Source organism: Paenibacillus sp. (genome assembly GCF_035645235.1).
GTDB lineage: Bacteria > Bacillota > Bacilli > Paenibacillales > YIM-B00363 > Paenibacillus_AE.
On record NZ_DASQMZ010000214.1, the window covers coordinates 1 to 57671 of the forward strand.

Annotated in this window: 36 protein-coding genes and 1 pseudogene (1 of these 37 running past the window's edge); 1 reads left to right on the forward strand and 36 read right to left on the reverse strand. The window is 56.5% G+C overall.

The genetic code is table 11. The features are described from left to right. The 4 genes and pseudogenes from VEZ38_RS20235 to nagA form a co-directional block, all read right to left on the reverse strand. A pseudogene (locus tag VEZ38_RS20235) lies at nucleotides 1-877 on the reverse strand (oligoendopeptidase F); the annotation flags it as partial. 32 nt (nucleotides 878-909) lie between these two features. Next, on the reverse strand, nucleotides 910-1638 hold the full coding sequence (locus VEZ38_RS20240) for a metallophosphoesterase family protein (protein WP_324896779.1): 729 nt from the start codon (nucleotides 1636-1638) through the stop codon (nucleotides 910-912). Next, nucleotides 1638-2903: an FAD-dependent oxidoreductase gene (locus VEZ38_RS20245; protein WP_324896781.1), complete on the reverse strand. Its 1266-nt coding sequence runs from the start codon at nucleotides 2901-2903 to the stop codon at nucleotides 1638-1640. The genes VEZ38_RS20240 and VEZ38_RS20245 overlap by 1 nt, the downstream gene beginning before the upstream one ends. Further along, nucleotides 2904-4082: an N-acetylglucosamine-6-phosphate deacetylase gene (gene nagA, locus VEZ38_RS20250; protein ID WP_324896783.1), complete on the reverse strand. Its 1179-nt coding sequence runs from the start codon at nucleotides 4080-4082 to the stop codon at nucleotides 2904-2906. Nucleotides 4083-4289: 207 nt separating this feature from the next. On the opposite strand from nagA, the gene VEZ38_RS20255 reads away from it, so the two are divergent. Beyond that, a complete protein-coding gene (locus VEZ38_RS20255) occupies nucleotides 4290-5501 on the forward strand; it encodes a NosD domain-containing protein (protein WP_324896785.1) in 1212 nt (403 codons plus the stop codon). Between the two features lie 71 nt (nucleotides 5502-5572). Here VEZ38_RS20255 and VEZ38_RS20260 read toward each other — a convergent pair whose 3' ends face one another. The 32 genes from VEZ38_RS20260 to VEZ38_RS20415 form a co-directional block, all read right to left on the reverse strand. Further along, nucleotides 5573-7279 (reverse strand): hypothetical protein, encoded by a 1707-nt coding sequence (locus VEZ38_RS20260; protein ID WP_324896786.1) that lies wholly within the window; start codon nucleotides 7277-7279, stop codon nucleotides 5573-5575. A gap of 69 nt (nucleotides 7280-7348) precedes the next feature. Beyond that, nucleotides 7349-8227 carry a carbohydrate ABC transporter permease gene (locus VEZ38_RS20265; protein WP_324896788.1) on the reverse strand — a complete coding sequence of 293 codons (879 nt, stop codon included), beginning with the start codon at nucleotides 8225-8227 and terminating at the stop codon, nucleotides 7349-7351. Nucleotides 8228-8247: 20 nt separating this feature from the next. Next, entirely contained in the window at nucleotides 8248-9108 is an 861-nt protein-coding gene (locus VEZ38_RS20270; RefSeq protein WP_324896790.1) for an ABC transporter permease, read from the reverse strand. Between the two features lie 273 nt (nucleotides 9109-9381). After that, on the reverse strand, nucleotides 9382-11163 hold the full coding sequence (locus VEZ38_RS20275) for a sensor histidine kinase (RefSeq protein WP_324896792.1): 1782 nt from the start codon (nucleotides 11161-11163) through the stop codon (nucleotides 9382-9384). Continuing rightward, nucleotides 11156-12784: a response regulator gene (locus tag VEZ38_RS20280; protein ID WP_324896794.1), complete on the reverse strand. Its 1629-nt coding sequence runs from the start codon at nucleotides 12782-12784 to the stop codon at nucleotides 11156-11158. Before VEZ38_RS20280 ends, VEZ38_RS20275 begins: the two co-directional genes overlap by 8 nt. A gap of 294 nt (nucleotides 12785-13078) precedes the next feature. Beyond that, nucleotides 13079-13567 carry a hypothetical protein gene (locus tag VEZ38_RS20285; RefSeq protein ID WP_324896796.1) on the reverse strand — a complete coding sequence of 163 codons (489 nt, stop codon included), beginning with the start codon at nucleotides 13565-13567 and terminating at the stop codon, nucleotides 13079-13081. 13 nt (nucleotides 13568-13580) lie between these two features. Continuing rightward, complete coding sequence (locus VEZ38_RS20290) at nucleotides 13581-15365, reverse strand: hypothetical protein (RefSeq protein ID WP_324896798.1); 1785 nt, start codon at nucleotides 15363-15365, stop codon at nucleotides 13581-13583. Then, nucleotides 15362-17974 carry a beta-mannosidase gene (locus tag VEZ38_RS20295; RefSeq protein WP_324896800.1) on the reverse strand — a complete coding sequence of 871 codons (2613 nt, stop codon included), beginning with the start codon at nucleotides 17972-17974 and terminating at the stop codon, nucleotides 15362-15364. The genes VEZ38_RS20290 and VEZ38_RS20295 overlap by 4 nt, the downstream gene beginning before the upstream one ends. 148 nt (nucleotides 17975-18122) lie before the next feature. Continuing rightward, nucleotides 18123-26072: a fibronectin type III domain-containing protein gene (locus VEZ38_RS20300; RefSeq protein ID WP_324896802.1), complete on the reverse strand. Its 7950-nt coding sequence runs from the start codon at nucleotides 26070-26072 to the stop codon at nucleotides 18123-18125. Nucleotides 26073-26346: 274 nt separating this feature from the next. Next, nucleotides 26347-27579, reverse strand: coding sequence for a Gfo/Idh/MocA family oxidoreductase (locus VEZ38_RS20305; RefSeq protein ID WP_324896804.1), 1233 nt, complete (start codon nucleotides 27577-27579; stop codon nucleotides 26347-26349). Next, nucleotides 27576-28607 (reverse strand): Gfo/Idh/MocA family oxidoreductase, encoded by a 1032-nt coding sequence (locus VEZ38_RS20310; RefSeq protein ID WP_324896806.1) that lies wholly within the window; start codon nucleotides 28605-28607, stop codon nucleotides 27576-27578. Before VEZ38_RS20310 ends, VEZ38_RS20305 begins: the two co-directional genes overlap by 4 nt. Nucleotides 28608-28681: 74 nt before the next feature. Further along, nucleotides 28682-29782: a Gfo/Idh/MocA family oxidoreductase gene (locus VEZ38_RS20315; protein WP_324896808.1), complete on the reverse strand. Its 1101-nt coding sequence runs from the start codon at nucleotides 29780-29782 to the stop codon at nucleotides 28682-28684. Between the two features lie 77 nt (nucleotides 29783-29859). Further along, complete coding sequence (locus VEZ38_RS20320) at nucleotides 29860-30714, reverse strand: sugar phosphate isomerase/epimerase (RefSeq protein ID WP_324896810.1); 855 nt, start codon at nucleotides 30712-30714, stop codon at nucleotides 29860-29862. Further along, on the reverse strand, nucleotides 30711-31574 hold the full coding sequence (locus VEZ38_RS20325; protein ID WP_324896812.1) for a sugar phosphate isomerase/epimerase family protein: 864 nt from the start codon (nucleotides 31572-31574) through the stop codon (nucleotides 30711-30713). The genes VEZ38_RS20320 and VEZ38_RS20325 overlap by 4 nt, the downstream gene beginning before the upstream one ends. Nucleotides 31575-31623: 49 nt before the next feature. Then, a complete protein-coding gene (locus VEZ38_RS20330) occupies nucleotides 31624-32556 on the reverse strand; it encodes a DMT family transporter (RefSeq protein ID WP_324896814.1) in 933 nt (310 codons plus the stop codon). A 19-nt stretch (nucleotides 32557-32575) separates the two neighbouring features. Then, entirely contained in the window at nucleotides 32576-33373 is a 798-nt protein-coding gene (locus VEZ38_RS20335) for a M55 family metallopeptidase (RefSeq protein ID WP_324896816.1), read from the reverse strand. Further along, nucleotides 33370-34158 carry a creatininase family protein gene (locus VEZ38_RS20340; protein WP_324896818.1) on the reverse strand — a complete coding sequence of 263 codons (789 nt, stop codon included), beginning with the start codon at nucleotides 34156-34158 and terminating at the stop codon, nucleotides 33370-33372. The genes VEZ38_RS20335 and VEZ38_RS20340 overlap by 4 nt, the downstream gene beginning before the upstream one ends. Nucleotides 34159-34160: 2 nt before the next feature. Beyond that, nucleotides 34161-35354: a M20 family metallopeptidase gene (locus tag VEZ38_RS20345; protein WP_324896820.1), complete on the reverse strand. Its 1194-nt coding sequence runs from the start codon at nucleotides 35352-35354 to the stop codon at nucleotides 34161-34163. Nucleotides 35355-35529: 175 nt separating this feature from the next. After that, the gene (locus VEZ38_RS20350) at nucleotides 35530-36360 is read right to left on the reverse strand and encodes an arylamine N-acetyltransferase family protein (RefSeq protein ID WP_324896822.1); all 831 of its coding nucleotides are present in this window, start codon (nucleotides 36358-36360) and stop codon (nucleotides 35530-35532) included. Nucleotides 36361-36545: 185 nt separating this feature from the next. Beyond that, nucleotides 36546-39041, reverse strand: a complete 2496-nt coding sequence (locus VEZ38_RS20355; protein ID WP_324896824.1) for a GH116 family glycosyl-hydrolase — start codon at nucleotides 39039-39041, stop codon at nucleotides 36546-36548. A 22-nt stretch (nucleotides 39042-39063) separates the two neighbouring features. Further along, nucleotides 39064-39906, reverse strand: a complete 843-nt coding sequence (locus tag VEZ38_RS20360; protein ID WP_324896826.1) for a carbohydrate ABC transporter permease — start codon at nucleotides 39904-39906, stop codon at nucleotides 39064-39066. A gap of 13 nt (nucleotides 39907-39919) precedes the next feature. After that, nucleotides 39920-40813, reverse strand: a complete 894-nt coding sequence (locus VEZ38_RS20365) for a sugar ABC transporter permease (RefSeq protein ID WP_324896828.1) — start codon at nucleotides 40811-40813, stop codon at nucleotides 39920-39922. Nucleotides 40814-40905: 92 nt separating this feature from the next. Further along, nucleotides 40906-42255, reverse strand: a complete 1350-nt coding sequence (locus tag VEZ38_RS20370; RefSeq protein WP_324896830.1) for a sugar ABC transporter substrate-binding protein — start codon at nucleotides 42253-42255, stop codon at nucleotides 40906-40908. A gap of 96 nt (nucleotides 42256-42351) precedes the next feature. Further along, complete coding sequence (locus VEZ38_RS20375) at nucleotides 42352-43953, reverse strand: response regulator transcription factor (protein ID WP_324896832.1); 1602 nt, start codon at nucleotides 43951-43953, stop codon at nucleotides 42352-42354. After that, a complete protein-coding gene (locus VEZ38_RS20380; RefSeq protein ID WP_324896834.1) occupies nucleotides 43946-45757 on the reverse strand; it encodes a sensor histidine kinase in 1812 nt (603 codons plus the stop codon). The genes VEZ38_RS20375 and VEZ38_RS20380 overlap by 8 nt, the downstream gene beginning before the upstream one ends. Nucleotides 45758-45902: 145 nt before the next feature. After that, nucleotides 45903-46742: a sugar phosphate isomerase/epimerase family protein gene (locus VEZ38_RS20385; RefSeq protein WP_324896836.1), complete on the reverse strand. Its 840-nt coding sequence runs from the start codon at nucleotides 46740-46742 to the stop codon at nucleotides 45903-45905. A 175-nt stretch (nucleotides 46743-46917) separates the two neighbouring features. Then, on the reverse strand, nucleotides 46918-50925 hold the full coding sequence (locus VEZ38_RS20390) for a DUF5722 domain-containing protein (protein WP_324896861.1): 4008 nt from the start codon (nucleotides 50923-50925) through the stop codon (nucleotides 46918-46920). A gap of 27 nt (nucleotides 50926-50952) precedes the next feature. Further along, nucleotides 50953-51828: a carbohydrate ABC transporter permease gene (locus tag VEZ38_RS20395; RefSeq protein WP_324896838.1), complete on the reverse strand. Its 876-nt coding sequence runs from the start codon at nucleotides 51826-51828 to the stop codon at nucleotides 50953-50955. A 13-nt stretch (nucleotides 51829-51841) separates the two neighbouring features. After that, nucleotides 51842-53764 (reverse strand): ABC transporter permease subunit, encoded by a 1923-nt coding sequence (locus tag VEZ38_RS20400; protein WP_324896840.1) that lies wholly within the window; start codon nucleotides 53762-53764, stop codon nucleotides 51842-51844. A gap of 86 nt (nucleotides 53765-53850) precedes the next feature. Further along, the gene (locus tag VEZ38_RS20405; protein ID WP_324896842.1) at nucleotides 53851-55524 is read right to left on the reverse strand and encodes an ABC transporter substrate-binding protein; all 1674 of its coding nucleotides are present in this window, start codon (nucleotides 55522-55524) and stop codon (nucleotides 53851-53853) included. A gap of 244 nt (nucleotides 55525-55768) precedes the next feature. Further along, on the reverse strand, nucleotides 55769-56884 hold the full coding sequence (locus VEZ38_RS20410) for a GntR family transcriptional regulator (RefSeq protein ID WP_324896844.1): 1116 nt from the start codon (nucleotides 56882-56884) through the stop codon (nucleotides 55769-55771). Nucleotides 56885-56998: 114 nt separating this feature from the next. Further along, nucleotides 56999-57671 carry the final stretch of an alpha-L-rhamnosidase C-terminal domain-containing protein gene (locus VEZ38_RS20415; RefSeq protein ID WP_324896846.1) on the reverse strand. Its footprint extends 1010 nt past the window's final position, so the window shows 673 of its 1683 coding nt (coding positions 1011-1683); its start codon lies off the right edge, out of view — the gene reads right to left on this strand; it ends in the stop codon at nucleotides 56999-57001.

Here is a 57671-nt window from a genome sequence, read left to right on the forward strand (position 1 = left end):
CGAGGACGCGCTCCTTCAGCTTGGCGAACCGCCGCATCGCCGGAGCGAGCTCGATTCGAATCGTATGAACGACGTTCTCGTAAATCTGCTGCTCGACCTCCTGCGGTTCCAGAAGCATACGTGTGACCGAAGGATACCCCCGCAGCCGGGACAAAACCGTCTGTTTCTTCACTTCCGTCGCGTACGCCGCCGCAATCGTATGGCGGTACGTCGTGAGCGTCTGTGTAAATGAATCATATGCCGCCCTTCGAAGCGCCAGGTCCGGCGACTGCTCATAGTTCTCCTCGAATAAGGCGAACGATACGGGCTTTTCCGCGCCGGCGCCGTCCGTCACCGGGGCGAACGTCATATCCGACAGCTTGCTCCTTTGGTAGACCGTATACGGCGAGTCGAGAACTTCGCCGAGCGCTGCCAACGCCGCCTCGGTATCCGGGGATAACGCGTACGGCTTCGTTCGAAGCAGATTCAGCAAGCTTTTGCGATACACGCCGAGCTCCGGCGCCTCCTCTAGGAAACGTTCCAACAAGCCCTCCGGCATCTCCAACAGCTCCGAGCGAATAAACGCCAACCCGGAATTGACGCGGGAAATCAAATCTCCCACTCGCACGGCATTCGCCTGAAATTCCGAGTCGGTCCCGTCCTGCGCCAGCTGAAGCCTCGCGTACGTGGAAACCCTCACCAGCTTGACGTGAAGCGTTTCCTGGACTTGCAGGCATTCCGCGACCGTATGCGCCCCTTCCGCTAACCTCCCGCGGAAGGCTTCCAACGCGGGCAGCATGTCCTCGATTTCGACCCGTGCCGCTTCCCAAGCCGCTTGATCCGCATACAAGTCCTTCAGGTTCCACGTCAGCTCCTCCGGAGCCGACTCCCTCGTCATTCGCACGTTCGTCCCCCCATTCGAATCCCTTTCTACTCCGATTGTAACGGACTGCCGCCCTCCTTGCCAAAAGTCGTCTTCTGATAGACTTCCGCAAATCGCCGGCTCATGTCCTGACGCGAGAGGCTTCTTGCGTGCTCCAACCAATGAAGCTCGATTCGACCGTCCGTAATCGTAATATAATGGGCCGCAATGGAAGGGTCTTCGGGCCGGTTATAGCCGACGCTGCCCGGATTCATCCATAAGCAGCCACTGTGAAAATAGGCGACGCATTGTTTGTGGGTATGGCCGAAAATCAGTCTTTTTTCTTTGCCGCACACAGGCCTCCCGCCGGTTTGCCGGTTCCAAAAGTCCATAAACGCATGGCGGCTGTCGATGGTGTCATAACCGTGAAATAAATGCTGCATGCTGTATGCGATTCCGTCTGCCTCGAATTCGAGATGTGCAGGCAAGCGCTCCAAGAACGCGATAGACGCCTCGTTAAGCTGTCTCGCATTGACGATCGGCCACGTCAGCTCATGCGGCGGCAGATCCTCAAGATGCTTGCCGCTGCGAAACGCGCGGATGACGATCTCATCGTGATTGCCTCTGACAGCGATCATGTTGTTGGCTTGTATGCAATCGATAACCTCTTGCGGGTGGAAGCCGACGTCGACCAGGTCGCCGGCGCAATACATTACGTCGCTGTCGCGTTCCTTGTGTACGATCGCCTCGAGCGAATACAGGTTGCTGTGGATGTCTGATAGAATCAACAGTTTCATCACACGGACCCCGCCTGTTTGAAAAACTGGACGCCTTGCTCGGCTAGCCGCCGATGAAGCGCCGTTACGGACACCTGCTCAAAGTCGACGTTGTCCTGGATCGAGCACGCTGCGGCAATGCCTGCCGCCTGGCCGAGCGCGTAGCAGGTCGCTTGGATCCGCATGGAGGACATGGCGACATGCGTAGCGGAAATCGACCTTCCCGCCACGAGCAGCCCTTTCGTCCGGACCGGAATCATGCAGCGGTACGGAATGTCGTAACCTTCGATATGCCGCTCGTCTGTCGTTTTGCTTCCGTCCGGACTATGAATGTCGATTTCGTAATTCGTTTGCGCGACGACATCGTCGAATCGCCGCCCGCGCAGCAGGTCATCCTCGGTGAGCGTGTAGAGGCCTTCGATCTGATAGGTTTCCCGGACCCCGGTCTGACCGGGGACATGCGACAGCGCGTAGTTTTCGAACCCGTTCCGCTGAAGATAATGAACGACGGAAAAAACCTGGCGCAAAGCTTCCTTTTCCGCGTAATTGATATCCTCGATCTTGGCGCCGTTGCCTCTGACGCGCGTCATATTAACCAGGAGCGTTCCTTCGTCGTTATGCTCCCAGAACAGATGGCGTCCCTGAGGCAGATCGTCGACGCTCTCGTAATAATAGCAATCCTCCGGCAGGTAAGGGGTCACCGGATTTCCGGTATTTTGCATCATGAACATTAAGGTCATCGGCTGCGTACGTCCGTCGCCCTCGCGTCCCGATCGGACGGGAACGCCGGCGTCTTGCGCCACGCGGGCGTCGCCGGTGCAATCGATGATTCGCCGGCCGAGGAAGGCCTTCAGGCCTTCTCTCGTATTGGCGATAACACCCGCGACCGTCTCCCCTTCCTTGACGGCGGCAACGAAGCTCGCGTGGTAGTAAACCTTGACGCCTTCCCGCTCCAGCTTGCCGTTCAGGTAATGGCGGAGGACGAACGGGGAGTATTGCGGATAGATGGACGCTTGATGCGAATCCGGCAGACAGCTCGGCAGCACCTCGGAGATGAGCTCGCGGTAAAAGCCGGTCACATTGCCGATGCCCATGAATACGCTGACGTTCGCGAGCGTTCCCATGCCGCCCAATTGTCCCGAGTGCTCGAGCAGCAGAACGCTTTGACCGCAGCGGGCGGCGCCGATCGCCGCGGCCGTTCCGGCCGGCCCGCCGCCGACGACGATGACGTCGGCTTCGTCATATACCTCGCAGCTGCGGGCGAATGGGACGGAGCGAATATCCATTTACGAATCCCTCCAGTATACTTCTCTTCCGCCTACGAAGGTCGACCGAAGATTGATTTCTTGGTCCACAATCAGGAAATCTGCGTCTTTGCCTGCCGTTAGGCTTCCTTTCCTGTCGGCTTCGCCGATTTGCCGTGCCGGCACTTCCGTAAAGGACGGCAGAATCTTTTCGATCGGGTAGCCGGTGAAGGCAAGGACGTTTTTGAAGCCCTGCATCATCGTCAGCGAGCTGCCCGCCAAACTCGACCCGTCCTTCAGCCAAATTTGGCGGTCTTTCATGATCGTGCCGCCGTAGTCGCCGTCGGGAAGGCCTGCCTGCCGCACGGCATCCGTAATGATACATACGCCGCGAGCCCCTTTGATATCGAATAGCAGCTTGACGACTGCCGGGTGGACATGAATACCGTCCGGGATGATCTCCGTCGTCAGCTCCCCGCAGATCAGCCCGGCTCCGGCTACGCCCGGCTCCCTATGATGCAAGGGGCTCATGCCGTTGAAATGGTGGGTGGTGTGAGCGGCTCCCCTTCGAATCGCTTCCAGCACTTGCGCATACGTCGCGTCCGAATGGCCGATCGACACGGTGATGCTTAAATCGGTCAGCATGTCGACCGCTTCGAATCCCCCTTCGATTTCGGGGGCGAGCGTGACCAGCCGAATGCGGCTGCCGGACGCCTCGATATAGCGTTGAAGCTCCTCCCTCGACGCCGGCCGGATGTGCCGCTGATCCTGGGCCCCGCCGCGGACGGGATGAAGGAAAGGCCCCTCCAGGTGAACGCCGAGCAGCTCGGCGCCGTCCAGCCCTGTATCGGCTGCTTCGGCGGCGCTGCGAAGCGCTTTCACGTTTGCTTGCTCCGATGCCGAGTCCGTAGTCGCCAGAAACGAGGTCGTGCCGTGCGCGGCATGAAACCGGCTCATACCGGCAAGTCCCTCGTAGGTTCCGTCCATCATTTGAAATCCGCCGCCGCCGTGGACATGGATGTCAATGAAACCTGGCAGCACCAGGCTGCCTTGCAAATCTCGAACCGGAGCGTCGACTGCCGTCAGTTCCGCTCCGCCCACCGCCTCGATTCGGCCATCGCTCCCAACCAGCAGGCATCCGTTATCGATCACGCTTTCGCCTGTATAGATTCGTCCATTCGCCAGCAGCAGCCGTCGATCCCGCCCCTGAACACGAGTCATGTCCGCTTTTCCCTCCTCCCAATTTGCATCGTCCGACTATGTAGCATTGGTTAATCCTTATGGTAGTGCGATTTACCAATCCGGCATACGGGCCAATCTTGTCTTATACTATGCGGCTATTATCTGTTCGGGGTAACCCCGTCGCTGCGCGTAAACCCGGAATGATACACTGGAGTCGACGATGCTCGGAAGAGGAGAGGGGATTATATGGAAAAGGTTGTGATTACCGTAGGCGAATCGTCCGGCGATCTGACCGGGGGGACGAATCGGGCCATCCAAGCAGCCATCGATTATGTGTCTTATCTGGGCGGCGGGACGGTCCGACTGACGGAAGGCGTCTTCCGGTTGGAAAGCACGATTCACCTGCGGTCCGGCGTAAAGCTGGAAGGCAGTCCGGGGAGAACGGTGCTGCAGCAGTGCGAGGAACGAATGTCCGCCATTACGGCAGACGCCGACCTTCACGAGAATCAGGTCAGCGTCGAACATCCCGACCTCTTCCCTGTCGGTCAGACCGTCACGATTCGGAAAGCCGCCGACAGCATGGGTTTCGGAGATACGGTAGCCGTCGTCACGGGGAAGAATGGTTCTGTGCTGTACCTCGACCGCGAGCTGCACGCCACGGTCCTGCTGGCGCACGGCGGCATCGTGACGACGCAGACCCCGATGCTCAGCGGATACAACTGCAGGGGCATTGAGATTCGCAACCTGATCGTCGAGGGGAATCGAAGCAATCCGACGCTGGCCAACGGTTGCCGCTGCGCGGGCATTTTCTTGTTCGATGCCCATGACGTGTCGATCGAAGGTTGCGCCGTCCGAAATTACAACGGGGACGGGATCAGCTATCAGCACTGCTCGTCGGTTCGGGTCGCGTCTTGCGAATGCGTCAGAAACGGCGGCAAAGGCATTCACCCCGGCAGCGGCACCGTCGGCACGCAAATCGTTCATAGCGCATTTAACGAAAACGGGATGGACGGCATCTTCCTCTGTTGGAGAGTCCAAGACAGCGTGGTCGAGCATAACGAGGCCGTAGGGAACGGAGCGAGCGGTTTCTCGATCGGGCATAAGGACGTTCGCAATACGATTCGCTACAACCGATTCGCAGGCAACCGGTACTACGGCATGTTCTTCCGGAACGAAGGGGATCCGATGGCGGCCAATTACAATCGCGTCGAGGGAAATACGATCGAGGATAACGGATCGGAGCCGATGGGTTATGTCGGGATTCGCATGCGCGGCCACACGCATCACGTCGAGCTCGTCGGCAACCGCATCGCGTTCTCCAAGGCGCCGCCGGATCGAACGATCGGCATCTGCATGGAGGGGCATACGCGCGATATTCATCTGGAAAATAACGAATTCGTCGGCTGCGCGCTGCAGACGCACCATCATTGGCTCCCGGAAGGCGAAAAGGTTACCTAATATCGGCGCCGTAATAAAGAAGCTGTTCCCGGCCGCATACGGCCTCGGAACAGCTTCTTCGTTGCGTTCGATTATTTCAGCGTGGCCAAGTGCTCTTGATAAATTCTCGTCACTTCCGCGTTTTGTTTGTCGAGGCCTTTGTCCTTCAGCGTCGATTCGAACTCCGCCCAGATGCTGTCCAGCTTCGACGAATCCTTCTCGAGAATGAATTTCGGAAGCGTCTTGCCCCACTCCGCGATCGCTTCCGTGTTGAACGTCTTGATTTCGTCCGTCCACTTCGCGGTCGTAAAGTTATACGCCTTCTGTTGACCCTTCACCAACATGTCGGCGGCCGTCTTTGCGCCGTACTTCGCGTACGCCTCGTTCACGGTCGGGTTCGTGCGCTTTGAAATCCAGCTTTCCGAGCTGGAGTACATCGCGAAGTCGCCGTCGGACAGCGTGAAGCCGGATGCGTAGTTCGTGGACAACGGACGCGCGTAACCGATCCCGAGATCTTCCCAGTACGTGTTCGGGTTTTGTTTCGTGAAGTCGATGAACCAATCCGTGACGGTGCGTTTGCCGTCTTCAACCGTATAGTATTTGCCTTCGATGCCCCAGCCGACCAAAATTTGATTTTCCAGCTTAAACATATCGTCGTAGAACTGAATTAAGCGCACCGGGTCCTTAGCGTTCTTCGTGAACGACAGCCACATGTCGCCGCCGCGGCTCGGGTTTTTGGAAAATTCGTTCTGGAGCTTCGTCTTTCCTGGCGCCACGAGATCGAAATACACGTAGGATCGGTCTTCCATGCCGTTCGCTTCCAGCGTGCCGGTGCAATCGCCGCCGCCGCCGAAGATGACGATAACGCGGCCTTGCGAGCACTTCGTCGTGAATTGCTCTTGCGTCTGAACGAGCGATTCCGGATCGAACAGACCTTCTTTGTTAATTTCATTAAAGAACTTGAACAGATCCGTGTAGCCCGGCTCGAAGAAGCGCAGGCGAGCGTTGTTCTGATCGTCGACGAAATATTGCGCCGTCGTCGGGAGGCCGGCGTAGCTGCGCGCCGCGGTGTCGAAAATATTGTACAGTTGGTTGGCCGCGCCGTAATTCGAGAAGCCGATCGTCTTGCCGCCGCCGATTTCCGGATATTTCGCGATGTAATCGACGACGACCTTCTTGACGTCCTCGAGCGTCTTAATTTCCGGATACCCTGCTTCTTTCAAAGCAGCCGCTTGGATCGCGATCCAGCCTCTGTCGCCAAGTCTTCTGACTTCTTGGGTCGGCGGCTGCAGCAAACCGTAAATTTTGCCGTCCGTATGCTGGAGGATCGAGAAATCGTTATTGAAGGCTTTCTGAATGTTCGGCGCATGCTCTTTGATGAGGTCGGTCAGATCTAGCACCGCGCCGGCTTCGATATACGATTGCAGCGTATTATCGTGAATATTGATGACTTCCGGGTAATCGCCGGCCGCGAGCCAGACGTTCATCTTCTCGCGGAAGTCGCCCGTGATGATGTCCCACTTGATCGTCGCGCCGGTCCGCTTCGTAATTTCCGCGGCGACTTCGTTGTCCCAATTGATGTTCGGATTATCTGTGTTCATCGTGAAGGTGAAAGGTTCCCTCGCGGGTTCTTCAGCCGGCGGTGCAGGCTCCTGGGTCGTCGGCGCGGGCTGCTCCGCTTGCTCAGGCGCTTGGGCCGCCGGCTCTTCGCCGGCGTCTCCGTTAGAGCACGCGGTGACCAACAGGACGCTGGCCAGCGTTAGTGCGGTTAGTACGTTGAACCTGCTTCGTTTCTTCATGCGTTTCGACCTCCGTGTAATTTTTTATTTATTTCAAAGCAGCTTCCTGTTCGGGAAACCGCCGAGAAACTAATCTTTCATGGCGCCGAGCGTCAGCCCCTTCACGAAGTATTTCTGAAGGAACGGATAGACGAGCAGGATCGGAACGGTGACGAGTATCGTCAAGGTCGACTTAACAGTGAGCGGCGAGATGATCCGCGTCGAGCCTTCCCCTTCGGTTTCCGACGTGTTCTCGACGACTTGAATCATTTTCTGCAATTCATATTGCAACACCGCTAGATTTTCGTTGCGGCTGTTGTACAAGTAGTTATCGAACCAAGCGTTCCATTCGCCCACCGCGACGTATAACGCAACGGTCGCGACGACCGGAAGACTGATCGGCATAATGATGCGGGTAAATATTCGAAAGTCGTTCGCTCCGTCAATGTAGGCCGATTCGACGAGTCCGTCGGGCAGCTGCTCGAAAAACGTACGCATGATAAAGATGTAAAATGCGCTGACGAGGCCCGGGACGATGTACACGGCGAACGTATTCAGCAAATGCAAGTTCTTGATGAGCAAGTATGTCGGGATCAAGCCGCCGCTTACGTACATGGTGATGACAAGCGTTAAACTGAACGCCTTCCGAAAGATGAACGTCTTTCGGCTGAGGACGTACGCGAGCATGCCGCAGGCAAACACCGATAATACGGTTTGAATGACGGTGCGCATGACGGAGTTTAAGGATGCCCGCGCAAGCCTCTGATTTTCGAACACGTACAGATAGTTTTCCAAGGTGAGTTTCCGAGGCCAGAAATATAATCCGCCCCGCAGCGCATCCTGCGTTTCGTTCAGCGAGATGACCAGCAAGTAAATGAACGGGTATACGGTCGAGAAAGCGGCGACGGTCAGCAGCGCGTAGAAGAAGATGTCGACGACTCGTTCTCCCCTAGTCTGGTGAACAGGCATGGTGCATTCGCTCCAATCGTTTAGAAGAGGTTGGTTTGATATTTACGGGCGATAGCGTTCACGATGAGCACCATCGTGAGGCTGACCATGGAATTAAAGATGCCGACGGCGGTTCCGAACGAGAAGTCGCCTTGGTTCAGACCGAGACGAAGCGCCACGATCGAGATGACCTCGGAATACTCCGCGGTGATGACGTTGCCGAGCAGGAACTGCGATTCGAAGCCGCCGGTGAGCAAGCTTCCGATGTTGAGAATCGTTAGCAGCACGAGCGTCGGGATAATGCATGGAATGACGATGTACTTCACGCGTTGCCAGCGGCTTGCCCCGTCCACGTGCGCCGCGTCGTAAAGACTTGGGTCGATGCCGGTAATCGCGGCCAAGTAGATGATCGCGCCCCACCCGAATCCCTTCCAAGTCAGGATGATCGTGTGCAGATACCAAAACCACGTCGCTTGCCCGAAGAAGAAGATCGGCTCGTCGATGAGCCCCATCGCCAGCAGCAAGTCGTTGAGGATGCCGCCGTCCGGCGACAGCAGCATCACGAATATGTTCGCGACGACGACCATGGAGACGAAGTGCGGCAAATAGGTCATCGTCTGTACGATGCGGACGAACCATTTGCCCCGCAGCTCGCTTAACACGACGGCCAGCGCGACCGCGCAAAACGTGCCGACGACCAGTTGCATGCTATTCATAACGAAGTTGTTCCGAAGCGCTTGGAGGAATTGATCATGTGTGAGCAATGTTTTAAAGTGCTCTAATCCGACCCATTCCGCGCTCCAGACGCTCCTGCCGATCTTGTAATCCTTGAACGCCATGAGCCAGCCCCAGAGCGGTACGAATTGGAACACGGCGAGGTGCAGCATGATCGGAACCGACATCCATAACAACACCTGTTGTCTCTGTATCCGCTTCCAAACGGAAGATTTACGGACTCCGGGTCCGGGGGCGATGGACTTTGTCATTTCGATGTCCGCAAGCGCATTTGTTTTCAATCCGATTCTCCTCCGTCCTATTTGTTGCCATTATATCGTTCAAGCCCGGTCGCTTTATACGACGCAAAGTTGTTTTTTACTGTGGGATTCTTAAACATAAAAATATAAAAAGCGCCCGAACCTTCGTTCGAGCGCTTCCGCGATGAAAGAATCGTTCGCTTACTCGTCGAGGACCGGGTGCGTCAAGTCGATGACGGTCCCCCCCTTCTCGCCGCTCGCGATACGCAAACCGTACCGTTCGCCGAAATAAATCTTGAGCCGTTCATGGACGTTGCGCAGGCCTACCCCCTTCCGCAGATTTGGGGTTTTCGCGTCGGCGGACAGCAATGTAGCGCGCAACTCCTCCGGAATGCCCGGTCCGTTGTCGATGATTTCGAAATGGAGCAGCGATCCCTCGCGCCGCCCCGTGACGACGATCTTGACCGTCCCTCCTTCGCCCGCGTGACGGGTGCCGTGCTTGATGGCGTTCTCCACGAGCGGCTGGAACAATAATCGGAGACAGGGCAGCCGCATGACCTCTTCGTCGACAAGATAGACGACTCGGATCGTCGTGTCCTGCCGCGCCGTCTGGATGCCGACGTACGCCTTCACATGCTCGATTTCTCGTTCGACCGTCGACATTTCTCGGCCGTCGTTCAAGCTTAACCGCAGCAAGTTGCCGAGGGAACGCACCATCTCGCTGATGTCGTCGGCTTTCCGGCTTTCGGCCTTCCACCGAATCGCTTCTAGCGTGTTATATAAAAAATGAGGATTAATTTGATGCGTTAACACTTGAAATTCCAGTTCTTTCTTATCCTTCGCCTCTTTTTCCGCGTCCTGCACCAATTGATCGATCCGCTGGACGAGGTTGTCGAAGCCGTGATACAGCCAGCCGATTTCGTCCCTGCGATCGACTTGGGGCAGCCTCGGCAGCCTGCCGCCGCGCTCCACCATGCGCATCGCTTGTACGAGCTTCTGAATCGGATTCGTAAATCGGGAAGTCAAGTACGCGATCGTCAATACGGAGAGCGCGAAGTAGAAGAACAAAAACAAAAAGCTGACTTGTTCGATGCCGGACACCGGCCGGGTCAGCACGGACACCGGCAGCAGGCTGACAAGCTTCCACTCGTTATGGTCCAGCGTCGCGGACGTGACCATATATTCGACGCCGTCCATCGTGACCTTGACGTCGCTCCCCGGCTTCTTGCGCAGATGCTCGCCGAGCGGAGTATCCCCGATCGGGGTGCCGATTCGCGTCGGGTCTTGATGGTATACGATCGTCTGCCGATCGTCGATCAGCATGACCTGCTGCCGGTCCATCATGATGACCGGCGCCAAATAGTCGCTTAAGGTGCTGATCTTAATGTCGGCGGCGACGAAGCCGAGCGGCTGCGACGTGCCAAGGCCGTAGACTTGTTTAATTAAAGATATGATCGCTTCTTTGTACAAGTACGGGTTGTCCTCCGGCGTGAACAGTTGCCAGAACGGCGATTTCATATCCTCCGCGTTTCGAAACCATTCCTCTTTTTCCACGTCGACGTTTTGGTAAATCGAATGCGTGAACGTCGGGTACCGGGAAGGCTCGATCGGAAAGATGCGAACGGAATACGCATGCGCGTTGCTGCTTAAATCCGTAGAATATTGAATGAGCTTGGCGGCGATCTCCAGCTCCGCCAAGCTGTCCGCTGGAACGATGCTCAGTAAATTTTGCATCTCTTCCGAATACATGATGTCGTTCTGCGCGCGATCTACGAGATCGAGGTAGTTGTCCAAGTTTCTCGCGTTCTTGTCCATCATCTCCATGGAGATAACAGAGCTGACGTCCTGAATCGCTTGTACGGATTTGGAATACGCGAAATACCCGATGAATAAGAAAGGCAGCACGATGACTAAAAAAAACAGAAGGATAACTTGATATCGTATCGAAAATCGCCCCAGATCGAACAGAGGCGGTTTACTCATGTTGATTCCCCCTGCTGTTGCGGTACTCCTGCGGCGTGCAGCCGTATTTCCGCTTAAACAGCTTGGAGAAATGCACCGGGTCCTGATACCCCACGAGGTAACTGATCTGATATACCTTATGATTTAGGTCCGACAGCAGCTCCGCCGCTTTCTGCATGCGGACGTCGGTGATACATTCCAAGAAGTTCATCTCCGTTTCCTTCTTGAACAGCTTGCTGAGCCAAACGGGCGTGACATGCACTTGCTCCGAGACGGATTGCAGCGTCAAATTCTCGTGGTAGCGCTGCTGAATGATACGCATCGCCTCGTGTACGATCTGGCTCCTCGAATCGGATTGCACCTTAATGCTATCCGAGGCTTTCAGCAGCTGGTCGGTCACTTGCTCCTGGAGCGATTCCAACGTGTCGAACCGTTCCAGGTGCTCCCAGAGCACGATCGGATTTTTCTCCCATGAGGTTTCCTTCCAACCGGCCGTACGCTGCGCGGTGCGGAACACGTCGAGCAGCCACTCGAAAGCTCGCTGTTGAAGATCCTTCGGGTGCTGCACGTTCCAAGATTTCACTAGCCGAGGAAAGCATGCCGCCGCATCTCGCACGTCCTGTTGGGACCCGTATTTCATGAGCTCGACGAGCGCTTTCGGATCGAACAGCGCTTCGAACATCCGCTCGTTCGCGTCGTACGCGTCCCACTCCTCCTCCGGCGCGCCGCGCACCTTCCGCTGCGCCAACGCCTCCAACGCGCTGCGATACAACTCGTGCAGCTGGCGAACGGTGCCCGGTCCTTCGGCGCAGCCGCGGGTCAAGCGAATGTGCAGCCGTTCGCCCACGTCCGCGCAGATCGCCCTCGTCAGCTCCTCGAGCTTCGCGAAGCCGGCGCCCTCGTCGGAGCCGAAGACGGCGACCCAGTCGTCCGCCTTCGAAAGGAAGAGAACGTACCGATCGGCGGCATGCTCCTCCAGCGATTGCTCGATGGCTTCCCCTACCGCGCTCAACAGCGCTTCCGGATCCCCCGAAAACTCGGAGCCTGCGAACGCTTTCAAACTATCGACGCCGAAAACGACGGGGCGCAGCTGCGAACGGAACAGCCAACCCAATTTCAACTGTTTCAGCTTATGTTCGATCCGGAGCGTCTGCGCGTCCCGGTACGGCCGTTCGATCAGTTCGCGAAGCGCCTCTTCCCGGATTTTGGGAAGCGCGAATTCGAATCCCTGCTGAAGGAGATTGCGGCCCTGCTCGTAGGCTAGCCGGTCGCGCATGCGCTGCACGGAGACCGCGACCGCCTTGGCCAACTCGTCCTTGCTGACCGGCTTCAGCAAATAATCGGATACGCCGAGCTTGAACGCTTCCTTGGCGTAATGAAAGTCGTCGTACCCGCTGATCACGATCACGCTTCCGTCGAATTGCTCGCGTCGAAGCCCCTCGATGAACTGCAGTCCGCTCATGCGCGGCATCCGAATGTCCGTAACGACCAAGTCCGGCCGGCAGCGCTTGGCCAATTCGAGCGCCGTGTCGCCGTCGTCGGCGTCCATGATGTCTTGAACGCCCCATTCCGACCAGGGGAGTTGCGTGACCAGACCTTTGCGAATTTCCTTCTCGTCGTCCACGACCAGTACCCGCATCATACCGCCATCCTTCCTGTCTCGATTGCTTCTCCGCCACAGCTAATAGATCGAATACCCTGTACCGTCTAACCTAAAGCCTATGTTTATATCTCATTATCGCGCGCCGCAGGCCCTTCGCGGCTAGGGGCATTATTAAACAATCAAGGGCAATCTTATCTTTCTGCACTGTAGAGTACAATTCGCCGCCCCCGCTCGCGTCACCTTCCGAACGGCAAAAAAGCGCCGCAGTCGGATTCGGACCGGTTCCATCCCGGCGGATTCCGACTGCGGCGCCTGCGCAGACACCTTATACCGTCAAATAAAGCATGGGGAAAGGTTAGCCGTCACTTCGAGCACGCCAACGATGTCCTCATCCGAATTCCGGATCGGATAATAGATCGTTTCCCCGTTGGCCCGCTGCCAGCGGGTCGGAGCGCCTTCGAACGCCTGCAAAATTTCCGGCCATAGCGGCTGAATCGCATAGCCTTCCGCAGGAAGCGAGCGTCCGGCGACCATCACCTCGCCGCGCGAAGGTTGTTCCGGACGGCGGATCCATAATGCCGTATACGGATTCCGTTCGGGGTCGATCCGCTCCGTCAGCAGCAGCATTCGTTTCAGCGTATTGAAGTTCTCCTCCACGAAATCGACCTCGTCCCCGACGGCGAACTCGCCGCTCGCGCCGCCTGCAAGCAGAGGATACTCGCGTCTTTCCTCCGGCATGACGTTCTCCAGCAGATCGCCGGGAAGAAACAGCGCTCCGATTCTTGCAATTTCCATCAACGGATAAGATATGCGTTCCGTCATATGTTCTTGCCTCCTACCCGAGTAAGTTCCATAGCTTGTTCTTCAACGCGCCGAACGCCTCCGGGTCCTGTCCCTTGTGGAGCGAAGCCTTCGGCGCGTCGCTGAACATGGCGTTTTCCCATTTGTAAGGAGGCAGGTCGATGAAAGAAGGCTTGCCCGGCCACCATGCGTCCTTGTCGATGCCCAGCGAATCGCAGATGAGCTCGCTCATGGCCGCGCGCCCGTTCTCCGGCCGTTCGCGGATCCACCGCTCCATGCAATCCGCGATTTGCATTGCGCCGCGGAGCGTCTTGAGTCGGATCGACGGTATCGGCCCCGGGATGCCGAACAGCTGGTCCCCCGGGTAGAACATCGTGGTGCTGCCGTCCGAATCGGGCGTCTCCTGCCAGCGATCTCCCCATTTCGTATTTTCCCAATACACGAACCCGTCCACCCCTCGCGCTACCGCGGCGAGAGGGACGATCGAAGTGCCGAGCAGCGTCTGACCGATCGGTTGCGCGGTGCCGTACGTCCACACCTCGCAGCCTGCCGCTCGAAGCGGTTCGAGGCTCTCTGGGAACCAGGAGAACATTTGCTCGTTCACGACCCACAGCTTAATGATGTCGGCGTATTTTTCATAATGCAAACCGTAGCTCCAGCTCGAGTCGGTGCGGAACACGAATTGCGCCCCTTCATCCCGCTCAAGCACGTCTTTAGCCAAGTCGTAGAACATATCGTTCACTTTCTCGTCCCACACGAAGCGCGTCTCGTCGCCGTCGTAAGGGAAGAGTTTATAGCGCTTCTTGTGGTTCAGGAAAAGCTCGAATTTCGTCCGCAGCCAGCCCTTCTCCGTAAAGTGGCGATAAAACTCTTGCATGATGGTCGAGAATTCCGTGCGATAGCCTTTCATTCCGAACTTCGCATAGTCGGCCGGCCAATGAAAGTTAAAGGGCAAATACATGTAGGGGATCGGGATCGCCCCCCGCTTCGTCCCTTCGAAAGCGGAGCCGTCGAGGTAAGGTCCGAAGTGCTCGTCGAACCGCGACCAGTCCTTGACGCGCATCGCCTTCCCTTTGCCCTCCAGTTCGGGAATGAAGGCGGAAGGCACCTTGCCCGAATGCTCATACGGCAAATAGTGGAGCAGCGCCCTGTGTTCATGCGCCATTCGGAAAAACTGCCGTTCCGCCTGGAAATAGGAGCCGTCTTCGTATCGGTTCTCATTGCTGCGAAGGCTGGCCATTCTGCGCGAAATATTGTCGGCGTAGCTGTTCAGGTCCGCGATGATGAGCGATTCGTCGGGCACGGCGGTTTCGAGCGCCTTGACGCGGATGGGATGCGTGTCCGTACGATCGCCGATCGTCACATGGATGGCGCCGGCATACTCCCCCGCCCGGATCGCGGCGGGAACGAACAAATCGACCCACAATACCGCAAACGACCGATCCGGCACCGCGTTCCGAAGCGTTATGGATGCCAGCGTTCGCTCCTCCGGCGCGTCGACCGCGAGCGGTACGAGCGCGTCGGGATAATACCTTCCTTTCACGCGATGATACCACTCCGCATAGAAAGCAAACTCGCTGCCGGCGATCACGTCGTGCGTTCCCTTCATGGCATCGGCCCGGATTCGGAACGACGAGCCTGTCATGCCTTCGAGCCGCACGGCGATCTGAAAGGAGACATAAGCGTTTCGCGGGGAAACCAGACTTGCCGAAGCTTCCGTCAGGTCGGCAAGCGACCGGATGCGGGCTTGCGCTTCCAGTACGTCGCCGGTCTGCGGACAGATGCGGATCGTATCCGGGATCAAGTAACTGTTCTTCATGGCCGGTCTCCTTGTCGCTCTAAATTTGCCGGACCGTTCCGTCCGTTCTTCCTTCCGTTCAACGCGCTGACGGCGATGTCGGCGAACGTGACCGCCGCTCCCTTCCGGTTCGTTACGACGACCTTCTTGGTCTCGCCCGGCAGGAGATTAAAATAATTGTCGGAAAACATCGTATGATCGATCGGGCATTCCAGCTTTACGAACCGGGCAAAGCAGTCGGTAGTCAATGCGATTCCGATGGCATCGTCGACGGCGACATGCGCAATCTGCAGCCGGCAGGGACTGAAACGCAAATCTTTCTGCTCCGCGAAGAAGAAATGATTATCGTACACGTCCTCGCGTTCGCTTCGCACCGCCATATAATGGCTTCGCTTGTCGATCACGCCCAGACGCCACTCCACCTCCGCCGGACTGAATTCGACGATCGGTCTCGAGGAGTTCGGTTCGATCTCGACCGGGTACGCCTGCTCGAATGTCGCATTTCCAAAACAATTCCGGACGCTGACGGTCAAGGTATCCGAATACCGCTCGTAACTGTCGTTCGTGACCCATACGGAGACGGCGCCCGCCTCTTCCTTGAAGGACAGGAGTACCGGATTATAAAACCGACGGGCATAGTAATAAGAGGCTTTCGGAAAAAGATAATAATCGATCAGACTCCAGCTGATGCCAGGCCAAATATCGTTCAGCTGCCAAATCAACGCCCCGCTGTTCTCCGGCTTCCTTCTCCGGAAATGCTCCACGCCGAATTTCAAACCCTCCGCCTGGCACAGCATCGAGAAATCGATGTATTCGTCCAGATTCCGGGGCAGTCCCGAATAACCTGCCATCGTGATCGAAGCTTTCTCCGGCTCGTAGTCCTTGTTGCGGTAATCCAGCTCGAAGCTGCCGTAATACAGCTCCGATTCGGGAATATTGCGCTTCATCGTTTCCTTCACCGTGCTCCCGTGAATGCCGAACTCGCTGCTGAATTTCGACGTGTCTTCCGCGTATCTGCGGTATGAAATTCCGTAGGGCGATACATCCATGCGGGGCTTCTCCCCGTACCGGCGGGGATAGACGTCGCCCGCCCACACCGCCCAGTTATGCGTATCCCCCTCCTCGAAGCTGTTCGCGTCGTTCCCGCCCCACGGGGAGCTCGGCCAATACAGTCGCGTCGGATCCAGCCGCTCGAGCAGGTCGGGGATTAGCTCGTGGAATATTTTCTCCCCGTAGAAGCGGTAGTCGCTTCGGCCATACATTTTCTCGCTGTGGATCGCCTGGTTTTCGTTGTTTCCCGCCCAGATCGCGATGCACGGATAGTTTCGAAGCGCCTTCACGTTCGCGACGATTTCGTTCCGCACGTTCGCCATGAACGCCGGGTCGTAATCCGGGAGCTCGCTGCAGGAAAACATGAAATCCTGCCATACGAGCAGTCCCTGCCGGGAGCATTCGTTGTAGAACGAGGCTTTCTCGTAGATCCCGCCTCCCCACACCCGAATCATGTTCATGTTCGCTTCTTTGGATAGAGCGATGAGATCCGCATAGCGTTCGTCGCTTATCGCACCCAAGAAATTATGCGCGGGAATCCAGTTGGCGCCTTTCGCATAGATGTCCTTGCCGTTCAACCGGAAGGTGAATCGGGGGCTGTTGCTTTCCGACCGCTGAACGACCTCGATCGTGCGGATCCCGACCTGCTCGACGGCCGTATCCACCAGCTCGCCGTCCGCCTTCAGCCGAACGGTCAGCTCGTACAGGAACGGTTCACCGTGGTCGAACGTCCACCAGAGCTCGGGGTCTTCTACCGTAAACCGGACGGAGGCGCGTCCGTCCGCGACCGCAGCTTCATGACGCTCCGTTCGCGATGTGCCTTTCAGGCTGATTTCAGCTTGGAGCCGCCGTTCCTCCCCGAACGAAGCGACCTCGACCTCGACCTCCACCTCGGCGGCGTTATGCCCGAGCGAGAGCGTTTTCATGAACACATGATCGATACGCGCCTTGGGGACGATCTGCAGCCAGGCATCCCGCCAGACGCCGGCCGTCACGATCCGGGGACCCCAGTCCCACGAAAAATTGCAGGCGCATTTCCGAAGCCAAATCCGTTCGTAATTGACCTTCGACCAGAAGCGGGAAACATCTTGCTGCGCGGCATACGCGACAGCGGAATCGAAGCGAATGACGACAACATTGTTTCGGCTTTTCAGTTTTCCCGTGAGATCGGCGTATACGGGCACGAACATGTTTTCGGAAACCGCCGCCGACTCGCCGTTCACGAACACCTCCGCCAGCGTGTCGAGACCGTCGAGCTTCAGGACGACTGCCGCGTCTTCCCCTGCGTCTTGCAGGTCGAATTCCATGCGATACACCCATATTTTCCGCTCGATCCACCTACATGCCTGATCGTTCGTCGAGTAATACGGATCTTTGATGACGCCATGCGCAAGCAGCGTCGAATGTACGTCTCCCGGCACCTTCGTTTCCAGCCACTGCCCTTCATCGTAGCCGGGTCTGTGCACGTCGTCCGGGATGTCTTCTTTCCTGTCGAAGCTTTGGAGCTTCCAATTGCGATCCAGCTTCATATACCGCGTTTCCGCCGTCATCGTCTTTGTCCCCGCCTCCCTGCCTATCATGTCTCATCCCCTCTTCCATGGTATCGGGAACGGTCCTGCCGATATACGGGACAATGCTGACTTTTACTGGGGAACTATTAGCTTCGTAACGCGGTGCCGGTCATACGCAATAACGCCCCGGCTTTCGCCGGGGCGCCTGCTTTGCGCTTTATGAACCGAAGACGTAAAATTCTGCGATACTCCACCAGCCGGACTGCGAAGCGGTCGGCGTAATGCGCACGTATCTTGCGGTCACGGCCGCGAACGAAGCCGTGACGCTGCCGATGCCCGTGCCGTCCGCCGTGCCCGCCGTCGTCCACGTCGTGCCGTCCGTAGACGTCTCGATCGTGTAATCGACGCTGTAGTTGTCCGGGAAGGTTCCCTTATGGAAATAGAGTCCGTCGATTGTATACTCCGCCTTCATATCCACTTGGAACGTCGAGGAAGGCGAATGGCTCGTCGCATACCACCGCGTGCCCGCGTTTCCGTCCAACGCGCTCGATCCGTTCGATCCGGAGGCCGTCCAGCCGGTTCTTGCCAGCGCTCCCTCCGGCGGCGTCTCGAGCGTTCTGACGTTGATGGTCGAGCTCGCCGCGGATTCGTTGTTCGACGTATCGACCGCTTTGACGTAGATCGAATATTGCGTGTTCGGGGTAAGTCCGGTCGCGACGTACGATGTGCCGACGATAAGCGTTCCGTTGACCTTCGTCCCGCCGATGTAGACGTCGTACCCCGCGACCGCCGCGTTATCCGTCGAAGCGTTCCAGCCGAGCGACAGCGACGTATCCGTGCGCGCCGTTGTGCTAAGCCCCGTCGGCGCGCTCGGCGGCGTCGTGTCCGGCGGGACGTTCGCCGCGGTCGTGACCGTGACGGCATTGCTCGCATCCGACTCGTTGGCGGCCGCATCGACCGCTTTGACGGTGAACGTATACGAGGTTTCCGCCGCCAGCCCCGCGACGGTATACGCCGTATTCGGAATCAGGCTTTCATTGACTTTCGTCGAGCCGTTGTACACGTCGTACCCGGCGACGGCGACGTTATCCGTCGACGCCGTCCAAGCGAGCGATACGGTCGAATCCGTAACCCCGGTGCTCGACAGCGTCGGCGCGCTGGGCGGGTCGTAATCCGGCACCGCGTCCGTCGTCGCGGCGACCTCGTTGCTCGCAGCGGATTCGTTGCCGGCCCGGTCCTTCGCCTTCACGGTGAACGTGTACGCCGTGGAAGGCGTCAGGTTATAGGCGACGTAGCTCGTGCCCGTCACCGGACTTGCATTCAGCTTCGTCGTTCCCGCATAGATGTCGTACCCGACGACGCCGACGTTATCCGTCGCGGCCGTCCAGTACAAGGAGACGGTCGTCGCCGTTTGGCCGGCCGCCGTCAACCCCGTCGGCGCTTGCGGCGCGGTCGTGTCGGCCGGCGGCGTGCCGGACTCCACCGCGCCGAGGTCGTAGCCGCCGCCGATCGGACGCGCGACGCCGAGCATATCGGTCGGCACGAGCGTCGGCAACGGCATGCCGGTGTCGATTGCGCTGGCCGCCGCGGAAGGCTGGAGCGCATAGTTGCCGGCGCTCGGATTGACATACCAGGCCGATGTCGCGGTAACGATGTTATTCGACTCGGTGTAGGTGCCGCCGTCCCGCTTCTTCAGCGCTTTATCGGCGAGATTGTTGCGAATTTCCCCGTTGCTGCCCGCCCAGCGCGATTCGATTCCGCCGACGCTCACGTTCGGCGCGATGTTGATGAGCGTATTGTTGAGCACCTTGAAGTCTACCGCTTTCGCCAAATAGATGCCTGCGTCTTCGGTGTTATGGATGACGTTATTGCGGATGATGCCTCCATAATGCTCGACGCCGAGCACGCCGTTGCGGAAATACTGGGACGCCGTCAGGCCGCCCCCGTACGAAATCGCGATGTCGCTGCCCTTGATAAGGTTATTCTCGAAGACGGTGTCGATCGAGCCGCCTTTCGCGAACATGGCATAGGCCACGGAGTTGGTGCTCGGATGGTACGCGTTCTGCACCGTGTTGCCGCGCACGACCCATCCCCTGGCGGCGATAATGTCGACGGCCTCGACGACGCCGCGCGCGCCTCCGGTCGTATAGCCGAGGACGGAGTTTTCGATGAGGCCGTAATCGGCATACATCGCGCCGCTCGTCGATACGGCCCCGGTCACTTTGAACGCGCCCTCGCCCAGATCCCATGCGTACAAATTATCGGCGTGGAAGTAATACGAGCCCGAGTTGACCTGTACGGCATGGTAATTGAAATCGCGAATCGTCAGATCGCGAATCGTGACGTAGTTCGAATCGTTCACCCGAATGCTGATATCGAGGTTGCTCGTAATGCCCGGACCGACGATGACGGTGTCCGCGAAATTCGAGGTAGCGCCTCGAATCGTGATATGGTCTTTCCCGTTGATATTGATCGTGGACGACTGCGAATACGTCCCCGCCGCCAACGTGATGACGCGGCCCGAAGCCGGCGCCGTATCGATCGCGGCTTGCAAGTCGGCAAGCGACGTCACCGTCACGCTGTCCGGCACCGGGTACGAGGTCGTCGCGACCGCGACGTTCGAGACGTCCGAGACGTTATTGACGTCGTCCGTCGTGCGCACCGCGAAATAATACGTCGTATTCGGCGTCAGTTCGTTCGCTTGATACTTCATGGCGCTCCCGCCGGGAAGCTGAAGCAGCTCGTCGATCGCTTCCGTCGCGGAGCTCCAGTTCGCCGCGGTAATCGGCGACGTCGAGTAACGCACCTCGTACGATTTCGCTTGGCCCGTCGCGCCGTCGTCGCCCGGCGCCGTCCAGCCGAGGCGGACGCTCTTCGGGCCCGTGCGCGTCGCCGCCAGATCGGAGATCGTCCCCGGCGCCGCCATGTCCGTGTTGTTGATCGTCGCCGTGACGACATTCGACAACGCCGAGATGTTGTTTGCCGTATCCACCGTCTTTAGAGCGAAATGATACGTGGCGTTCGTCGTCAGCCCGCCGACCGTCATTGTCTCTTGGCCGCCCGCCGGCTGCGGCAGCGGCAAACCGGCAACCGGCGTCGCCGAGTTCCATGTCGATTCCGTGATCGCGAACGGCGCGTACCGCAGCAAATATTGCTTCGCTTGCCCGCTCGTGCCGTTATCGCCCGGCGCCGTCCATGTAAGGTCGATGCTGTCGAACGTCATGGAGGCGTTCGTCAAATTCGTGACGGCCGCCGGCGGCGTGTTGTCGCCCGGGTCCGCGTACGCTTCGAATTCGATCGGCGTATTGACCGCATGCGTCGTGTTATCCGCGCGCACATGGCCGTTGCCCCACACCCGTACAAATCTCGCGTTCGCCGGCGCGGCGAGATCGATCCATTTCCCGCTGCCGTCGATAGGCTCTTGATATTCGGGATCCGTCCCTGCGCCGAGACCTACGGTGTTGTCGGCGTCGTTGTTATACGCCGTCGTAACGCCGGAGGCGAACGTCGCGCTGTTCGAAAGCTGCACGATCACATCCTTGTTCGTGCGATATGCCCCGGAGGAGGCGCCCCAGTCGTTGACGATGCGCAGTCGGTTCAATGCGTAAGACGCGCCAAGATCGACTTGGTAATATTGCGGGCCGGCCGTCGTCCGAATGCCGGCGTAGCCGTCGCCGCTCGCCGAGCCGTCCGTAATGACGCTCAGCGCGCCCCCGAACAGGTCGGTCGTGCTGGCCGTGACCGGCTTATGGAGCGCGACGTTGACGCCTGCATTCGTCGTCTGCGTGGCGACGTTCGAAAGCGGCGAAACGTTGCCCGCCTCGTCCGTCGTTCTCATCGCGAAGTGGTACGTCGTGTTCACGTTCAGGCCGTACAGCGTAAAGCCCTGCGTCGTACCCGGCGCCGTCGGAAGCGGCTCGCCGAACACTTGCGTCGCGCCGTTCCAATTCGCGTCCGTGATCGGCGACGTGCTGTAACGGATGTCGTAGCTCGTCGCGGTGCGCACCATCCCGTCGTCGCCCGTCGCCGTCCAGGACAGATCGATCGACTTGTTCGACGGGTTCGACGCCGCGAGGTCGGACACCGCGGCCGGAGCCATCGTATCGGCGCCGTCCTGGACTAGGAGGAACGGTTGGTTGACGCTGCTTTCCGAGCTTTCGAAGCTCACCGTAGACCGCTTATCGTTCACGTCGGCCAGACGAAGCGTAACGACCTTGTCGCCGGCCAGCTGGCTGTTAATGAAATCCGTTACATCGAACTCCACCACGCCGAGCGAGTCGGAGACGAACGTGCCGAGCAGGATTTCGTTCGAAAGATCCGGCTGCACGGTACTATTCGCCGTCGCCTCGGACCAATTATCGTCCAGTACCCCGAATACCGAGATCGGCACGAGCGTCGTCCCTCTGTTCTTGATGTTGATATAGAGCTTCGCGTTCCACGTGGACGCAGGCGCGAAATTGGCCAGATTAAACTTTAAATACGCATATAAATTTTCGCCGACGCCGGTGTGATGCTTGACGAGCAGCGACGCGGAGCTGCCGTACACCCCGGCGCCGTAGATGTACGTATCGTCGGTCGCGTCGAATTCCGTCGTACTGCTGCTCGTCGTAGTAACGGCGAGCGAGTTCGACAACGGGGATTGTTGGCTCATATCGTCGATCGCCTTGATCGCGAAATAATACGTGCCGCCGGCCGGGATACCGTAATAGGTATAGGTTTGGGTCGTGCCCGCGACCGCGGGAGCCGGCTCGTTCTTCAGCGGGATCGCCGAGCCCCAATTCGCCTCCGTGATCGGCGCCGTGCTGTACCGGAGATCGTACGAGAACGCCGTTCCCGTATTGCCGTCGTCGCCCGGGGCGGTCCACGTCAGCGTCGCCTTGCGCATCGTTACGTCCGTCGCGCTAAGCGTAATCGCAGCCGGCGGAACCGTCTCGTCCGGGCTGAACTCTACCGCGCCGATGTCGTACCCCGATCCGTACGGTCTGGCATCGCCATAGAAGTCTGTAGGCACTTCCGACGGAAGCGACGTCCCGGTGTTAATGGCCGCCGTCGCCTTCAACGGATTCAAACGATAGTTCCGGTTCGCCGCGTCGACCATGAAGTCGATCGTCGCGTTCGTCAGGTTGGCGGCCGCCGTATGCGTGCCGCCGTCCCTATTTTTAATGATGCCGTTCATCAAGTTGTTGTACACCAAGCCGTTGCTCTGGACGTATCGAGACTCGATCGCGCCGACGCCCGAGCCGACGTTGAAGATCGTATTGTTGTACACTTTGTAGTTCGTCGCTTTGTTCATATAAACGGCCGCATCCGTCGTCTTAATGATGACGTTGTTGCGGATGATGCCGTCATAATGCTCGTAGGCGCTATTGCCGTGGCGGAAGTACGCCGATCCCGTGCCGCCGCCGCCGAACGAAATGGCCGTAAAGTTGTTCCGGAATTCGTTGTTTTCGATTGTAGTGCCGCGGGCGCCGCCCTTCGCGAACACGGCGTACGCGACGCCGTTGCCGACGCTCTTGTACGTATTTTCAAAGTAGTTGTTCTGTATCTTCCAGTTCATGCCGGCGATAATGTCGATCGCTTCGACGGCGTTGTTATTGCCGGCCGTCGTATAGCCGAGACGGGAATTTTTGATCACGCCGTAATCCGAATACGGCGCGCCTTCCGTCCAAGGCTGTGCGGTAACCTTAAAGCCGCCTTCGCCATGGTCCCACGCGACGATATTGTCCGCCGTGAAATAGTTGGAGCCGAAGTTGATTTTCACGCCGTGGTACTTCGTATCCTGCATGCGCAGATTCTTAATGGTTAGGTAGTGCGAGTCGTTGACGTCGAAAATTTGGCCCAGCGAGCTCGACATTCCCGGCCCCTTCAATACCGTGTCCTCCGGGTCGGACGTCGCGCCTTGGATCGTAATGTTGTCTTTCCCGTTGATAGAGATTTGGGAAGTGACATTGTACACGCCCGCGGCGAGCGTAATGATGCGCCCCGTCGGCGGCGCCGCATGGATCGCGCTCTGCAACGCGGCGAGCGTGCTGACCGTGACCGCGTCGGGCGAAGGCGCCGTCGTCGTCGCGCTGGCGACGTTGGATATCGCCGACGCGTTCCCGGCCGCGTCCGTCGTCTTCACGGCGAAGTAATACGTCGTGTTCGGGCTCAGCTCGTTCGCGTCGTACGTCATCGTCGTCCCGGCCGGAAGCTGCAGCAGCTCCTCGATCGCTTCCGTCGCGGAGCTCCAGTTCGAAGCCGTAATCGGAGACGTGGAATACCGCACTTCGTACGAGGCGGCCGTACCGGCGTTCCCGTCGTCGCCCGGCGCCGTCCACGACAGCTGAATGCTCTTGCTGTTCGCGCGCGAGGCCGCGAGGTCCGCAATCGTCGCCGGCGCTACGTTGTCCGCCGCCGGCGTCATCACCGTCACGACGTTCGACATCGCGGAGACGTTGGCTTCGTCCTTCGATTTCATCGCGAAATAATACGTCGTATCCGGCTGCAGCCCGCCGAAGGCGAACGACTGCGTCGTCCCCGCCGCAGCCGGCGCGGGCGCGCCGGCCATTGCCGTCGCCGCGTCGAAGTTCGCCGACGTGATCGCGGACGTGGAATATCGGAAGTCGTATTCCAGCGCCGTCCCCGTCGCTCCGTCGTTGCCCGGCGCCGTCCATTGCAGCTGAACGCTCTTCCAGCCGACGCTCGGCGCGGTCAAGTTCGTCACCGTCGACGGCGCCGTGACGTCATTCGACTTCGCGAACGCCTGCACTTCGACCGGCGTGTTGACGGTGTTCGTCGTGCCGTTCATCCGGGTGTGTCCGTTGCCCCAGAAACGTACGTACCGCGCCGTAACCGGCGTCGCCAACGGGATGTTCCAGCCCCCGCCGTCGATCGGCTCGACGTATACGGGATCCGCGCCCGCGCCGAGACCGAGGGTGTTATCCGCGTCGTTGTTGAAAATCGTCGTCACGCCGGTCGTGAACGCGGCGTCCGCGGCCAACTGGACGACGTAGTCATGACCGTATCGGTACGAGCTGGCGTCGGCGCCCCAATCGCTTCGGATATTTACGCCCACGATCTCATAACTGTCCGTCAGGTCGACTTGTACGTACTTCGGTTCGCTGCTTGTCGAGATCAAGGCGTAATCGCTCCGTGCCAGGTTCCCGTTGGTGACATTGGATAACGCCCCGCCGCTGACGGTGCCGTTCGACGTCACCGGCTTGTTGAGCGCGGCGTTGATGGAAGTCGGCAGCGTCGCTTCGACCGCGTTGGACAGCGCCGACGCATCGACGAGCCCGTTCACGGTCTTGATCGCGAAATAAAGCTTCTTGTTGATCGGAAGACCTTGCAGCGTCATCTGCTGCGTCGAGTTCGCCGCCGCGACCGCCGGCTCGCCGACGACCCGCTTGACGACGGAACCGTTATTCCAATTCGATTCCGTAATCGGTACGTCGGCATAACGAATATCGTACCCCGTAATGCCGTTCGGCCCCGGACTGGTCCAGGAAAGCTTTACTGAATTGTTCGCGATGTCGCTTGCGGAAAGCGAGGAGATCGCGGGAAGCGCGTTGTTTACGCCGGGCAGCTGCGCGTACACCTCGACTTCCACCGGCGTATTCACCGCGTTGTACGCGCCCGTCTGCGTACGCGTATGGCCGTTAGCCCAGTAACGTACGTATTGCGCGGAAATCGGACTGCCGAGCGTTACGGTCAAACCCGCTCCCGTCGAGGGTTCGACGTATTCCGCGTCGGCGCCGGCGCCGAGACCGACGCTGTTGTCGGCGTCGTTGTTATAAATCGTCGCGACCCCGGTCGAGAACGTCGGGTCGTTCGACAGCTGGACGATCAAATCTTTGCCGGTACGCGGCGAATCCGGATTGTAATCGTTGAGGAGATTTACCTTCGTAATCGCAAACGGTTCGCCGAGGTTCAACTGTATGTACTTGGCGCCCGTGTCCGTTGCGATCAGAGCGTATTCCGTCGTCGAACGGTCGCCGTCCGTTACGACGGAGAGCCGCTTGCCGTTCCGGCTCGCGATGCCGTTCGTTGTGACATCAGCGACGCCTCTTGCCACATTGACCTCTACCGATGCCGCCGAAGCCGGCGCAGGGGGCGGACCGAAGTACCCAAGGCTTGCCGTCAGGGCGGCGACGAGCATTACAGAAAGCGCTTTCGTTTTTTTCAAATCATAAAGCCTCCTTCATCATAGTTTGCGAAGCCCTTGCCGATTCCGAAGAAAACGAACCACTTCACCTCCTTACCAGGATGAGCAGGCGTACTGTCGTTTCTGAAGTTGTAACTCAAGTATATGGGCAAGCGCGGCTGCGGGTTATGAGTCAGGAATAAAGAATACTATGACGGATTTGTCCGAAAGCGTGCATATGCCGGAGTTTCGGACGATTCAAGATCCGCCGCGCGGGCGGCGCCGGATCCGCAGTTGCGACCGTTCGTCCGGAAGACTACCAGGTAAGCTTGAAGCGTTGCGGGAAGCTTCGATAATCCCCCAATTCGAAGGGCTCCGAGCGCTCCGCCCAAGATACGCCCATCTCCGAAAACAACTTGCCGGCGGCAAATGCTTCTTTGATCGTCGCCTCGATGCCGTCGATATAAGCGCCGGGCTCGTCCTCGGCCTGGGAGGAGAGGCGCACGCCGGCGGAAGTAACCGGCTTGATGCGCACCGCCGACTCGAACGCCCCGTTCGCCGCAAGCGTGAATCGGCGCGCGGATTCCAGGGACACGTCGAGCCGGGCGTCGTTCCCGTCCATCGCCCGTATCAAATTCCGATACCGCCGCTCGAGAATTCCGGCGCTCTCGCGGCAATCGTAGGAACGGACCGTTCCGTTGCTCCACACGTTCACCTGGTCGTCGTACCCCCATTCCAGCGCTCCGTCCGTCCCTTCGATCCGGATGCGCTGCGTTTCGGATTGCCGCGCGCACAGCGTGACATAGAAGGTTAGCTCCGTTCCGTCGCTCATCTCGATGCGCATCGCGGACGTGTCGTCGCTGTCGATCGGGTTCGCATGATACAGCTCGGCGGTAACCCGCGCAGGGGCGGCGGTTCGACCCGCGACCTCGGCGATCAGCTCCGCCAGTCTCAGCATGCTGTAGAGCAGGTGCGCCGTCGGATTGTGAAACGCGCCGTCCATGACCAGATGGCCGCTCGACACGAGCTTGCCTGCCCACGGCGTGCGGCGGAAATACGCGTTCGTCCGTTTCAGAAGAGCGATCCCCTTGAGACGGCGAATTCGGCCGAGTTCGCCGGAGGCGGCGATGGAGCCGATGAGCGACAGCGCCGTTGACGACGGGCTGAAAAAATTGACTGCGCAATGCTTGCCTGCCCTGCCAGCAGCCTCCAGGATGCGGTCGACGTCCTGAATGGCCGCGGCCGGGGGCTTCTCCAGCAGCACATGGAAACCGGCTTCCAGCGCATCGATGCTCATCGCCGCGTGAAGCTGAATCGGCGTGGAGATGACGACGAAATCGGCGGCCCCCTCTTTCGACAGCATCTCCCGGTAATCGACGTAATGCCGGATCCCCCGCTCCGCGACGACGCTTGCCGCGTGCTCGGTAAGCCGCAGGTCGCTGACCGCCGCGAGCGCCAGAACGCCTTCGTTTTGCAAACGGACCAGCTCATTCAGATGGTTTCGCCCGAAGCCGCCTGTACCGATCAATAATGCTTTGCGAACCGTCATCGCTTCACCGAACCTTCCCGAATATCGAAAATGAGCTCCGCCCGTTCGTCGGCATCGACGGCCGCGCGGGAGGCGCCCAGCACGTCTGCTCCGGTCAGGATTGCAGGCATGCCTTCCGTCCGGCCGATAAAATCTTTGACAATGCCTACAGGCGGCCGAAGCAGCGGGATCCGGTGCACATCCTTCGTTCTTGTCGTCAGCAGCACGGCAGGCTCCCGCGAGATCAGCGGATCGCCCTGCAGCCGAAGCTCCACTGCGCCTTCCGTGCCCACGACGAAAATGCGGCCGTCTCCCCACGTCCAGCTTTTCTCCGGCGTATGCCAGTCGGCGTACAGCTCGGCGACCAGTCCGCCGTTCATGACGACCTGGAGCTGTGCGGCATCGAAGAAGGAGGCGTGTTCGGGCAAAATGCGTTTGCTCATGAACCCTTGAGACGCGGCGATTTCGTCGCCCGTGAGCCAGCGTACGAGATCGAAATCGTGGACGAGCAAATCCTGAATAATCCCTCCGGAGAGCGCCCGGTCGAAAAACCAGCGCGGCCGTCCGGCCGCACCCAAGCGGTGGGGCTTGCGCATGGAGATCGACACAAGCCGCCCCAGCGCCCCCTCGTCAATGAGGTGTTTCAGCGTAAACACCGCCGGATGAAACCGCTGCGTCAACAGCATGCCGATTTCGATGTTTCCGCGTTCCGTCGCCTGTCGCAGCCGCTCAAGCCCGTCCCGGTTCGTGACGGCCGGCTTATCCAGCATCACATGCTTGCCCGTCCTCTCGCATGCTTCCACGACGTCGATTTTCCGGCTGTTGACGGCCGCGCAGCCGACGAACCCGACCTCGGGGGTCAGCGCATCGTCCATCCGCTCGAGCAGAGGAACGCCGAATGCGTTCGCTAGGTTCTCCGCAAGCGCCCGGTCCTCGCCGGGCTCCTCGTAGATGCCTGCGCAGCGGTAGCCCAGGTCCGTCATGGCCTGTATAAACATCCGGATATGTCCGTGCTGGCAGCCGATAATCGAAAATGCAGCAACATCCACGCGCCTCGCTCCTTTGCTTGCCCGAATCAAAAAGAAGAAGCCCTTCCCGCGATCCGGGGAAGGGCTTCGATCGATCAGCCCTGCGGGACGGCCGATTTCCCGGTATAGATGTGAGGATTCTGTCGCCTGCATTCCTCCATGACCCACATCTGCTGCCGTACCTGCTCCGGCGTAATTTCAAGCGGAGCTCCCGTCGTCAGCGCGTCATGAAGCATGAGATACAATTTCTCGGTCATAAACCCGAATAGACTTTGTCCCTCGGGCAAAGACATCGTCCAGCTGTCGGAATGCCACGTCAGCTGTTCGCTGCAATACGCGGGAAGTCCATCCGCGGAAATGAGAGGTTCCGTGATCAGCCGCTGGGACGGGGCTTCCTCCGGCTTGAAATACCTCCATTCCAGGCGGTCGGAGCTGCCGCGCAGGCCGCCGTTGGTGCCCTGAACGTTGAAGGCGTCCTGCGGATAAGCGCAGCAGGACGAAATCTCGATGTCGATGGTCGGACGACCCTGCCCTCTCAATATCAGCTTGACGTAATCCTCCGCATCCCCGAACGTATTGGCGCGGTCCATAATACATGTAATTTGCGGCAGCGCGTCCGTGCCGAACAGCTGCAGCGCTTGGTCCACCGGATGGGGCCCCGTATTCATCAGATTGCCGCCGTTGTTGCTTTGCAGCGTCTGCCAATCCCAGCGGCGGGCGAAGGAGTTCAGGCTGATATCCACTTGAACGATGCGGCCCAGCACGCCGGAGTCGATAACCTTACGGATTTGCTGGAAAGCGGGATGGTAGCGTGATTGTTGGAATACGGCGAGCATCTTGCCGGAACGGGCGGACGCTGCGATCAGCAGATCCACTTCCTCCGGAGATTTAGCCAGCGGCTTCTCGCAGAGGACATGAAAGCCGCGGTTCAACAATGCTAACGACACCGGGAAATGAAGATGGCTGGGGGACGCGTTGACGACCAGGTCGAGCTCCTCCCGCTCGGCCATCTCCTCCCAGGTTGCATACGTGTTGCAGCCAAATTCCTCGCGGGCGCGCTGACGGCGCTCCGGGAGCGCGTCCGCGATCGCGGCGATCCGGTAGTGCTCCGGAAGCTGAACGAGCAGCTTGCCGTGAATGTCGCGGCCGCTGCGGCCTTGCCCGATGATGCCTACCTTAACTGCAGGAGTTTTCATGGATGTATCCCTCTTTCTTTTTTCCGAATGGGTTGGTCATACGATGCTTCGGTCGGCGCTCTCCGCGCGTGCACCGGCTATACTCCGGACGCCAGCAGCCCGCGAACGACATTCAGGTCGTGCTCCAGTCGTTCGTAAGCAGGAAAAGGCGCGTGGCATTCCAGCGTCATCCAGCCGGAGTACCCGACCTCCCGAAGAGCGTCGAACAGCGGACGGTGATCGGCTCCCCCCTCGCCCAGCCGGCTCTGAACGAAATGTTCCCGTCCGTGGCGAGTGAGCGACGTAAACGTCCCAGGCGCGCCGACTTCGGCGATGCGAAGTTCGTCTTTGATATGGACATGAAATAAACGGTCGCCCAGCTGCATGACGGAATCCCGGCCGTAATCCGTGTCGGTGATGTACATATTGCCCGCGTCGTGGATCATGCCGACATTGTCGTACTCGATCATGCCCAGCAGCCGCAAGCTGCCTTCCACCGTCTCCACCAACGAATCGTTGTGAATCTCCATCAAGATCTTCGCCTGCTGCTTCTTCGCTTCCGCAGCGATCAGGTTCAGCCAATGCGCCGCTTTGGCATAGTGGTAATCGCTGGCTCTGAATGCGTTCGGACCGCCCGGAAAGACGCGGATCATGCCGCAGTCCAGGTGTCCGGCGATGTCCAGCAGCCGCTTGAAATCCTCAAACCCGTTCCGGCATTCGCTGTCCGATGCGTCGGAGAAGCCTCCCACATAGCCGGCGATGACAGGGATGTCGAGCTCCAGACTGCGGGAAAGCGCCTTGATTTCCTTCACTCTCGGCAGGCTGGCGCCGGGCGGAAGATGAGGCTCCCGCGCCGCGATTTCGATCCCGTCCATGCCCAATTTCTTCGTCAAATGCATCGCTTCCTGAATGCTGTGTTCAATAAATACGCCGCTGAATGCTGCAAGCTTCATCGCGCTTCCTCCGCCTCGTTTAATATAGCCTTCATCGCATCGAGCGTCATGCGCGTCCCCGTCTTCCGGCTGCCGCCTTCCGGCGTGAAGTGCGTTTCGATCGTATACAACCCGTCGTATCCGTCCGCAGCCAATGCGCGCAGCTGGGGGATCCACTTCACGGTCCCGGAGCCGAGCGGCACGCACCGCCCCCTGCCGTTATGGCCGACATAGGCGTCCTTAAGGTGGACGTGGCCCACAAGCCCCTGGACGGAGGCATACCCTGACGGATAAGCTTCCTTGCCCATGTGCGCCTCATTGCCCGGATCCCAAAGCGCACGGAGCGCCGGAGAGTCGACCAGCCGGACGTACTCCCCTACTTCTTCGGCGGCGCCCCCGTTACAGGAGGGCTCGTTCTCGAGCAGGAGCAGGGCTCCCTCCCGGGCGGCGACCCGGGCGGCTTCTCGCAAATGTCCGACGATCTCCTCGGTATACAGCCGCGGATTCGACTCTCGCCAGAACGAGAAAATCCGGATGCGGTGCGTTCCTAGCAGCTTTGCAATGCGAATGACCCTCGCCAGCTTCTCGTGATGCGCATCCACGCTTTCTTCCGGTTGACCGAACGTATCCCCCGATGCGACCGGTCGCCCGGGATCCAGCGCGCATTTGAACACCGGCGAAGCGACGGCCGATATGAATAACCCTCTCGCCTCAGCCTGCCTGCGGAGCTCCCTCGCCTGCTCGTCGGTCAGCGCGGCGACGTTGCGCCCGTCCACGACGCGTACCTCTACGTGGCTCAACCCCTGCTCCGCCGCCCAATCAAGCGCTTCCTCGTAACGGTCGGACACTTCGTCCGTCAATATACCCAATCTGCCAGACAACACCGGGTCAGCCTCCTTCTTTCGTCTCACATGTTTTCCTTTACCGCACTTACGCTTCTATCCCTTCCCGCCGCCTCTTCCGTCGGGCGCCGATCGCCGGCAGCGCGGTCAGCAGCGTTGCCGCGGCCAGCAGCGCTCCGCTCGCGATGACCCGAAGGGGCGGCCGGTTGCCCAGCAGGAAATAATCGAAGACCGCCGCCACGGCGGGCTCCAGGCAGAACAGGATCGCCACCGTGACCGGCGGCAGCCGCCGCTGCCCGGCAACCTGCAAGAAGTTGGCGGCGACCGATACGAAGAGGATCATGTACGCAATTCCCGCCATCGTCATCGGCTGAGCCGCCAGCGTGCCGAGAGCGAGGCCGTCCGGATGGACGCATGCGTAGATGAGCGCCGTAGCGATAAAATAACCGGCACAGCCCGTTACTCCCAGGAAAGAAACCTGAACGACGGTGGCTCCTTCCGTCCGGAGCATCCGGTTCGTATGGAGGATCGAATAGGCATACCCCAGCATGCCGATCAACGCCAGCCCGTCTCCAAGCCGAACGGCACCGTTCCGAGGTTCGAGCAGGAGCGCGATGGCCGCCAGGGCAATGCCGATCGCCCATCTCTCGCCGTACTCCGGCCGGACTCTGTCGTGAAGCCATCTCAGCAGCGGCACGAATCCAACGATCAGGCTGTTGATCACCACGACCCTCGTCGGCGTCGTATATTCAACTGCATAGATGGAAAATAAGCCGAGGACAAAATAAGCCGGACCGAGCCGTAGAAGCCCGAGCTTCCAAAGCGTCCCCGAAATTCCGTGCATGGCGCGGCGAAAACAGACAACGTAGAGAACGGCTACTCCGGCATACCGCCAAAACTGAAAAAGGAGCTGGGGGTAGTCCGTAGTCGCCGATTTCATGACGATGTAGGACAAAGCCCAGATGACAACCGCACCGAAAATCGCTGCATACCCCACTAGTAGCCGTCCTCCCGATGGCACTGCCGGATGCGGAGAGCGCTTACGCGAACGTTCTGGAGAGCAGCCGCAGCAGATCCGTATCCGTAATCCGCTTCGTTCTGCCGTCAAGCCGAACCGCGTCCTGTCCGCTGTAATCGCGCGAATCGGCCAGGCTCGTGTTCATATACATAATTTTCATTTCATAGGGTCCTGCCGCTCGGTACGGCCTGCATTCCCCTCTCCGCCTCACGGCTTCCTTCACGGCTTCGCCGATTTCCGACTGGACCCGTTTCGGCGCCTTCAGCAGTCCGGAGTGGCGACCGGTCGCTGTTTTCGTTTCGTAGGTGAAGACCGTGTCCAGTAGATGTTTTGCTTCCGCACAAGTTTTATCGTCGCCGGATACGAATAGGATCGGTACGTCATGCAGTCCGAATAACAGCGCTTCAAACCCGATCTCGCCGATCGGCGATCCGTTGAACTCTAGGCCGTAAATATCGGCAAAGCTCCAGGAGTGATCCAGCATCGCTCCCTCCGTGCCTGCCATGCCGTGATAGCCGATCAGCAGCGCGCCGTCGAACGAAGAATCCAGTTTGGGAAAACGGGACGCGATCGCCAAAGGACCGACGACGTAAGTAGCTGCCGGATGGAGGCGGTCGAACAGGAAGTTGTACCCGGACCCATGGGCATCCTTCACGACGATCTCTTCCCCGCCGGCCTGCACCAGCGCTTCCACGACGGCATTCACTTCATCGGTAAGAAGCTGCCTCGCCTCCTGGTACAGCGCCTCCCCTCGCGTAATCTGTTCCTTCAAGGCGATCCCGGCAATGCCTTCCATATCTACGCTTACGTAAAATTTCAAGCGTCCCAGCCTCCTGTGGAGAGCTTATCCGTTTCGCGCGGTACCGGGCCCGAGGATTTGCCGGCCATAATTCTCCGACGCTCTTGTTCGATTCCTTCCAAATACGCGAACGCGCTGTTCTCGATGAGGTCGAGCAACCGTCTCCCTTTGTCGGCCGTCGCTTCTTCGGGGAAGCCCCAATAACCGTCCTCCGTAATATCGATCACGTCGAAATAATCCATATAATCTTGTGGCGCCGAGGCATGGCGCGTTTGCGGCACGACCGCTTCGACGCGGTCCGGACAAAGATGCAGCATAATGGACGTTTCCTTTTCCCCTGCGTGAAGGTCATGCTGCACATGGGTGACGATCTCGCCCTGCCGCGCCGCCGCGATGTTTGACGGGATGAGAATGGTCTCCATGCTCATGCCCCTCTCCTCGTAATCCCGGTTCAGTTGACGAATCGTCGGCTTTAAAATCCAATTGCCCCCATGTCCGGTGAAGACGATCAAGCGACGGAAGCCGGAGTACCGAAGCGACTCCGCGATATCGCGAATGACGAGGGCGAGCGTATCCGCGCGCAAATAGACGGTCCCCTTGCTCTCCCGGTGTTCGATGGAAGAGGAGATGCAAAGACAAGGCAGCAGGTAGGCGTTCAACCGCAGCGCCAATCGCTTGGCGATCTCTTCGGCGATGATCGCGTCGGTGCCGACCGGCAAGTGGCTGCCGTGTTGTTCGATGGCCCCTACCGGAAGAACGGCGGTATCGCACTCCTGTTCCAGAAAATGTTTCCGCGTGCTGTACATATTCAGCAGGAAGATTCGCCTCTTTCCTCCAAATAGTTGATCGCGATCGAAGCGAGCATCGCCGCGCCGAGCGGCAACGCGCGTTCGTCCAGGTCGAACGACGGGTGATGAAGCGGATAGGCGGTTGCTTCTCCGCCCCGGGTACCTAGCCGGAACATGACGGCAGGCACTCGCTGCGCGACGTAAGCGAAATCTTCTCCGCCCATCGTCGCCTTGATCGGCTCCCAGCTTCCCGGGCCGAGCGCTTCCTCGCTCGTTCTCGCGAACAACTCATACATCTCGTCATCGTTCACGACGACCGGATACCCGTCCTTGAGCTCCAGCTCATACCGCGCTCCGAACGCTTCGGCGATGCCTTTCACGATGGATTCGATCTTACTCTTCATCTGCTCGCGCAGCTGCGGACTCAACGTCCTTACGGTGCCGAGCAGCTCCGTTTCCGATGCGATGGCGTTCGTCGCATGGCCCCCGCGAATTTTCCCGATCGTCACGACGACGGACTCCAGCGGATCCACTTGGCGGCTTGCGACGTGCTGCAGCGCCGTAATCACTTGAGCGGCGATCGCGATCGAATCGACGGTTTGGTGCGGACTCGCCGCATGACCGCCGCGGCCGATAATTTTGATCCGAAGCGGGTTGGTCGCCGCCCAAGCCGAACCTCTGGCCGCCGCGGTGCGGCCGACGTCGAACGTCGGCGAGACGTGCAGCGCCGCGGCGGCGTCGACCTTCGGATCGTCGAGCAGACCGTCCCGGATCATTGCATCGGCCCCCGCGCCGCCTTCCTCGGCGGGTTGGAACATAAACTTAACGCTTCCGCGCTTTATTCCTCTTTCTGCCAGCAGCTGGGCCGCGCCCATCAGCATGGCGGTGTGCCCGTCGTGTCCGCATAGATGCGCTTTGCCCGTTACCGTCGATCGGTAGGGCACCTGCTTCTCGTCCGGAATCGGAAGCGCATCCATATCCGCCCGGAGAAGGAACACTGGTCCCGGGAGCTCGCCGCGCAGCAGGCCGACGACTCCCGTCCCGCCGACGCCTGTCCGGGTTTCGAGTCCCAAGCTGCGAAGATGATTCGCGATAATGCCGGAGGTGCGAACCTCTTCATATCCCAATTCGGGATGCCGATGAAAGTCTCTTCTCCATTCGATCAGCCGGTCGGCTAACTTTCCGGCCGAAGAAATCAACTCATGATCCGCCAATCGATCCCCCCCTTATAAGCTATTGTAAAGACCGGGTCCCGATCCCACACTATGACAATCTTCATCTTCTATGGGACAAAACGATACTCTGGTGCCTCGCGCCATGTCGTGCGTAAAAAAAAGATGGCACCTGGGAAATCAGGAGCCATCCGCTTGCGCTTATCTTCGGTAACCTTTACCCTATCCCTTTCTCCTCCGGCCCGAACGTACTTCGAATCGCGGCGTCGTCCAGCTCGATGCCGAAATGCGCTCGCAGCGTCTCGCCCCATTCGCGGTACGTACCGAGCCGACGAACGTCCACTTTGTCGCCGGAGAATGCTTTGAATTCGCGTCCGGCGATCGTCTTGCGTCCGTCCTTCGTTCTGATCGCGACGATCGCTCCCTCCCGGAAGATCGAATCCGGCGCATATTGGCACCAGAACGACGCCGTAATAAAATCGATCGAGAGCTGAGGCTCCGTCGTGAACGAGTAGATCCGCCGCCAGGAGTCATGGTGAAGTTCGGTCAAAAACCATCCGTACGTCGGATCGAACTCCATCCTATAGCGATCGCTCCCCTGCGGCTGCTCCACGCCCTCTACGATCCGAACCGGAATCAACGGCACCGACCTGCCCACGCCGACATCGCTCAAATATTCGCCATCGCCAAAGCGAACGCCGAGAACCTGGTGGCGCCGCTTCGGTATGGGATTCGGCTCGCCCAGCCAGAAACGGGCGAAATAATCCGTGACGTCGTAGCCGATCTCGCGCAGCAGCCAACCGAACAGCGAGTTCAACTCGAAGCAATATCCTCCGCGGCGCCGAACGACGATTTTGTCGTATATGGCCGGAATGTCCAGCGAAATCGGCACGCCGGCCAGAATGTCGAGATTTTCATAAGGCACGCTTCGCAAATGCGCGCTTTGGAGCGCTCCCAAGCAGGCCGGCGATACTTCGGGTTCGCCCTCGAATCCGATACGATCCAAATAGGCGCGAACTTCCGGCGATACGCGGCGGTCCTTTTCCATGGCACCCATCCCTTAAAAAATGAAGTAGATACTCATTCTGCACCTGTAACTCGCCTGGTTTCTATTTTATCATAGACTCGGTTTGAAAACTGCCGTCGATACCGGAGAGAACTAAAAGGCACGAGTCCTCATGGTAAGGGATTCGTGCCTGCGCTCAGAAAGATTCCTATCGCATTCTGAATTGTTCAGTTGCCATATCGGACGGGAACTTCGAGGTCCCCGCTATAAACGCTAATACCTTCTAATGACCCGCCGTAAACGATCACTTCACAAGCCGCAGCGGAAGTTGTTTTATCGTAGTGTTGGATGAATTGACCCCATGCTCGGTGATTACTCCAGAAACAGGTGAAATTCTCTTGATGGATCACTGGGTTGAAACGAATGCTCCGATTTGGTATATCGGCCTCGTATCCGCTAAGCGCCGGAAGCAATCCCCAGCTGGACATAGACCTCGCATAATGATGCCCGCATTCCACTTCATTAAATGGGTTGCGTTTAAATCCATCGTGACGCGCTCTTACTGCTCGGACAAGTTCTAATCCTTCGTCTACAAAGCCTTCGTAAATGAGATGAACTGCTACTTGATACTCAATTCCTGTCCATACTTCATCAGAATAGACGAACGGAAACTCAGGCCGCTTACCGTCAGGCCAGCTACAAAGCACTAATCCGCTTTCCTCTCCCGTGACATATACTCTTTGCATGTTCTCATGCTGCGAGAATGAACGTTTAAAGTTATAGGCATACACATTTCTAATAGCGTGCTTAATACGGTCTTGATTCGGGAGTAAATAACCCAAGCCATATAAATGTGCCAATTGCTGCGCAAACAGCTGGTCAGACAAGCATCCTGTTCCATGCTGGTATTTGTAGGCATCCGGATCTTCTAAGTCTTGTATAAAATACTCACCGTTCCATAAGCGTTTGCCGATGTGTTGCCCGCTTTGTTCAAACATCGATCTGCATTTTTGCGCCAGTATTTTATCATTCATAGCTAAAGCCATTTCCTCAGTCGCTCGTAGCGCACCTAGGAGGAAGAAGCTGCAGAGCGGATTTACACCGTAAAACTCAATATCGTAAGTCACATGCTGCTCGCCTTCCAAGACAAAGTCGCCGTCCAAATCCCATTGGATGAAAGCAAACTCGAGTGCTTTTTTTACGCTGGGCCACAACTCTTCTAAAAACGACGGGTCAGCCCCCAGCTTCCATTCCCTAAACACCCGCATGATACTTCCGAGCTGACCGTCTACGGCTGCGGGGGCTTTCTTCCCTTTCCAGACCCATTGTAAGCCGAACATTTTCATCGCACGGAAAGGGATATAGCCATCCGCTTCAATTTCATCCTTGAACTCGGTTCGCCTCATGCTCATTTCGAGATCAGGGTATAAGAAGGCTACGGTTTGCGCATAGTTCCACACATGGGAACAGTTCCCATCGCAGCAGCCCAAATCATCGAAACAGCCTTCATATCCCATAAATCTACCATCCTCAAGACGGAAACAGGTCGGACTGCGTAACGCCGTCATGTTGCTCGCAATGGCATCAATCACTTCGGATGGTAAGGTCGTTGAGAACAAGACGTTGTGAAAAATACGAGTTTCACGCGATAAACGATCAAAGTGATTATGGACATATTGGGCTACGTCCCAGGAACTCTCAAATCGGGTAGCGTAGTAGTTTCGAATCGTTTCTTTTCCTTTCACTTGGACCCTGTTCTCCTCGTTCCAGCCATTCAGCCGGTTTGGAACGTACCAGGATAATACAAAACGAATTACCTTTCGCTCGCCGGGCTTTAAACTTTCGAATACGGCTAACGATCCTGTATCGCTCGGACGTTCATGAAAAAAGCCGTCTACCATCTTACCGTTTACCTGTTTACCGGATGGGGTTGTATAGCCCAGATCGTTCAAGACGCCATCCGAGCTAAAATCGCTCCAAAATTCCTGCAACTCGTCGAACCATTCCCCCCGAAACCAGACCGGCTTGAAACTACAGTTTGGATTCGTTGATGTTAAGGACAAATTCCCGTAAAACTGCGATGTTTCGTCATGCGATAGAGAATACATAAATAAGCCTTGAAACTGTTCCGACTGCCTGATCTGATTTACATTCATTCCGCCCTGCTTCAGCTTGTAATTAAAGAACCGATCAAACTCCACTTCTCCAATAGGATTAAACAAGGATCCGGCGATAGAGACATCGACGTCTTCGTTGGAACGATTTTCAACATGATATTCTAATATCGCACTAGGAAGACTAGAGTCATCTGTATTTAACGGTATCATCGGTGTGAAAGCCTCTAATGTTACCTGTACAGGAAGCTCCTGATCCTCGAACTCGATTCGAGTGATTGGATATTCGCCGCGCATATACGAAGCCTGCATCCGGGGAAGCCCGGGAGCTGATTGATTCGGATGGTAGCCATGAGAGGTAGAATGCGGCGACGATAATGGTCCTTCCAGTATTTTACTTACTTTCACATTAGCTGAAGTCTGAGTCCAAATGGCGAAGAAGGTATTCGGTAACCGTACCCCTTTCCCGGGATGGTTAAAAATTTCCCAGTCGCGCCATTCTCCTCTTGAGCCTAAGGAAACATTTCCCGTTCCGATGCCGCCTAACAGGAAGGCGGCTTCAGTAGCGGTACTGGGGTATATAAAAGGCTGACGTTGATCTCGGGACATTGAATATTTCCTCCTTAATGAATTAACCTTTCACACCGGATTGAGTAACTCCCTGAACGTAGTATTTTTGCAAGAATAAAAACAAGACGAGTATCGGAATCGACCCTACGGAGGAAGCGGCTAATATCTTACCCCAGGAAATACCCCTCAAGGATTGAAAGGAGGAGATAACCACTTGGATCATTTGTTTCTTCTCGTCGTTAATAACAATAAGCGGCCAAAGGAAGGCATCCCATTGGTTTAAGAAGGTAAGCAAAGCCAGCGTGATCATAGCCGGTACCGCAGTAGGCACTGCGATCCTCCAATAGACCTGAAGCCAGGTAGCCCCATCCATCCGAGCTGCATCCAGTATGTCTCTTGGAATTTCCGCATAGAATTGAGTCAGTAGAAATACACCAAATACCCAAACGATCTGCGGAAAAATTAGAGCTTCGTAAGAATTAATCCAACCTAGATCCCTTACTAACATGTACAGAGGGATCATGGTCACCTCATACGGTATAACTAATGAGGAGAGGAACAGTGCGAACACATATTTTTTCATTCTGAAATGCAATTTTCCGAAAGCGAACGCGGCCAATGAATTCACAAGAAGGCCTAACGCTGTAACGGTTAAAGATACCAATAAGGAATTTAATATTACGCGACCGAACGGCTTGGACGGATCTGTAAATAAATCAATGTAGTTATGAAAAGTCCAATCGACGGGGAGAAATAGTTGCCACTGAAAACTCGTATATTTGAAAATTTCTTCATGCATTCGAAATGAACTGAAAAACATCCAAATGAACGGCAATAAGACGATGACCGAAAATAAAATCATGACAACATAGCGGAAGCTATATATAAATAGTCGATTAATCACGTTAACCCCCTTATCAATATTCGACATCGGATCGGAATACTCGCAATTGGATCAACGAAATCAGCAGCACTGCAACGAAGAATAGAAAAGCGGCTGCGCTTGCATATCCGATATTCATTTGATCGAAAGCAGTTTCGTAAATGTAATAAACTACCGTAGTCGTAGCTCCGGCAGGTCCTCCGCTCGTGGTAACATAGATAGGGACAAAAATTTTTAAAGCATCCATTGTCGTAATAATGATAACGAAGCCAATCGTTCTTTGTAATAATGGCAATGTCACATAGAAAAATTGTTTGATTTTACTTGCGCCGTCAATTTGAGCAGCTTCATAGTAGGAATCTGAGATATTATTAAGACCTGCAAGGAAAATAACCATAAATAACCCCATGGATTTCCATAGACATAAAATAATAATGCCAATCATGGCCGTATCGGGATTAGATAAAAATTCTACCCCAGGAAAGCCGAATGCTTGCAGAATAATATTCAGAAACCCATAATCTTTATTGTAAATGAGTTTAAAAATCGTTGCGGCGATAGCAAACGACACGACGACTGGTAGAAAATATACCGTTCGGAAAATACCGATGCCTTTGAATTTTCCTCGAATCAGCAAAGCCAGACCTAACGCGATTACTGTCTGAACAGGAATTACTACGACAGCAAAATACAACGAATTTTTGATACTCCGGATAAAGAACGGATCTTGAACTAAATTCACGTAATTCGTTAATCCAACGAAGGTACTGGTGTTGCTTAACAGCATAACGTTCTGAAAACTCATGACGAATGCTCGAAACATCGGGTAAAAAATAAATAATATCAAAAGAAGTGTTGCAGGCAGGATAAATCCGAGCGCCGCTTGTTCTTCTTGTTTCCCATAGCTGTAAGGGATAACTTTTCTCATTTCGCTGCCTCACCTCTCTTTAGAAAATAAGAAAAAGGAGGAGAAACGTGAAGTTTCTCCTCCCCACCCTTCAACGGCCGCAAGTACGCAAGTTATTTATATCTGGCGATGCCCTGTTCGATCTTGTTAACAGCTTCGTTGATGGCTTCATCCACATTTCGGTTACCTAAACCTACATCTTCAAATAACTCTCTAATCGCTTCGCTAACGGTTGGATACGCCGGCGTGCTTGGACGAGGTTTGGCGTATTTGGCCGATTGTTCAACGAAGATATTCATTGGATACTCGTTCAATTCCGGGAACGCTTCGGCAGTGGAAAGTCTAGCCGGCAGGTTGGTCGTTTGTTCGTACCATACTTTGGCGCCCTCTACCCCAGTGACCCAGTTCACAAAAGTCCATGCTTCCTCAGGATGCTCCGTCTTCGCGGTAATGGACATATTCCAGCTGCCGTTCGGCGTAACCTGCTTAGCATCTTTCCAAAGCGGTGCTACGCCGTAATCCTCATCTAATTTAAAATCAGGGAAATTTGCGCTTAGATAACCAATCCCCCACGCACCGTCAATGTGAATCGCAACATTTCCATTGGCGAAAGCGTCTTGAGGCAACTCTTTAGGGGCTACGTTGTGCTCATTGTATAATGTTCTCCAAAATTCAAGTGCCTTTTTAGATTCAGCGGAATCCAAGTAGCCTTTAGCCGTCGTGGCATCCGGACTAAGAATATCTCCGCCCGCTTGCCAAATGAAAGTCATTTCGGAATACGGAGCCCCTTCATGTCCTGCAAATCCCCAAGGCGTTGGGTTCCAACCGTAGACTCCCGCTTCGGGATTATTCAATTTTTTAGCAGCTTCGAGTACCTGTTCCCAAGTCCAAGCTTCATCAGGATCTTTGGATGGCAGCGGGATCCCGGCAGCTTCGAACATCTTCTTGTTGTAGAACATAGCTAAACTAGAATCGTTATGGGGGGCTGCGTAAATTTTTCCCTTGTATGTTAAGCTGTCTAGGACCGGCTTAGCGATATCCTCCTTATGGCCCGATTCCTCCAAATAACGGTCAAGTTCTAGCAATACGCCTTGATCTGCGTAGGAGTAAAGATTCGGACCGTCTAAAGCCATAATATCAGGCGGCTCTCCTCCTGCCAGCGCCGTCCTGATTTTCGTTTCATACTCGCCTGTCGGAATTAATTCCATGTTGATTTTAATATTCGGGTACTTCTCTTCAAAGCTCTTAATTAAAGCTTTCGTCGTCCCTGCATCAGGCTCGAAGTCGGTTCTCCAATAGGTCAACTCTACGATCTCTTTGCCCGAATCATTTACGGCACCTTCCCCATTATCTTTGGCGCTGCCGCTGTCGATTGCATTGGTCGAACATGCTGACAATACTGACAAGGCCGACAACATCACGATGCCGAATTGAAACCGTCTTGCAGAAAATGATTTTTTCATACCGTCGCCCCTCTCTCGTTTGCGTAACTTTCATGTTCTACTATAGCAACGGCATATACAGAACTGAATGAACTTTTATCGGGTGTTAAATGTGACTTATTTCGGTTCCTCGATGTGCCGGGATCTAAACTGATTCGGACTTACTCCTGTGTACTTTTTAAAAGCCTTTGAGAAATAGCTTGGGTCGGAGAAGCCTACTAAATCAATAATGTCTGCGATTTTTAGCTGAGGGTCCGCCAGCAGGGTCTTTGCCTTCTCCATACGAATCCGCGTTAAATAATCGCTGAACGTATGACCCGTCTCCTTTTTGAATTTCTCCGACAAATACGTAGCATTCATTTGGTAGCGTTCCGATAGAAAGGTCAAATTAAGCGGAAGTGCAAAGTTGTTGTCAATGTATTGCTGGATCGTTGCGATGGTGTTCCCGTGATCCGATTTGTCCTTAGCCGCAAGTAAAGCGATTAATTCGTTAGCGGCCGCTGTAACCTGGTCAATTAGCAAACGCTTTGTACTGTATTGCCATACCAATTCCGGGGAAACTCGAATCTTTGTTTGAGCTGTCGTAAGCTTGATATTGTATTTAGCAACGATCGTGTCCATCATTAGAATCAGGCGTAAATAAAGCATGGGGAATGCTAACTTTGAATACGATTCCTCATCGGGAATAAGAGCATGGAGCTGTCCTAGGAACGAATCCAGATTGCCTGTTTCCAGAGAAACAATCATATTCTTCTCCTGGTCCCAAGAAACCGATACTACCTCTTTTAATGGCCCGGCATGGGGGGGAAGATCCTTACATTCATAAGCTCTCTTGCTCCAAGACAGTAGGCTGTATGCATAACCTTGTTTCCATGCGTGCAAGCCCCTGACCGGTTCGCCTATTCCCACGGAACTCTCGACCTTTAGCAAAGTTTCGATGTGATATTGCATATAGTCTAGTAATTCGGGACATAAATCTTGCAGTCGGGATGGGTCGGCAGTTACCATAAAGTGCATCATCATAGGGTAGTTCGTATCCAGAAAAGGCATCACGGGATGAGGAAAATTTTGGGCAAGTTCCCTAGATAGCATATAAAACGCTTCCTTGAATAAATGAAGCCCCTCCTCTTCCCTGCCTAAGCGATTAGGCTGGACTCGAACTTCCAATGAAACGAATGCGACCCATCGATCGGATTCGATCTCGAGTTGTACCGCTCTTGACATCATCATCTGAGGGTCCCAGTCTTCCTTTATGATTTGCATTAGAAACTGTTCTTTTCTCGCTTGAAGCAAAACCGATAATCTATAATTTTTGTCCTGTTCCTGCAGTATTTTTAATTTCTCAGCATCAAGCTCCGACCTTATCTTGGATAGAAGCTCGATTAATTCTTTCCGGATTAAGGGTTTAAGAAGGTAGTCCTGGGTTCTGCATTGGAGTGCAGCCTTGACAAAGGTAAAGTCGTCATAACCCGACAGGACGATAATTTTGATTGTCGGATAATATTGGTAACAGTGATTGATTAATTGAATCCCGTCCATTTTGGGCATCTTCATATCGGTTATAATAACATCTACTTTTGTGTCCGCTAGGATAAAGACTGCTTCTTCCCCGTTAGCGGCCTCGGCGACGATTTCATAATTCATGGCGTTCCAATCCACTTTGAAATGGAGACCTTTTCTAATTTGCTCCTCATCATCGACGATCATTACTTTATACATTAGAATCATCCTTCGTGACATATGGAAAATAGAGTGAAATGGACGTACCCAGGTTGGGTGTCGATTGAATATCTACTTCGAACGTTTCGCCATAATAAAGGCGACAACGTGCGAGAACATTACCTAAACCGATCCTTTTCCCCACTGAAGACAGGAGATCCGGGCTTTCCTTCATTTCATTGTCATATAAAATGCTTTGTATCGTTTCGGATGACATTCCGATCCCATTATCTTCGATGCTAATTTTAATTTTACTCTCCCGCTTGCCGATCGATAAGAAGATGCGGCCGGTCTCTTTATAATCCATCGTATACTTCATCGCATTCTCTATAAGGGGTTGTAGTATAAATTTTATCGTCTTTCCATCTAAGACAGCCCTATCTTCATCGAGCTCTAAAGTAATGCGGTCTCCGAATCTGATGCTGATAATGTTGAGATAGTGCTTGGCCTGTTCTAATTCATCCTTTAATGTAATTAATTCACTATTCAGCTTCAATGAAGATCGCAGCATACTGCCTAGCGACTCTGTGACATCGATAACCCGGTCTTTCTCCCCTTGGGCGGCTAGACTACTGATAACTTCCAAAGTATTGTATAGAAAATGAGGGTTAATTTGCATGAGCAACGCTTTATATTGAGCATCCCGCCGGTGCAAGTTCGCTTGGTATTCCGTTTTAATTAAATGTTTGATTCTTCGCTGCATCCGATCGAATACGTTAGTAACATATCCTATCTCACTGCGAGATCGTTTGACTTTGGACAAAGCGAAATGGACGGCGTCGAAATCGCCGGATTCGACATATTTCATAGCCGCCGCTAAGCGTGAGAGGGGCCGAGCGATACCGGAAGCTAGCCAAGAGGCTAATGCGATAAACACAACGAGCAGCACAGCGACTAATAGAAATAAGAACCATTGTAAACGTGTAAGTCTTTCGAATAGATCTTTGTCGGATACCGCAGATACAAGAACCCAATTCGTCTGATCTAACGGCAGGTAAAAAAGCGTCTTCTCGTCGCCCATTTCGTAAATCGTGTCCCGCATCACCTGATTCGACGTGGTCGCTGTCCGATCTAGATTGGATGCGATTTTCTTTGATATTTCCGAAATTAGGGTTTCATCCTTATGCATGAATAATTGTTCGCCTTTCCGATTCATCAAGAAGGCCATACCCTTATCGCCGATCGCAATCTTTTGAAGCGGCTGCTCTAGCAACGAGGTTTTGAAATTGATCTTAATCACACCGATGCGCGTAAACGTCTGCAGGTTCACGAGTGGAAATACGTAGCTGTTCACGGGTTCATTTTGAAGATATCTCGGCTGTAACGGGTCAAGATGCGAGATCGACCACCCTTGATTGTCCTCCGCGTTTCGGTACCAGTCGCTCCGGAAATAATCCTTCTCCATATAGGTATGATCGCCAATACCTAATACAGAGCCTTTGTCGTCATAAATCGAAATAGATACAATGACAGAGTGATTCAAGGCTACGGAGGAAATATAACGCTTCATCTCGGCATCCATTAGCAGTTTTTCCCCTTGTGGCAAAGCGTTGTTCATCCTTGTATTAACCCACTCTTGTGTAACATCGTTACTTAGGATCTGATGAGCGACATCGTCGATTTGTGTCGTAATGGATTGAACATAGGATGTATATTGGATCATTGTTTGTTCTACGGATTGTTCGATGGATGCTCCGATCGTCTGTTTAGCCTCTTGGTTAATTACGATAACAATGGTGGCTAGCTGAACCGTCAGCAATAGGGTGATAAGCACAATTAATCGTGAGCGTAGTGAGAAAAACATAAAGACCCCTCTTTTTTCGACAGGTTGTAACAACTCATTGGCTAGTATTTAATACTAAACCCTAGCAACGTAATTTCAAAATAGAAAAAAATCTCACCTTGCATGTAAAATGCAAGGTGAGATCAGGTAGACGCCCCAAGATGGTTTACCGGGATCGTTCGCACGACTCTCGAATTTTTTCAATAAATCGCTTGGATTGCGGCATTTGCGCCGGAGTCGCTTGCTCCATGACGATCTGAACGAACGGTTTGTATTGATGAAGAAGCTTGAGATAAAGCTCATAATTCATCCGGCCGAACCCGGGCGCCACCGCGACGAGCTCCCGTCCGTTCTCCGCGAGAAGGCAGTCTTTCGCGTGCGCCGCGATGATTCGATCCCCGAGCAACCGGAACGCTTCCTCGATGACCGCGTCCTGCGACGCGAAATTATCGACGGTCAACAGATTCCCCGGATCCAGCACGACGCCTACGTTCGAGGATGGCACCTCGTCGAGCATCCGCTTGAGCTCCGACGCGGTACCGATCAAATGGCCGTGCGCCGCCTCCAAACCTACGAAGACGCCCCACTTCTCCGCCTCCTCTACGAGTTCCGCAAGCGTGCTCTTCATCGCGTCCCAGTCCTGTTCCGTATAGTCGCCCCCGGGATTGACGCCCGTTTCCGCCGCAACGATCCCGCAGCCGAACTGTTTCGCGTAACGAAGCAGCTCCTTAAACCGTTCGACGTTTTCCCGCCGCTTATCCGCGTTTCTGTCGAAGAGGTGCAAATAACAGCCCAAAACCGATATTCTTACGTTATGTTTGTCGAATTGCTCCCCGATCAGGGAAGCAAGGCCCGGGCTCAGCTTCCCTGGCTTGGTAAAGTCCAAGTCGCTAATGGCCTTCCAAAGCGCCAACTGGACATGGCCAAAGCCCAAAGCCGAGATGTCCCGGGCCAATTCATGATGAGGCTTGCTTCCGAACAGGTGCGCCAATACGCCTACCGTCATTCGTTTCCACCCTTTCTGTGACACGCTTCGTCTTTAAAGGTACTCTACCTGTAAGCGCCGGTCAACGTAGAAAGAAAGTACGCGAGAAGCCGTACTCGGACAATGGGAAAAAAGCGGCGAATCCGATGAGGATGGATCGCCGCTTTGTACACTGCCACGCTCGATGACAGATCGATTATTTTTCGTAACCAATGTAATCGTATTGAATCTCTGGATTCCAGGCCATATCGTTGCCTACGGCGCGGAAACTAATCACGATCCTCGTCACCGCGCTCCGGCCGGCCCAGCCGCTGACGTCGGTCGCGATCCGGTTCCACCGATCCGCTTGCATAGCCTGAATGTGCGTGTGAACCGTACCGTCGGCGCCATACAAGAGGACTCGTGTCTCATAGGTAGCGTTCGGAACGCCGCCGTAGGAGTCGATGTGATAGAAGAACGTATGCGCTTCGCTCATATCGATCGGCGTTTCCGGCGCAACCATTGCCGTCTTCCACGCCGTGGCGGCGACGACCGCGGATCTGGCGCTCAATGCGTAGCTGCCGAGTATCGGCTTCGTCGGGCCGTTCGGGAACGTTTCGACGGTCCGGAGGCCCGCCAAGTTTTCGGCTGCCTCCCAGCCTTGCAGACCGGTTTCGAAGTTGTACAGCAGCTCGACGTGACCCGGAACTTGGTCTTCCCCGTTCGGTTTTACCGCGCCGATCGTCTTCGTAAGCGCCGTCTCCCGGTACGCGAACGTCATCGTCACGTTGCCTCCGGCGGGCGGAGGCGCGAAGTCGGCGACGGACAACAAGAACGTCTTCGACTCCCCGGGCTGTACGCGGTTCACGTCCAAAGTCGATGGCGAGAAGGCCGCATACGCCGACGTCACCGCGATTTCGCCGGATAGTTTTTGGTCGTCGTGATTCGTAACAGTGACCTCGATGGTCGAACCGACGCCGAGCGGATCCGCTAAGAGGCGCGGCGTAATGTCCAGGTTCGCGACGGATTCGTTCGCCTCGCCCTTCCGCTCGAACGACACGTCGTCGATGAGGAACGAACCGCTCCAATTGGCCGTCGACGGCGAGGACATCCATACCTTGATCCGATCCACCGCGCCGATGCCGTCGAAGTCGCGGAAGTCGGCCGCGATCGATTGCCACTCGCCTGGATTCGGCAAGGCCGCGACCGCTTCTGCGCTTGTGGAACCGCTGTACACCTTCACTTTCGCGTAGTACGTACGGTCCGGCAACGGCCCGGGCACTTTCAGCGCCAGCTTGAGCACCGGCGTATTCGTAAGATCGAGCGGCGCCGATAGCTTCAAGTCCGCGCCGCGCCACATTTTGGACAACGCGCTGAAGGACACCCGCAAGGCGGAGGCTCCCTCGTACGCGTCGTCCGCCGTTAGCGAGACGCCGTTGCTGTTGTCGGCGAAAGTCCATCCGCCGGTACCGTCCTCGAAATCGGTAATCGGCACGGCTTTCGGATCGACACCCTGCGAAGCGCCGTTAAATTCGGCCGGGGCCTGCGCCGGTGCGACGCGGTCGCTCAGCTTCTCCGGATCGAACCCCGGAATCGCGGCTTCCCACGAGTCGATGCCGATCACGTCGAGCGCGAATTGCGTCGCCTCGAGCGACTTTTCCGTATCGATATCGCGGAACACATGATAAGCCAGCTTCTTCCGGTCCGGCGTCGCCGTCTCGCCCGGCAAATTCGTCCACAAGCCCAAATTCAATCCGCCTTCGAAGGCATGGTCGACGTGGCGGTGCAGAATGAACGAATCGATGCCGTCCAGAAACTCGACGATGTAGTAAGCGTACGCATAGGCGGCCGCCTGGATCTTCTGCGCCTGTTCGGAATTGTCCAGACTGTGAAAGCCTTGTTCCGATAAAATAATGCGCCGCATCTCGCCGTTATATAAGAAGTCGGGCTGGCGCAAATAATCAACCAGGACGGATAAGTTCTTGAATGTAATCCGCTGCGTATGAAAATCGAACGTCGCCGTAGAATCCTCCCAAAACTTCGGATTAAATAAGTTCTCCGGGTAGGGATGGAACGCCATGTTCCACGGAATGTCGCCATGCGTCTTCAGATGCGCGGTCAGCATGTCGACGATGTTCTTATTATCATACTTCCAAAGAGAATCCGACGGGAGGTTTTCGTCCCAAAAGTGGTCCAGGGAGACGTACACGCGCGCCTTGTCGTAGTGGCTTCGAACGATCGTATCGGTCAGCCGCAGCGTGCGGGCGTAGTCCTCCACGTACTCGTGGATCAGCTTCGGCCCCATGTTGTTCCAAATCTTGTTCTGGCCGATTTCGTTGCCGACGATGTAGTTTACCGCGCGTCCGTAGGCTTCGTCCGCCCGCGTGTAACGCTCCGCCAAGAAGCTGGTCACCGCGCCGTAATAGCCGACGCCTTCCGCCGTCTTCGTGTTTACGGCGTAGACGGTGCCGCCCGGCTCCGAATCCGGATGGATCAGGATGTGGTTCGGCGTGCTCGGATCGAGATTTCGGTACATAATCAAGATCAGCGAAACGATATTGTCGTTGTCGGACAAACTTTTGATTTGACGGTCGAGTTGCTCGACGACGTTTTTCTTGAAATAATACGTCTCCCCTTGGAACTCGTAAGGAATCGTATTGTCCGGTTGACTGTCGGTTAAGTACAGCATTTGGTCGTAAGCGACGTTCAAGGCGGCATGGCTGATCCCGAGCTCTTCGGCGTCGTCCGTATATTGCACCTGAAGTCCCTTCTTGCTCTTCGCCTCCGGGAACGGATACGTACGCTCGGCGAGCGACTGCGGATTCGCGATGTACTTCGGCGCATCGACCCACAGCGTCGCGTCGTCCGTCTCGAGCGCGACGGCGAATTTGGAGTACAGGCGGCTGCGCCCTGCGTCCTCAAGCGGGAAGGCGAACGCAAAACTGGTCGAGGCCGGCTGTTCCGCCAGCTTCGCGCGCTCCGAAGCCGGATCGAACGGATTGGAGTAGGTCGGGAATTCGTAAAGCACCAAACGAGCATTCGGTTCGAGCGAGACCGAGCCGGACGTGACCGCCCCCTCCGCGACGACCGTGCCGCCGCCCTGGATGACCGGCTGCGCCAGCTCGCCGATCGTCTCCGGCGGCAGCGGCGGCAATATGTTAAACTCCGCTTCGTCCACTTGCACGAGGCCCCCTTCCCCGTCCGCCAGCACCGGCTGGATGCGGAACGACTGCAGCGTTCCTCCCCAACTCAGTTTGTTGGACATATTGAAGTCGTAGCTCTTCATACCCGAGAACGGCTCGACGTCGAACAGCTTCGACTTCTCCTCGTCCCAATCCGGATCCTCTGCGGTCGTCCACGACACCTTCATACGCTTCGCGGGGGTGCCGTTCGCGAGCCGCAGCGAGATCGCGTTGCGCTCGGCGATCGATACCGCGAACGCCCCCGACGTCAACGTGTCGTTCGGACCGGCAACATTCCATTGCAGCGCCCCAGAGGCGACCGACACCGTGCCTTGCGAAGCCGTAAACCCTTCGGGATCGCCCGGCTTGGAGAATCGCATATCCAGTACGTTCGTCGCGGCGATATAGTCGATTTGGAATCGACCGTCCCAGTAGTCGTACCCGGGCGCGCCCGGCGCGACGCCTTCGAGGTCGAAATTTTGCATGAACGAAAGTTCCATCTTGGAGATCGCTCCGCGGCCCGACCAATTCGAGACGTCGACGAAAACGGTCCGCCAGCGGTCCGGTTGAATATGCGCGATAGACTCATGAATACCGTCCGCGCCGTACAGCCGAATGCGGAGCACGTAATCTACAGGCTGCCAGCCCCAGCTGTTCGCCGCGAACGCCAAATAGCGGGCGTCGGAAAGGTCGAGCGGCGCCGCGAATTCGCGGTATATCGTTCGCCATGCGTACACCTTCACCGGCTCCGGCCGCTGCTCGAGCGCGCCGGCCCCCTCGTAGACGCTGCCGGGACCGTTCAGGATACCGGTCACGAAGTTTACGCTTCTTGTGTTTTCGCCGGTCGACCATGTCGCCGCGTCCGCGGCCGTATTAAAGTCGTTGATGATTTTCGAGGGGTACATCGCGTTGCCGCTGGACACGTTCGGCGAAGGGGTAAGTCCCGGATCGTAGGGCGCCGCGACGGCGAAAGACGCTAAGAAGGCATGGCAAATCAGCAGCCAGGCGATACACCCGGCCGTCCACTTGGCGGTACGGTTCATCAATTACGAATCCTCCTTTGAAATCATCTACATTTTCAAAGCGCCTTGGGTCATCCCTTGGATGTAATATTTCATGCCGAAGGCGAAAATGAGCACCAGCGGCACCGAAGACAACGCGTACGCCGCGAATTGCACCCCCATATTCTTAATGCCGAATTGATTTTCGAACACCGTCAAGCCGACGCCGATGACTTGAATGCTGCTGTCTCGAATCGTGAGCAGCGGCCAAATGTAATCGTTATAAATCCCGACCGACTGCATGATGAACAACGTGGCCAGGATCGGCACCGACAACGGCAGCACGATTTTCGTAAACACGGTAATTTCGTGCGCGCCGTCGATTCTCGCCGCTTCGAACAGCTCGTTCGGTACGCCGGACACAAAGCTGCGGCACAAGAACGTCCCGAAAATTTGACCGCCCGCCGCGGCCGCGATAATGATGACCCACGGCGTGTTCGTCAAGCCGAGGCCGTTGTACAGCACATAGGAAGGGATTAACGTCAGCACGCCGGGAATCATCATCATGGCGAGCATCATCATAAATAATGTCTCCTTGCCGGGGAACGTCTTCTTGGCGAAAACGTACCCCGATACGGAGGAGAGCAAACATACGAGCGAACTGCCCGCGATCGCGTAAAGAACCGTATTCGCGATGTAACGCCAGACCGCCCCGAACGCCTCGGCGTAGTTGGCCCATCGCGGCGGCGCGGGCAACGCCCAAAAATTACCCAAAATTTGCGCGTTGCTCTTCAGCGAGCTGAGCAGCATGAAGAGGATCGGAACAAGCGTTAAGAATACCAGCAGCGTCAGCATCGTATAGGACGCGACTTGGCCTGCGGACAAGGCGGAGAACCGGCTCCGCTGCACGGTCGTCGACAGCTTGGCGGTGTTCACGGGATGCATGCGGTCTCCTCCTTTACTCGTTCGCGGTTTTGATCAGCTTCATATTGATGATCGTGATCGCCAGGATGACGGCGAACATGGCGACCCCCAGCGCGGACGCATAGCCGAGATCGTTGAAAATCGTCGCGGCGTAATACATTTGTAACGCCGGGACATAGGTCGAATCCATCGGACCGCCGCCGGTCACGATCAAGATGCCGCCGAAATCTTGGATGATGCCGATAAGCGTCAGGATGACGAGCAGCTTGAATTGGCCGGACAAGAGCGGCAAATGGATCGAACGAATGACGCGCCAAAGGCTGGCGCCGTCGATTTTCGCGGACTCCACGAGCTCCTCCGGGATCGCCAGCAGGCCTGCGTAAAATACAAGCAGCTGCAAGATGCCGACGAACGGGAAGCCGATAAAGATGATCGCCCACAGCGCCGTGTTCGGATCGCCCAGCCACGCGCGGCCGGGCAGTCCGATCGCTTCTAACAGGTTATTGATGAGTCCGACGTTGGGGTCGTACAAGTTTTGCCAAATAAGCAGCCCGGCGACCGCGGGAATCACCATGGACGCTACGAAAGCGGTACGATACCCGTACTGCGCCTTCTTGCTTCTCAGATGATAGATAAGTTCCGCCGCGATAAGCGGAGGCAGCAGCGACTTGACGACGCCCGTGACGACTAACAACGCAAGGTTGCCGAGCCCCTTCGTGACGTACGGGTCGTTCGCCATCCGTTCGAAGTTGTCCAGGCCGACGAAGACGGTGCGGCCGCCCGGATTCCAGTCGTACAGGGAATGGAACAATCCGGAGAAGGCCGGGTAATACAAGAAGGCGAAGACAAGCGCGAAGCTCGGCGCAAGCGCAAGGTAGTTGTACTTCGACCGCCACATCTCGACGAAGATGCCGAGTTTCCGCCGCCGCCTCATCCACAGCAGTCCGAAGGCGACGATTGCGGCGCCGGCGGCGGCGGCCGCGATCATGGAAAACAACCGGATCGTTGCGCCGCTTTTCGCCGAAGCGACGATTTCCCCGACGTCGTAGACGAACAATGCGCCGTCGCCCGTCCCTGCGTACAACGTCGTCGCCTCGGCATTAAACTTCACTTGCCGGCCTGCGGCGTCGACGCGAGCCGTCCAGAGCGGCGACCCGTCGGCCGCGAACACGTAAAAGTTGCCCGAGAAGTCGGAAGCCGCGACGTACGCGCCGTCCGCCGACACATCCACGTCCGTAATAACATCCTTCACCGGATAGACCGCCGTCCGATTCCCCTCCGCGTCGAAGGCGACGGCCTCGCCCCGGGACGTCCCGACGACGACGTCGCCGGCGTTCGAGACGCCGATCGCTTCGATCGTCCCGGATACCCCGAGTTTTCGCAGCAGCGCGCCTTCCGCATCCAGTATATAAGCGTACTGGTCCGGAGCGCCGATCGCTACGAACCGCCCGTCCGGCGATACTTGCACATGCGACGGAGTAATGCCGACGTCCGACTCGCGGATCGTCTCGCCCGATGCGACATCGAAGTACGTCACCGTCGATCGCCCTTGCGCGATATAGACGGCGACCGCGCCGTCCGGGGAAGCCGCCACGCTCTTCACCTGCCGCTTCACGTCGAGCTCCCAGAGCGGATTTCCCATCGCGTCGACTTTGTAGAGACGCCGATCGTCGGACGAGACGAGCAAGCCGCCGTCCGATAAGAGCGCTACGCCGGTCACGACGTTGCGCGTCTCGAACGCGAACTGTTCGGAGCCGTCGGCGCGATAGGAATACGCCTTCGCGCCGTAGCTGCCGACCGCGATCCTCGTACCGTCGTCGGACAACGACAAAGAGGTAATGTTTTCCGGTTCGGCCAGCGACCAGCCTCCGTTGCCGTGCGCCGCTCCCGTAATCAGGAGCGAAACGCTGATCGCGAGACAGCTCGCCAACGCCGCGACTTTGCCGCGTACCGACATCTCTACTCCTCCTCCGCGAATGCGTTAGGCGACGAACCGCGTCGGCCGAGCGGCGCGCACGGTTCGTCGCCGAATGCATTTTCGTTCTAGCTGCGCTCCGGCGGTCTGCGTTCCGGATGCTCCAAATCGCTCCGTTCGAGCTTCCGCTCCTTGAGCGCCGGCTCCAAATACTTATCGACGATCGCTTGATATTCGTTCAAATATTGCTCGGTCGTTACCTGGCCACCGAAATATCGCTGCACAAGACCGACCCAGTCCTGTACCGACGGCTGATGGTCCCACACGCCGCGGGCTAACGAGTTGGCTGCGCTCGGGAACCCTTCCGTATTGCCGATCGGCTCAAAGTTGGCGAACGCCGCCGCCATTTCGTCCGGCAGCTCGATGTCCTTCAGCGCCGGGGAGCCCGCAAGCGCCGCGTCGTCGCTGTTTTGAATCGCGGTTAAGTACACCTTATACCCTTCGGGGCTCGTCAGGTACATCATGAAGTCCATATCGAGCTCCGTCTGCTTCGCGTCCTTCGCGACAAAGCTATAAAATCCGATTGGAATATGGATCGTTCTGGCCGGGGCCATGACCTCCGGCCCTTCCATCGACGGCATATTGAAGAATCCGTATTCGAACGGCTTGACGCCGCCTTGCGCGCCGGTCTTTTCTTCGCTCGCGAAGTCCTTCGGCAGCTGCCAGAACGCTCCAGGCGTGCTCAGCATAGTCGCCGCCTTGCCGGTCAGGAACAAGCTATACGCTTGTTCCGCGTTGACGCCGAAAAATCCGTCCGGCGTAAACTGGAACAACGTCTTCAAGTTTTCCATAAACGCCGACCATTTCGGGTTGCCCGCCACCTGGAACGGACCTGCCTTGTCTTGAATCGCCTTCCAAACGCGAAGGTCGTTCTTCGTGACTTTACTGTTGGAATCGTTGTACGGATCGTTCGGATCGAACGACCAGCTGTCGTCCACTTCCGGTAGATACGTGTAATCGTCCGGCTGGGAGCGAATGACGTTGATCGAATCCCGCATATATTGATCCGCGTAGATCCGGACAAGCCAGCCGGCTTCGCCGCTCCACATCGAATTGGAATTGCCGGCGAGGGCGAGCGGCGTATATCCGGCCGCTTTAATCTTCTCGAACGCCGCGATCAGTTCGTTGAACGTCTTCGGCGCATCGGAGATGCCGACCGCGTTGAAAATTTCCTTGTTGTACAGCCAGACGATCTGAACGGATTCGAAGTTCAACATATAGAGATGGTCGTCCGCGCCGATGCCGGAGTAATTAATGCCCATCGCATCTAGGTCGAGGCTCTCTTTCCATTTCTTCCCCGTGTATGGATTCTCCTTCTCGAAGAACGGATACATGTCCACGAATTTCTGGCTTTCGTGCAGCGAGGCGACTTCGTTGGAGACGACGAAGTCGACGTCCGGCGTGCCGGCCGCGAATTGCGCCGTCAGCCACTCCCGGTAGCCTTCCAACGGTTTGTTGTCCACGATGACGTTCACCTTCGGATGCCTCGCCATGTAGCCTTGCGCGACGGCATTCCAAACGCCTGCGGACGCGTTGGGGAGCGAGATCCGTATCGTCCCCTCTAACTCCGGCGTCTCCGCGGGAGCCGGCGTCTCTGTAGACGGCTGCGGCTCGGCCTTTTGCGTCGGTTGCTCCGCAGGCGGTTGCTCGGCGGCGTCCCCGCCGGACTTCGTGCAGGCCGCGAGGAGCGAGCCCGACAACGTGAGGATCAGAAGCAACGAGATTGATTTCTTTAGTCGCATGTAACGACCTCTCCTTTTCAACGATTGAATTCGTCCGGGAACGAATACCCATCTAAGCGCTTTCATAACGCTACCGAATCTACGCTCACCTCCGCAGTTGCGTGGAATGCAAAACGTATACTTATTACTTACATTATATACATACTGGTTTTGTTAATCAATAAGTATATTCTGAATATATTCAGCATACTTTGTTGAAAAATGTCGAAAAAAAGAACGCCTTGCGGCGTTAGGTGGTTTATGGTTACGAATCTAGTTCCGTCGTGCTGTCGCGCACGATCAGCTTCGGGACGATCTCTTCCTTCAAGAGACGCCCCTCTTCGTGCTGTTTCCATTCGAATATCAGCATCTCCGCGGCTTTGCGTCCGACGTTCAACGTATTTTGATTCACCGTCGTTAGGCTAGGCTCCATATACGGGCTGATTACCGTATCGTCGTATCCGATTACGCTGATGTCCTCCGGGATGCGCAAACCGCTGTCCTTAATCGCTTGCATGGCGCCGACCGCCTTAAAGTCGCTCGTCACGAACATCGCCGTAGGCGGCTTCGGCAACGAGAGCAGTTTCTTCGCGCCGGCATACCCCATCTCCGCCGACTCCTCGTCCATCTCGATCACGGAGACGAGGTCCGGGTCGAAGTCGACATTATACTGCGAAAGCGCAAGACGATACCCTTGCAGCCGCAGCGAAAACTCTTGATTCATCTCCAGCGCCGTCTTCCCCGTCAGCACGATGCCGATGCGGCGATGGCCGAGAGACAACAGATGCTGCGTCGCCAAGAAGCCGCCTGTCAGGTTGTCGACGATGACGTACGGGATTTGAAGCTGGGGATAGAAGAAGTGCACGGTCACGAGTTTGCGCACCTCTTCCTTCCAGCGGCGGAGCAAATCCGGATTCGTGTTCGCGTTCGGCAGCAGGACGAATCCCGTCTTTTCGTCTTTCGCGGGCAGCGCGTTCCGGTGGCCGACGTCCCACAGGTGGAACCGAATGCCGTGTTCCTCGCACACCTCCTGGATGCCGGCGGCGAGATCTCCGTAAAAGCGGTGGCTGAACGTTCCGAGCGGAATCGAGGAATGCGCGAGATAGATGCGCTCGAGCGCGATCGCCTTTTCCTTCGGTTTCCCGTCCGGCTCCAGACGAATGAACGTTCCGCGCCCGCGCACGCGGTAGATATAGCCTTCGTTCGCGAGCTCGGTCAACGCCCGCCGCGTCGTAATCTCGCTCGTATTGTAGATTTTCGCGAATTCGACCTGCGTCGGCAACGGTTCGTTCACATCGAAAGCGCCGGCTGCGATCTTTCGCTTTAAATCGTCGACAATGGTCTGGTACATCGGGGTTTTCTCAAGTTTCAATGTCTGCACGCTCCGCTCCTTTTCATAACTTAAGTATACTTTATTAGATCTCTTTATTTCAAGGCATGTTCAGAAAAAGAACCGGCCCCCGTCGCGGACGAGAAGCCGGAAAGCGCGTGCAGGTTATGCGTATACAATCTCGATGCCGTCCGGAGCGTCTACCTCTGTCTCCGTCGTGCCGTCGGCGCGTCTTCGATGGCCGACCTTCACGGGACCGAACGGCGTCGGGAAGCTTCCCTCCGCCCATTCCAGGTCGCCCAGCTGCGGCCGAATCGCCAGCTTGCGGCAGCCGGGTTCGGCGATGCGGACGCCAAGCACGTATTCCGACAGCCATGCCGTCGGTCCGGACGCCCAACCGTGGCATAGGCTGTGCCGGTAGCCTCGGTAGCAGTAATCCCCATACGTCCCGTGGACGTCGATCTTGCCGGCGGACGGCAATTCGTCGATGCGCGAACCGTTTTCCAACCATGTAAGATCAAAGTCTTCCCAAAACGTCGTCGCCCCGAGCGCAAGCATGCCGCCCCAATACCGTCGGATGACGTCGAGCGCCCCCGTCGCGTCGCCGGCTTCGCCTCGAGCCTTCAATACGTAGTACCCGAGGAACGTCGAGATGCCGCGCGCGCCGTCCGGGGCCAGAAACCGCTCGTTCGCTTCCGCCGGATCGAGCAAGCCGGAGAGCGCCATCAACGCGATCGCCTGCTTGCTTCCGCCGTGCGCCGGCACGCGCCCCCGGAGCGTCCGCTCCGCTCGACGGCAATTCCGCTCCGCCTCCGCCTCGCCCATCAAGCCGCACAGC

What these genes read in the sequence shown, in the direction of transcription:
- VEZ38_RS20315 (WP_324896808.1), bottom strand. Translation starts at nt 29,782, where the DNA reads ATGAAAACTCCTGCAGTTAAGGTAGGCATCATCGGGCAAGGCCGCAGC.
- VEZ38_RS20265 (WP_324896788.1), bottom strand. Translation starts at nt 8,227, where the DNA reads ATGCCTGTTCACCAGACTAGGGGAGAACGAGTCGTCGACATCTTCTTC.
- VEZ38_RS20385 (WP_324896836.1), bottom strand. Translation starts at nt 46,742, where the DNA reads ATGACGGTAGGCGTATTGGCGCACCTGTTCGGAAGCAAGCCTCATCAT.
- VEZ38_RS20305 (WP_324896804.1), bottom strand. Translation starts at nt 27,579, where the DNA reads ATGACGGTTCGCAAAGCATTATTGATCGGTACAGGCGGCTTCGGGCGA.
- VEZ38_RS20365 (WP_324896828.1), bottom strand. Translation starts at nt 40,813, where the DNA reads ATGAGAAAAGTTATCCCTTACAGCTATGGGAAACAAGAAGAACAAGCG.
- VEZ38_RS20285 (WP_324896796.1), bottom strand. Translation starts at nt 13,567, where the DNA reads ATGACGGAACGCATATCTTATCCGTTGATGGAAATTGCAAGAATCGGA.
- VEZ38_RS20245 (WP_324896781.1), bottom strand. Translation starts at nt 2,903, where the DNA reads ATGGATATTCGCTCCGTCCCATTCGCCCGCAGCTGCGAGGTATATGAC.
- VEZ38_RS20240 (WP_324896779.1), bottom strand. Translation starts at nt 1,638, where the DNA reads ATGAAACTGTTGATTCTATCAGACATCCACAGCAACCTGTATTCGCTC.
- VEZ38_RS20340 (WP_324896818.1), bottom strand. Translation starts at nt 34,158, where the DNA reads ATGTACAGCACGCGGAAACATTTTCTGGAACAGGAGTGCGATACCGCC.
- VEZ38_RS20350 (WP_324896822.1), bottom strand. Translation starts at nt 36,360, where the DNA reads ATGGAAAAGGACCGCCGCGTATCGCCGGAAGTTCGCGCCTATTTGGAT.
- VEZ38_RS20370 (WP_324896830.1), bottom strand. Translation starts at nt 42,255, where the DNA reads ATGAAAAAATCATTTTCTGCAAGACGGTTTCAATTCGGCATCGTGATG.
- VEZ38_RS20395 (WP_324896838.1), bottom strand. Translation starts at nt 51,828, where the DNA reads ATGCATCCCGTGAACACCGCCAAGCTGTCGACGACCGTGCAGCGGAGC.
- VEZ38_RS20260 (WP_324896786.1), bottom strand. Translation starts at nt 7,279, where the DNA reads ATGAAGAAACGAAGCAGGTTCAACGTACTAACCGCACTAACGCTGGCC.
- VEZ38_RS20255 (WP_324896785.1), top strand. Translation starts at nt 4,290, where the DNA reads ATGGAAAAGGTTGTGATTACCGTAGGCGAATCGTCCGGCGATCTGACC.
- nagA (WP_324896783.1), bottom strand. Translation starts at nt 4,082, where the DNA reads ATGACTCGTGTTCAGGGGCGGGATCGACGGCTGCTGCTGGCGAATGGA.
- VEZ38_RS20390 (WP_324896861.1), bottom strand. Translation starts at nt 50,925, where the DNA reads ATGAACCGTACCGCCAAGTGGACGGCCGGGTGTATCGCCTGGCTGCTG.
- VEZ38_RS20380 (WP_324896834.1), bottom strand. Translation starts at nt 45,757, where the DNA reads ATGTTTTTCTCACTACGCTCACGATTAATTGTGCTTATCACCCTATTG.
- VEZ38_RS20280 (WP_324896794.1), bottom strand. Translation starts at nt 12,784, where the DNA reads ATGATGCGGGTACTGGTCGTGGACGACGAGAAGGAAATTCGCAAAGGT.
- VEZ38_RS20295 (WP_324896800.1), bottom strand. Translation starts at nt 17,974, where the DNA reads ATGATAGGCAGGGAGGCGGGGACAAAGACGATGACGGCGGAAACGCGG.
- VEZ38_RS20405 (WP_324896842.1), bottom strand. Translation starts at nt 55,524, where the DNA reads ATGCGACTAAAGAAATCAATCTCGTTGCTTCTGATCCTCACGTTGTCG.
- VEZ38_RS20290 (WP_324896798.1), bottom strand. Translation starts at nt 15,365, where the DNA reads ATGAAGAACAGTTACTTGATCCCGGATACGATCCGCATCTGTCCGCAG.
- VEZ38_RS20355 (WP_324896824.1), bottom strand. Translation starts at nt 39,041, where the DNA reads ATGTCCCGAGATCAACGTCAGCCTTTTATATACCCCAGTACCGCTACT.
- VEZ38_RS20375 (WP_324896832.1), bottom strand. Translation starts at nt 43,953, where the DNA reads ATGTATAAAGTAATGATCGTCGATGATGAGGAGCAAATTAGAAAAGGT.
- VEZ38_RS20320 (WP_324896810.1), bottom strand. Translation starts at nt 30,714, where the DNA reads ATGAAGCTTGCAGCATTCAGCGGCGTATTTATTGAACACAGCATTCAG.
- VEZ38_RS20270 (WP_324896790.1), bottom strand. Translation starts at nt 9,108, where the DNA reads ATGTCGGTTCCGATCATGCTGCACCTCGCCGTGTTCCAATTCGTACCG.
- VEZ38_RS20275 (WP_324896792.1), bottom strand. Translation starts at nt 11,163, where the DNA reads ATGAGTAAACCGCCTCTGTTCGATCTGGGGCGATTTTCGATACGATAT.
- VEZ38_RS20400 (WP_324896840.1), bottom strand. Translation starts at nt 53,764, where the DNA reads ATGTCGGTACGCGGCAAAGTCGCGGCGTTGGCGAGCTGTCTCGCGATC.